General features: G+C 71.7%; 45 protein-coding genes and 1 pseudogene (2 of these 46 cut by a window edge). 22 read left to right on the top strand and 24 right to left on the bottom strand.

All coding sequences use genetic code 11. The annotated features are described in order from the left end of the window. The 3 genes from sigJ to N6H00_RS04225 all read right to left on the bottom strand — a co-directional run. Positions 1–202, bottom strand: partial view of an RNA polymerase sigma factor SigJ gene (sigJ, locus tag N6H00_RS04215; RefSeq protein ID WP_268970180.1) — the start only. The gene continues 689 nt to the left of window position 1, outside the view; the window shows 202 of its 891 coding nt (coding positions 1–202); the start codon lies at positions 200–202; its stop codon lies off the left edge, out of view. Between the two features lie 165 nt (positions 203–367). Beyond that, positions 368–856: a glutathione peroxidase gene (locus tag N6H00_RS04220; RefSeq protein WP_268970181.1), complete on the bottom strand. Its 489-nt coding sequence runs from the start codon at positions 854–856 to the stop codon at positions 368–370. Between the two features lie 153 nt (positions 857–1,009). Beyond that, entirely contained in the window at positions 1,010–1,924 is a 915-nt protein-coding gene (locus N6H00_RS04225; protein WP_268976839.1) for a YceI family protein, read from the bottom strand. A 313-nt stretch (positions 1,925–2,237) separates the two neighbouring features. Here N6H00_RS04225 and N6H00_RS04230 point away from each other — a divergent pair, with 313 nt between their 5' ends. The 5 genes from N6H00_RS04230 (at position 2,238) to fxsT (ending at position 11,534) form a co-directional block, all read left to right on the top strand. Next, complete coding sequence (locus tag N6H00_RS04230) at positions 2,238–2,798, top strand: hypothetical protein (protein WP_268970182.1); 561 nt, start codon at positions 2,238–2,240, stop codon at positions 2,796–2,798. 174 nt (positions 2,799–2,972) lie between these two features. Beyond that, entirely contained in the window at positions 2,973–4,118 is a 1,146-nt protein-coding gene (locus N6H00_RS04235; RefSeq protein ID WP_268970183.1) for a phosphorylase family protein, read from the top strand. 368 nt (positions 4,119–4,486) lie between these two features. Beyond that, on the top strand, positions 4,487–5,983 hold the full coding sequence (locus N6H00_RS04240) for a VMAP-C domain-containing protein (RefSeq protein WP_268970184.1): 1,497 nt from the start codon (positions 4,487–4,489) through the stop codon (positions 5,981–5,983). Continuing rightward, complete coding sequence (locus N6H00_RS04245) at positions 5,980–7,158, top strand: AAA family ATPase (RefSeq protein WP_268970185.1); 1,179 nt, start codon at positions 5,980–5,982, stop codon at positions 7,156–7,158. The genes N6H00_RS04240 and N6H00_RS04245 overlap by 4 nt, the downstream gene beginning before the upstream one ends. Continuing rightward, positions 7,155–11,534 carry an FxSxx-COOH system tetratricopeptide repeat protein gene (fxsT, locus tag N6H00_RS04250; protein ID WP_268970186.1) on the top strand — a complete coding sequence of 1,460 codons (4,380 nt, stop codon included), beginning with the start codon at positions 7,155–7,157 and terminating at the stop codon, positions 11,532–11,534. Before N6H00_RS04245 ends, fxsT begins: the two co-directional genes overlap by 4 nt. An 87-nt stretch (positions 11,535–11,621) precedes the next feature. Here fxsT and N6H00_RS04255 read toward each other — a convergent pair whose 3' ends face one another. From N6H00_RS04255 to N6H00_RS04275, 5 genes and pseudogenes are all read right to left on the bottom strand, one after another. After that, positions 11,622–13,352, bottom strand: a complete 1,731-nt coding sequence (locus N6H00_RS04255; RefSeq protein ID WP_268970187.1) for an HEXXH motif domain-containing protein — start codon at positions 13,350–13,352, stop codon at positions 11,622–11,624. 96 nt (positions 13,353–13,448) lie between these two features. Continuing rightward, the gene (locus tag N6H00_RS04260; RefSeq protein ID WP_268970188.1) at positions 13,449–13,625 is read right to left on the bottom strand and encodes a hypothetical protein; all 177 of its coding nucleotides are present in this window, start codon (positions 13,623–13,625) and stop codon (positions 13,449–13,451) included. Positions 13,626–13,787: 162 nt separating this feature from the next. Further along, the gene (locus tag N6H00_RS04265) at positions 13,788–14,537 is read right to left on the bottom strand and encodes a DUF4232 domain-containing protein (protein ID WP_268970189.1); all 750 of its coding nucleotides are present in this window, start codon (positions 14,535–14,537) and stop codon (positions 13,788–13,790) included. Positions 14,538–14,835: 298 nt separating this feature from the next. Further along, positions 14,836–15,126 (bottom strand): DUF1876 domain-containing protein, encoded by a 291-nt coding sequence (locus N6H00_RS04270; RefSeq protein ID WP_443072896.1) that lies wholly within the window; start codon positions 15,124–15,126, stop codon positions 14,836–14,838. 11 nt (positions 15,127–15,137) lie between these two features. Further along, positions 15,138–15,785: pseudogene (locus tag N6H00_RS04275) on the bottom strand (phosphoribosyltransferase); the annotation flags it as partial. A 102-nt stretch (positions 15,786–15,887) separates the two neighbouring features. On the opposite strand from N6H00_RS04275, the gene N6H00_RS04280 reads away from it, so the two are divergent. Beyond that, positions 15,888–16,127, top strand: coding sequence for a hypothetical protein (locus N6H00_RS04280; RefSeq protein ID WP_268970191.1), 240 nt, complete (start codon positions 15,888–15,890; stop codon positions 16,125–16,127). Then, positions 16,124–16,882 (top strand): DUF72 domain-containing protein, encoded by a 759-nt coding sequence (locus N6H00_RS04285; RefSeq protein WP_268970192.1) that lies wholly within the window; start codon positions 16,124–16,126, stop codon positions 16,880–16,882. The genes N6H00_RS04280 and N6H00_RS04285 overlap by 4 nt, the downstream gene beginning before the upstream one ends. Positions 16,883–16,909: 27 nt before the next feature. On the opposite strand, the gene N6H00_RS04290 is transcribed toward N6H00_RS04285, so the two are convergent. From N6H00_RS04290 to N6H00_RS04305, 4 genes are read right to left on the bottom strand one after another with little or no spacing between them, the layout of a single operon-like run. Continuing rightward, positions 16,910–17,734 (bottom strand): carbohydrate ABC transporter permease, encoded by an 825-nt coding sequence (locus N6H00_RS04290; RefSeq protein ID WP_268970193.1) that lies wholly within the window; start codon positions 17,732–17,734, stop codon positions 16,910–16,912. After that, positions 17,731–18,639, bottom strand: coding sequence for a carbohydrate ABC transporter permease (locus tag N6H00_RS04295; RefSeq protein ID WP_268970194.1), 909 nt, complete (start codon positions 18,637–18,639; stop codon positions 17,731–17,733). Before N6H00_RS04295 ends, N6H00_RS04290 begins: the two co-directional genes overlap by 4 nt. Further along, positions 18,636–20,057 carry an extracellular solute-binding protein gene (locus N6H00_RS04300; RefSeq protein WP_268970195.1) on the bottom strand — a complete coding sequence of 474 codons (1,422 nt, stop codon included), beginning with the start codon at positions 20,055–20,057 and terminating at the stop codon, positions 18,636–18,638. Before N6H00_RS04300 ends, N6H00_RS04295 begins: the two co-directional genes overlap by 4 nt. 32 nt (positions 20,058–20,089) lie before the next feature. Beyond that, positions 20,090–21,217, bottom strand: coding sequence for a carbohydrate kinase family protein (locus N6H00_RS04305; RefSeq protein ID WP_268970196.1), 1,128 nt, complete (start codon positions 21,215–21,217; stop codon positions 20,090–20,092). A 150-nt stretch (positions 21,218–21,367) separates the two neighbouring features. Here N6H00_RS04305 and N6H00_RS04310 point away from each other — a divergent pair, with 150 nt between their 5' ends. From N6H00_RS04310 to N6H00_RS04345, 8 genes are all read left to right on the top strand, one after another. Next, entirely contained in the window at positions 21,368–22,129 is a 762-nt protein-coding gene (locus N6H00_RS04310) for a DeoR/GlpR family DNA-binding transcription regulator (RefSeq protein WP_268970197.1), read from the top strand. Then, positions 22,126–23,490: a 6-phospho-beta-glucosidase gene (locus N6H00_RS04315; RefSeq protein ID WP_268970198.1), complete on the top strand. Its 1,365-nt coding sequence runs from the start codon at positions 22,126–22,128 to the stop codon at positions 23,488–23,490. Before N6H00_RS04310 ends, N6H00_RS04315 begins: the two co-directional genes overlap by 4 nt. Positions 23,491–23,769: 279 nt before the next feature. Continuing rightward, positions 23,770–24,531 carry a DeoR/GlpR family DNA-binding transcription regulator gene (locus N6H00_RS04320; RefSeq protein WP_268970199.1) on the top strand — a complete coding sequence of 254 codons (762 nt, stop codon included), beginning with the start codon at positions 23,770–23,772 and terminating at the stop codon, positions 24,529–24,531. A 55-nt stretch (positions 24,532–24,586) separates the two neighbouring features. Beyond that, positions 24,587–25,936 (top strand): ABC transporter substrate-binding protein, encoded by a 1,350-nt coding sequence (locus N6H00_RS04325; protein ID WP_268970200.1) that lies wholly within the window; start codon positions 24,587–24,589, stop codon positions 25,934–25,936. Continuing rightward, a complete protein-coding gene (locus N6H00_RS04330) occupies positions 25,933–26,901 on the top strand; it encodes a carbohydrate ABC transporter permease (RefSeq protein ID WP_268970201.1) in 969 nt (322 codons plus the stop codon). The genes N6H00_RS04325 and N6H00_RS04330 overlap by 4 nt, the downstream gene beginning before the upstream one ends. Then, positions 26,898–27,776 (top strand): carbohydrate ABC transporter permease, encoded by an 879-nt coding sequence (locus N6H00_RS04335; protein WP_268970202.1) that lies wholly within the window; start codon positions 26,898–26,900, stop codon positions 27,774–27,776. Before N6H00_RS04330 ends, N6H00_RS04335 begins: the two co-directional genes overlap by 4 nt. After that, the gene (locus tag N6H00_RS04340; RefSeq protein ID WP_268970203.1) at positions 27,773–28,762 is read left to right on the top strand and encodes a zinc-dependent alcohol dehydrogenase family protein; all 990 of its coding nucleotides are present in this window, start codon (positions 27,773–27,775) and stop codon (positions 28,760–28,762) included. Before N6H00_RS04335 ends, N6H00_RS04340 begins: the two co-directional genes overlap by 4 nt. A gap of 76 nt (positions 28,763–28,838) precedes the next feature. Further along, entirely contained in the window at positions 28,839–30,209 is a 1,371-nt protein-coding gene (locus N6H00_RS04345) for an NAD(P)/FAD-dependent oxidoreductase (protein WP_268970204.1), read from the top strand. A 330-nt stretch (positions 30,210–30,539) separates the two neighbouring features. On the opposite strand, the gene N6H00_RS04350 is transcribed toward N6H00_RS04345, so the two are convergent. The 3 genes from N6H00_RS04350 to N6H00_RS04360 form a co-directional block, all read right to left on the bottom strand. Beyond that, positions 30,540–31,307 (bottom strand): HpcH/HpaI aldolase family protein, encoded by a 768-nt coding sequence (locus tag N6H00_RS04350; protein ID WP_268970205.1) that lies wholly within the window; start codon positions 31,305–31,307, stop codon positions 30,540–30,542. Positions 31,308–31,397: 90 nt separating this feature from the next. After that, positions 31,398–32,396 (bottom strand): phosphoglycerate dehydrogenase, encoded by a 999-nt coding sequence (locus tag N6H00_RS04355; RefSeq protein ID WP_268970206.1) that lies wholly within the window; start codon positions 32,394–32,396, stop codon positions 31,398–31,400. 5 nt (positions 32,397–32,401) lie between these two features. Next, a complete protein-coding gene (locus tag N6H00_RS04360; RefSeq protein WP_268970207.1) occupies positions 32,402–33,835 on the bottom strand; it encodes an Nramp family divalent metal transporter in 1,434 nt (477 codons plus the stop codon). Between the two features lie 167 nt (positions 33,836–34,002). Here N6H00_RS04360 and N6H00_RS04365 point away from each other — a divergent pair, with 167 nt between their 5' ends. Then, positions 34,003–34,800 carry a DeoR/GlpR family DNA-binding transcription regulator gene (locus tag N6H00_RS04365; protein WP_268970208.1) on the top strand — a complete coding sequence of 266 codons (798 nt, stop codon included), beginning with the start codon at positions 34,003–34,005 and terminating at the stop codon, positions 34,798–34,800. Positions 34,801–35,066: 266 nt separating this feature from the next. Here the strand turns inward: N6H00_RS04365 and N6H00_RS04370 are convergent, their stop codons facing one another. After that, entirely contained in the window at positions 35,067–35,633 is a 567-nt protein-coding gene (locus N6H00_RS04370; protein ID WP_443072897.1) for a snapalysin family zinc-dependent metalloprotease, read from the bottom strand. 157 nt (positions 35,634–35,790) lie between these two features. Here N6H00_RS04370 and recQ point away from each other — a divergent pair, with 157 nt between their 5' ends. Further along, positions 35,791–37,668: a DNA helicase RecQ gene (recQ, locus tag N6H00_RS04375; RefSeq protein WP_268970209.1), complete on the top strand. Its 1,878-nt coding sequence runs from the start codon at positions 35,791–35,793 to the stop codon at positions 37,666–37,668. A 57-nt stretch (positions 37,669–37,725) separates the two neighbouring features. On the opposite strand, the gene N6H00_RS04380 is transcribed toward recQ, so the two are convergent. Then, complete coding sequence (locus N6H00_RS04380) at positions 37,726–39,879, bottom strand: OmpL47-type beta-barrel domain-containing protein (RefSeq protein ID WP_268976841.1); 2,154 nt, start codon at positions 39,877–39,879, stop codon at positions 37,726–37,728. Positions 39,880–39,941: 62 nt separating this feature from the next. Then, positions 39,942–42,362: a ThuA domain-containing protein gene (locus N6H00_RS04385; protein ID WP_268970210.1), complete on the bottom strand. Its 2,421-nt coding sequence runs from the start codon at positions 42,360–42,362 to the stop codon at positions 39,942–39,944. Positions 42,363–42,641: 279 nt separating this feature from the next. On the opposite strand from N6H00_RS04385, the gene N6H00_RS04390 reads away from it, so the two are divergent. Beyond that, the gene (locus N6H00_RS04390) at positions 42,642–43,655 is read left to right on the top strand and encodes a multicopper oxidase domain-containing protein (protein WP_268970211.1); all 1,014 of its coding nucleotides are present in this window, start codon (positions 42,642–42,644) and stop codon (positions 43,653–43,655) included. 73 nt (positions 43,656–43,728) lie between these two features. Here the strand turns inward: N6H00_RS04390 and N6H00_RS04395 are convergent, their stop codons facing one another. Both N6H00_RS04395 and N6H00_RS04400 read right to left on the bottom strand, forming a co-directional pair. After that, positions 43,729–44,922, bottom strand: coding sequence for a S1 family peptidase (locus tag N6H00_RS04395; protein ID WP_268970212.1), 1,194 nt, complete (start codon positions 44,920–44,922; stop codon positions 43,729–43,731). Positions 44,923–45,092: 170 nt separating this feature from the next. Next, positions 45,093–45,803 (bottom strand): FadR/GntR family transcriptional regulator, encoded by a 711-nt coding sequence (locus N6H00_RS04400; RefSeq protein ID WP_268970213.1) that lies wholly within the window; start codon positions 45,801–45,803, stop codon positions 45,093–45,095. 233 nt (positions 45,804–46,036) lie between these two features. Here N6H00_RS04400 and N6H00_RS04405 point away from each other — a divergent pair, with 233 nt between their 5' ends. Beyond that, positions 46,037–47,290, top strand: a complete 1,254-nt coding sequence (locus tag N6H00_RS04405; RefSeq protein WP_268970214.1) for an SLC13 family permease — start codon at positions 46,037–46,039, stop codon at positions 47,288–47,290. 28 nt (positions 47,291–47,318) lie between these two features. On the opposite strand, the gene N6H00_RS04410 is transcribed toward N6H00_RS04405, so the two are convergent. Continuing rightward, on the bottom strand, positions 47,319–49,760 hold the full coding sequence (locus N6H00_RS04410) for a glycoside hydrolase family 65 protein (RefSeq protein WP_268970215.1): 2,442 nt from the start codon (positions 49,758–49,760) through the stop codon (positions 47,319–47,321). A 387-nt stretch (positions 49,761–50,147) separates the two neighbouring features. Next, positions 50,148–50,891 (bottom strand): SDR family NAD(P)-dependent oxidoreductase, encoded by a 744-nt coding sequence (locus N6H00_RS04415; RefSeq protein WP_268970216.1) that lies wholly within the window; start codon positions 50,889–50,891, stop codon positions 50,148–50,150. A 238-nt stretch (positions 50,892–51,129) separates the two neighbouring features. On the opposite strand from N6H00_RS04415, the gene N6H00_RS04420 reads away from it, so the two are divergent. Next, positions 51,130–53,703 carry a PA14 domain-containing protein gene (locus tag N6H00_RS04420; RefSeq protein ID WP_268970217.1) on the top strand — a complete coding sequence of 858 codons (2,574 nt, stop codon included), beginning with the start codon at positions 51,130–51,132 and terminating at the stop codon, positions 53,701–53,703. Between the two features lie 98 nt (positions 53,704–53,801). On the opposite strand, the gene N6H00_RS04425 is transcribed toward N6H00_RS04420, so the two are convergent. Then, on the bottom strand, positions 53,802–54,275 hold the full coding sequence (locus N6H00_RS04425) for a hypothetical protein (protein ID WP_268970218.1): 474 nt from the start codon (positions 54,273–54,275) through the stop codon (positions 53,802–53,804). Positions 54,276–54,413: 138 nt separating this feature from the next. Beyond that, on the bottom strand, positions 54,414–55,079 hold the full coding sequence (locus N6H00_RS04430; RefSeq protein WP_268970219.1) for a TetR/AcrR family transcriptional regulator: 666 nt from the start codon (positions 55,077–55,079) through the stop codon (positions 54,414–54,416). A gap of 153 nt (positions 55,080–55,232) precedes the next feature. On the opposite strand from N6H00_RS04430, the gene N6H00_RS04435 reads away from it, so the two are divergent. Together N6H00_RS04435 and N6H00_RS04440 are read left to right on the top strand one after the other, a co-directional pair. Further along, positions 55,233–56,831, top strand: a complete 1,599-nt coding sequence (locus N6H00_RS04435; RefSeq protein ID WP_268970220.1) for a fatty acyl-CoA synthetase — start codon at positions 55,233–55,235, stop codon at positions 56,829–56,831. 206 nt (positions 56,832–57,037) lie between these two features. Beyond that, positions 57,038–57,671, top strand: partial view of an MFS transporter gene (locus tag N6H00_RS04440; protein WP_268970221.1) — the 5' portion only. It continues 632 nt past the right edge of the window; only the first 634 of its 1,266 coding nucleotides appear in the window; it begins with the start codon at positions 57,038–57,040; the stop codon falls past the right edge of the window.

Consider the following 57,671-nt stretch of genomic DNA (forward strand, 5'->3'; position numbering starts at 1 on the left):
CCAGGCAGACCCGGCCGACGACGGTGGTCAGCCAGCCGCCCAGGTTCTGCACCGCGCCGGTGTCGGAGCGGCTGAGCCTCAGCCATGCCTCCTGGACCGCGTCGTCCGCCTCGCTCAGCGAGCCCAGCATGCGGTAGGCCACCGCCCGCAGATGGCCGCGGTGGGCCTCGAAGCCCTCCGCCAGAAGGTGGTTGTTCTTCATCGCTCACATCCCCTTGTCGCGGGCCGCACCGTCGCGGGCCACACCGTCTTGACGGTTGAGCCGGGTGCGATGTGACAGGGCGATGGGGCCGACCCGGCGGGCGAGGCGGCCATGGCCCCTCGCCCGCCCTCGTCCCGGCTCACCTCACCGGGGAAGCCGCGCCTCTCACCGGGGGAGCTGCGCCTCGATCGCGGTGACCACCTCGGCCGCCTCCGGCTCGGTCCGCGGCCGGAACCGGCCCACGACCTCACCGGCCGGCGAGATCAGGAACTTCTCGAAGTTCCACTGCACATCCCCCGCCTCGCCCTGCGCGTCCGGCGTCCGCGTCAGCTCGGCGTAGAGCGGATGCCGCTGCTCGCCGTTGACATCGGTCTTCTCCAGCAGCGGGAAGGACACGCCGTAGGTCGTCGAGCAGAACGTCTGGATCTCCTCGCTGGTCCCCGGCTCCTGCCCCGCGAACTGATTGCACGGAACGCCCAGCACGGTGAATCCGCGCCCGGCATAGCGCTGCTGCAACCGCTCGAGCCCCTCGTACTGCGGGGTGAGACCGCACTTGGACGCCACGTTGACCACCAGCAGCGCCGCGCCGCGATGCTCACCGAGGGAGGTCGGCTCGCCGGTGAGGGTGCGCAGGGGAATGTCGTACAGGCTCATGGGATCAACCGCCTTCGTCGTTCGATGGACGAGCCCAATCTATGCGCCGGCCGGATCATCCGGTGGCTCGTCCTCGCCGGGTTCCGCACGTGATGCGAGACGGCGGTGGGGCGGGCCACAGGGCCCGCCCCACCGCCGTCTCGGACAGGAGGATCACTCCGGCGGCGTCGGCATGTCGGGGGCGCGGTACATCGCCTGGATGTCGAACTCCAGCTTGACCGTGGGGCCGACCACGGCGATGCCACGGGCGAGCATGTTCCGCCAGTTGAGCGTGTAGTCCTCGCGGTGCAGTTCGGCGGTGGCGAGGGCCGCGCAGCGCAGTTCCTGTTCGTAGCCTCCGTTCACGGCGCCGAGGTAGGTGGTGTCCAGGGTCACCGAGCGGCTGACGCCGTGCATGGTGAGGGGGCCCTGGATGGTCCACTTGGGTCCGCTGCGCCAGGTGAAGCGGTTGCTGACGAAGTGGATCTCCGGGTAGTTCTCGACGTCGAGGAAGTCGGCCGAGCGCAGGTGGTTGTCGCGGGTGTTGTTGCCGGTGCTGATGCTGGAGGCGTCGATGACGACCTCGACGCGGGAGTCCTCCATCCGCTCGGCGACGTGGATACCGCCCCGGAAGCGGGTGAAGCGGCCGTGCACATTGGCCATGCCGACGTGGCGGGCGATGAACCGGATCGCGGTGTGCGGCGGGTCGAAGAGCCAGGTGCCGGGCGGGGGGAGTTCCAGCTGCTGGGAGGGCTCCAGCTGCACCCTGCGGGCCGGTTCGCACTGGCCCGGGGCGATGTCCACGGTGAAGCGGTTGGGCTGGAGACCGCTTCCGGTGATCAGCACGGTGTACGTCCCCGGCTCGAGCGTGGCGAGGAACAGTCCGTGCGGATCGGTGGTGGCTCTGGCCACGGTACGGGCGGCGCCACGCGTTTCGGTGACGGTCACCTCGACGCCGCCCATGGGCTCGCCGACCGGATCCAGGACCTCGCAGCTGAAGGCTCCGGCGCCCACGGGCATGGGCATCCGGAGCGCTGGTCCACGGTCCGGGCGCTTGGTGCGCCTGCGCCGCAGCAGTCCGAGAGGCATTGCAGTCATCTCACTAACGGTTATCCGGGTACGGGGGTGTCCATGATGGTGCTTCACGGTGCACCGCGAACGCCCGGGGGGTGGATGTCGGCCGCGTCCGACGATCTTCCGCGCCGTGCCGCTCGGCAACTTCCCCCTGCGCGAACGGGTTTCGGCACGCCGCGGCCCCACCGGGCCGGCGGCCCGCGCGTCGGCCGGGTCATGGCGGTACCGGAAGTCGCGGGCGTACGGAATAAACCAGGCACAGGGGCGGAAACAGTCACCACGGGGGCCGGTGACGACGAATCCGGCACGCGGTCACAGAGGGGGAACGGTGACGCGATACGACAGCACCGACGGCGAGGCGGCCGCGGACCGGCTGCTGATCGTGGAGTACGAGCAGGTGAAGGAGGAACAGCGGGCGCGGATCGGGTTCCGCGACAATCTGCTCTACGCGACGCTCGCCTCGATGGCGGCCATCATCACCTTCTCCCTCCAGGGGCATGGACGTCCGGAGCTGCTGTTGCTGCTGCCCCCGGCGTCGACGCTGCTGGGCTGGGCGTATCTGGTCAACGACGAGAAGATATCGGCCATCGGGCGGTATGTCCGGGAGGATCTGGGGCCGCGGCTGGGGACGCGGGCGGCTCCGGGCCGGCCACCGGTGTTCGGCTGGGAGCGGGCCCATCGCGACGACGGCCGCCGGGTCTCCCGCAAGCGGCTTCAGCTCGCGGCCGATCTGCTGCTGTTCGCGGTGGCGCCGATCGCCGCCCTCACCGTGTACTGGACCTCGGAGCCGGTGCGGGCGGTGCTGCTGGCGGTGTCGGTGGCGGAGGTGGCGCTGGTCGCCGTGCTGGCGGTGCAGATCGTGCTGTACGCGGATCTGCGCCGGCCCTGAGCCATGGGGCGCGCGGGGGCGGGTCGGGTCCGTAAGGTTGGTGCCGGAGGCTGTCCCAGGCGGAGTATCGCCCTCGTGCGGGGCGTACTTGGGCGATGCGACAACGCGGCGAGCGGCCGTGCCAGGCGCCGGGAGCAGGGCGCCTCCTTTGACGACAGGCCCTAGGGGGGATACGTGGGCGCTCGTGACAACGGGGTGGCGGCGCGGGCCGATGTGGTGGTCCTGACCGCGCTGGAGGTCGAGTACCGGGCGGTCCGCGCCCATCTGGAGGATCCGCGCCCGGACCGGGCGGAGCGGGGCGCGCTGTTCGAGCTGGGCGTGTTCCGCGACGGGCCCGCCGCGCGGACGGTCGCCCTCCATATGACCGGTCCGGGGAATCCGGGCGCCGCCGCCTCGGTCGAGCGTGCGGCGGCGCTCTTCGCGCCCCGGGCGGTGCTGTTCGTGGGGGTCGCGGGCGGCCGTAAGGACGTCGCGCTGGGGGATGTGGTGGCCGCCGACTCGGTGTACGACTACGAGACCGGCAAGGACACCGAGACGGGGTTCCTGCCCCGGCAGAAGACCTATCAGTCGGCGTACGGCCTGGTGCAGCTGGCCCGGCTGGTGGCGGCGGGCGACACGTGGCAGCGCCGGATCCCCCCGGGGGACGGCGCCCCGCGCCCCCGCGCCCATGTGAAGCCCCTCGCGGCGGGCGGGCGGGTGGTGGCGCACCAGCGCTCGGACGTCGGGCTGAGGCTGGCGGCCGGCGCGGGGGACGCGCTCGCGGTGGACATGGAGGGCTTCGGCTTCCTCGCGGGCGCGTATGTCAACCAGCATCTGGACGCGCTGGTGATCCGTGGCGTCTCGGATCTGCTCGGGGACAAGGGCGAGGCGCACGACGAGCGCTGGCAGCCCGTGGCGTCCCGGCACGCGGCCGCCTTCGCCTTCGAGCTGATCGGCCGGCTCCCGGTGGCCCCCGACGCACCGGCGGCCCCCGACGCACCGGCGGCCCGGCCGTCCGCCGCCCGTACGCCGCCCCGGGCCGCCGTACCGCGCGGGCAGCGGCTGACCATCCACGACCTCGGCGGTCTCGCGGACACCTTGCTGGCCGTGTCCGGGATGACCTCGCCCGCCCGCTGGCAGCAGCTGCTCGATGAGCTGCCCACCGTCGGCACCGCGGTGGGCCGCCAGTCGGCGAGCCGCCCGGAGGCCCTGTCCCTGCTGCGCACCTGCGAGGCGCGCCGGGCGCTGCGGGAGCTGGTGGAGGTGGTCGCGGTGCTCGCCCCGGACGATCCGGCGGCCGCCGAACTCGCCCGGCGGGTCGAGGAGCTCGGTCTGGAGTGACCCTTATCACCCTCCCGTCCCGGCGGCCAACCTTCCGCGCGGGGGCCCGTGCTCGTCCCGGCCGCCCAGGGACGGCGGCCGTCACCCGGCGCCGCCGGAAGCGGCCAGGTGGGCCCCGCGAGGACGGCTCGCCACCGCGCGGAGGTACGCTCCCCGGGCCCGTCGCCGGGAGGTGTCGCCGAGGCGGCGGCGGCCGTCCGGGGGCGGCGGGCGGCGCCGCGGACATCCTCGCCCCGGGGTGTCAGGAGAGGCTCGCGGGGCATACAAGTTGTCCGGAGTCCGGGCGGATGGCGCCCGTGTGGGGGAAGGGCTCCGGCGGGATCATCGGCGGCGGGGACCGGTGATGCGGCCTCGGGGGAGGGCAGCGCATGGCGGCCATGGGGGAAGGTGGCCTGAAATCGGTCGGCAACCTCGTCACGGCGTTGAAGGAGTTCCGCTGTCTGACGGATCCGGATCTGCGCTCGCTGTGCCTGGATCTGGTCGCCATGGAGCTGGAGATGACCAGCCTGCCCGTGCGCGCCCACCGGGTGACCGACTACTTCCTGGTGGAACTGGCCCGCGAATGCCTGGAGAACGCGCGGGTCATGCACGCGCTACGCGCGTCCCTCGCGGTGCTGGCGGCGGCCGACGAGGACGCCATGAAGCGGCTCGACTCGGTCATGGAGCAGATGACGGCCCGTCCGGCGCTGCCCGGGGCCGCCGTCGCGAAGCTGCGGTCGCTGCTGGAGGAGCTGGAGGTCGAGCAGCTCGGCCAGTTGTGCCGCATGGCCGCGGGCCCGCTCCAGGAGGTCCCGGCGGTCACCGGCCCCTGGCAGGCCTTCGAGGTGCTGAGCCGGATGAACGCGCAGCCGGGCGGGCTGCCGCCGCAGCTCGCCCTGGTGGAGTACCTCGCGGCGGCCGCGCGTCCGCTGCGCAGAGCCGACGAGCTGCGCGAATGGGCCGATGAGCAGGCCCGGGAGCTGGGTCTGACGCCCCAGCTGCGGTCGCTGCGGCAGCAGGTGGGGCATGCCGCGCCGGCCGGGCCGGTGGACGCCTATCTGGTGATCCGGCTGCTGCCGCGGGAGGAGTCGGGGGCTTACGAGCTCTCGTCCTGGTACCAGTACGATCCGACCGGCTGGCATCCGGTCCGCGGTCCGGTGGCCCAGGTCACCTCTCAGACGGCGGAGCGGGCGGTCCAGACGCTGGTGTACGAGGCGGCCGAGGAGTGGGACGACGCGCGGGCGATCCATGTGGAGTTCATGCTCGGCCCGGATGACCTGAATCTGCCGGTCCACCGCTGGCGTCTGGAGCTCGACAGCGAGCTTCCCACCCCGCTGTACATGGACCATCCGGTGGTCGTACGGAGCCTGGAGAGAAGCCGGACCAGACGCTGGCACCGCGAGTGGAAGCAGCGCTGGAACCTCTTCGAGCGGCAGCCCGAGCGCGCCAGACAGCTCGTCGTGGACGGCGCGGACCCGGACAGTCCGCGCTCCGGCGACCCCACCGCCCTGCTGGCCCGGCTCAAGTCCGATCCGCATGTGGTCGCCCTGGTCCTGACCTCGCCCCCGGGCACCACCCCCGAGGGCAGCGCGGAGGCGCTGGCCGCCTGGCGGGCCGGGATCCCGCTGGTCGCCTGGGACGGCCGGAGGGTCCGGGACCCCCGCTTCGTCGAGCGCCTGAGACAAAAACCGGCCGACGCCAGCGGGGACCTGGCACGGCTCCGCGAAGCCGTGACAGAGTTACGTCTGGACGCCCATACGATCGACGCCGCGGAGCGGGAGCACCACCTCGGGCAGCATGTGGTGCTCGTCTGGGACGACCCGACCCGCCCCGTGGAACCGCAAGGACGCATGACGGGGCCGGACGAGGGGGTGGGTGCTCGATGAGCGACGGAGAGCCTGCGCGACGGCACAACGGACAGATCCACCCTGATGCGGCCGCCTCGGGCGCGCTGCCGTCCGGGATACCCCGCCCCTGGTGGATCTACCAGGGCACCGGGCGCCCGCTCCGCGATGTGAGCCTGGAGGAGATCCTTCCGCCGCCGCCCCCGTGGCGTACCTTCGACGGGGTCTCGGCCTGCCCGGTGGACGGCGACGGCGCGCCCGGCGCGTTATCGGACCCCGAGGACCCGCCGGCCGAGCCCCCGGCGCCGCCGGAGGACGAGCAGGACACCGCCCGGCGGATGGGCACCGCTCCCCTGGGTCTGCGCTCGGACCCGGAGGAGGCCGATCTGGTCAACGCGGCGCTGATCCTGAGGCGTCCCCTTCTGGTGACGGGCCGTCCGGGCACCGGCAAGTCGACGCTGGCGTACCGCATCAGCCGGGAACTGGGCCTCGGCCGGGTGCTGCGCTGGCCGATCACCACGCGATCCACCCTGCGGTCCGGGCTGTACGGCTACGATGCCGTCGGCCGTGTGCACGCCGCCGCGGCCGGTCAGGCGTCGGAGGGGGACACGCACGAACCCGGACCGGAGGACATCGGCGACTTCCTCCAACTCGGCCCCCTGGGCACGGCGATGCTGCCGCACCGGCTGCCCCGCGTCCTGCTCATCGACGAATTCGACAAAAGCGACATCGACCTGCCCCATGACCTGCTCGACATCTTCGAGACCGGCGAGTACTCCATTCCCGAGCTGGTGCGCATCCGCAGACGCCGCCCGGCCGTATCGGTCCTCACCGACGATCCGGAGCGCAGTACCGTCATCGCCTCGGGGCGGGTGCGCTGCCGCGCCTTCCCCGTCGTCGTCATCACCAGCAACGGCGAACGGGAGTTCCCGCCCGCGTTCCTGCGGCGCTGTCTCCAGCTCCGGCTGCCCGACCCGGACGCGGACCGGCTGGCCGCGATCGTGGCCGCGCATCTGGGGCGGGCCGACGATCCGCGTGCGCGGGAGCTGATCCAGATGTTCGTCGAGCGCAGCGAGCGCGAAGGCGGGCTCGCCGCCGACCAGTTGCTCAACGCGGTGTACCTGGTGACGTCCCAGTCACATGGTCCGGGGCCCGAATGGGAGGAGCTGCTGCAAGCCGTCTGGCACCGGCTGGACAGCGCAGCGGGCTCGACATGACACATGACCCAGGCGGCAGGTCCGCCGGGCCCGGTCCGCGGGACCTCGACTGGCGACAGCTGGCCGACGCCCTGTGGCTGGCGGCCTGCACGGCCGGACGGGACCCTGGCCCCGGACGGCCGGACCCCGGTCCCCTCCCCGCCATACCGGAGGCGGACCCTCCGCCGCCCGGTGCCGAGCCGTCCGGCGAACGGCCCGACGAGCCCTCCGGCGAACCGCTTCCGGAGCCTGCCGGGGAGCGGCCGGTGCCCGGGGGCGGGGACGGGCCCATCGGCGTGCCGCCGCCCCGTCCCGCGGAGCTGGCCGCCGTGGCGGCGTCGCCCGGTGAGGCGGAGCCGGTGACCGTCGCGGAGACCTTCGCGCCCGTGCGCCGGCCGTCCGCCGATACCCCGCCGCTGCCCGAGCGCGCCCTGTCCCGGGCGCTGCGGCCGCTCAAGCGCACCTCGCCCTCGCCGGTCGAGACGGAGGTCGACGAGGAGGCCACGGCCGAGCGGGCGGCACGCGAGGGGCTGTGGGTGCCCGCCTGCGTGCCGGTGCGCGAGCGCTGGATGGACGCCGTCCTGGTGCTGGACTGCGGCAGTTCGATGGTGGTCTGGCGGCGGACGGCCGCGCGTCTGGCCACCGTGCTGCGGCGCACCGGAGCCTTCCGGGATGTGCGGGTGCACCGGGTGAACACCGACCATCCGTGGCCCGAGGACCGATCGCCGGTCGACGGCATGCCGCCGCGCGGCAAGCGCACGGTGCTGGTGCTGACCGACGGCATCGGCGCGGCCTGGGCCGACGACAGCGCCCAGCGCGCGCTGGCCCGTTGGGCGCGGCACGCGTCGGTCGCGGTGCTGCACGTCTTGCGCCAGGGCCGCTGGCACCACACCGGTGTGGCCCCGGAGCGGGTGCGGGTGCGGGTGCCCGAACCGGGCGCGCCCAACGGCACCTGGCGGCGGGCGGACGGCGGTCCCTGGCCGGGCGGCGCACCGCCGGTTCCGGTGCTGGAGCTGGACGCGCGCTGGATGGCCAACTGGGCGCGGCTGGTGGCTCGGCCGTCGGTGCGCGGCGAGGACACGATGGCGCTGCTGCCCGGCGCGCCGGCCGAGCGCTGGGAGCCCGAACCGGAACCCAGCGCCTGGGACCGCGTCTTCCGGTTCCGCGCCACCGCCTCGCCGAGCGCCTTCCGGCTGGCGTCCCGGCTGGCCGCCGCCCCGTTGAACATCCCCGTGATGGAGTTCGTCCAGGGGATCCACCAGCCGGAGGGCAGCCCCGGCGATCTGGCCGAGATCCTGCTGGGCGGGCTGCTGCGCAAGGTGGGCACCGCCGACCCGCTGGACGAGACGGGCATCGGCTACGAATTCCACGACGGGGTACGGGAGCTGCTGCTGTCCGCCGGGCTGCGGGACGAGTCGCTGTACATCCTCGGCAGCGTCCTGGACCGGCTGGGCCGCCGCTGGCAACCGCTGCTGATGCTGCGCGATCTGCTCAACCACCCCTCAGGGTCGGTGCGGGACCTGCCCAGGACGGAGCGCCTGCTGCCGTACATCCGCCTTCAGGAGCAGGTCTACCAGGCGCTCTCCGGACCGTATCTGGAAGGTGCGCGCTCCTTTCGCGCCCTGGTCCTGGCCCATCAGGCGCTCGTCCGCTCGGGGGAAAGCCGACCCGATCCAGTTGAAGACGCATCACACAGGGGAAAACATGTGGTCTCCGAGGCGGTTGGGATGACTGACTCCACGACTCCCCGAGCCGATCCGCTGTCCCAGGCCGACGATTCACCATCCCCGCCGGCGCACGGCACGCCGGGCCCGGCGGGGGAGCATCCGAGAGGAACATTCGTGTCCGTGACCGCTGCCCGGTCCCTGCCCGCGGCGGAGCGCCGCGCCGGGGAACCCCCGGCCATCTGGGGCAACGTACCGCCCCGGAACAACAACTTCACCGGGCGGCAGTCGTTGCTCGACACGCTCCACCAGCGGCTGCGGAGCGAGGGCACGGCCGCCGTGCTGCCCGAGGCCCTGCACGGGCTCGGCGGGGTGGGCAAGTCACAGATCGCCCTGGAGTACGTCCATCAGCACGCCGCCGACTACGACGCGGTGTGGTGGATCCCGGCGGAGCGCCCCGAGCAGATCCGCCAGGCGCTGGTCCAGCTCGCCGACCGGCTCGGGCTGCACGCGGGCATGGAGGCCAACACGGCCGTGCCGAGCGTGCTCGACGCGCTGCGCACCGGACGCCCGTGCCGCAACTGGCTGCTGGTCTTCGACAACGCCGAGGAGCTGGAGACGGTGCGGCCGTTCTTCCCCACCGGCGGGCCGGGCCGGATCCTGGTCACCTCCAGGAACGCGCAGTGGTCGCGCGCCGCCCGCACCGTCGAAGTGGACGTCTTCGAGCGGGAGGAGAGCATCGAGCTGCTGCGCCGCCGGGGGCCGGAGCTGCCGCGCGACCAGGCGGACCGGGTCGCCGACGCGCTGGGGGACCTTCCGCTGGCCATCGAGCAGGCGGCGGCGTGGCTCACCGAGACGGGTATGCCGGTCGACGAGTATCTCCAGGTCTTCGAGGACGAGCGGGCCGATGTCTCCACCCGCCGCAGCGAGCTGCTGGCGGCGGGCGTTCCGGTGGACTATCCCGAACCGGTCGCCGCCGCCTGGAACATGTCGCTGCGGCGGCTGGCCGAAACCCATCCCGGCGCCCTCCAATTCCTCCAGATGTGCTCGTTCTTCGCCCCCGAGCCGATCTCCCGCCGGCTCTTCTCCGGGGTGCGGGGCGTCTCCCTCTCCCCCGAGCTGTCGGGGGTGCTCCAGGACCCCATCAAGCTCGGCCACGCGATCCGTGAGATCAACCGCTACGCCCTGATCAAGATCAACCACCGCAGCAACACCATCGAGATGCACCGGCTGGTGCAGGCCGTGCTGATCGGCCAGATGTCCCCGCAGCAGCAGGCGGACATGCGGCACAGCGCCCATGTGCTGCTGGCCTTCGGCGATCCCAATGAAGTCTCCCCGCCGAACTGGGGTCGATACGCCGACCTCCTCTCCCATGTCCGGGCCTCGCGCGCGATGGAGTGCGACGACAAATGGGTGCGGCAGATGGTGCGGAACCTGGTCCGCTTCCTCTATACCTGGGGGGACCACCAGGGTGCGCTGACCCTTGGTAACCAGGTGCGGCGCAAATGGGTGGAGACGCTCGGCGAGGACAGTCCGGAGACGCTGGCCGTCTCCCGGACCCTGGGCCATGTGCTGACCGTGCTCGGCCACTTCGAGGAGGCCCGGGAGCTCAACCGCCGGACCCTGGAGCTGCAGCGCGCCACCGAGGGCGACGACCACGAGAACACCCTGGTCAGTCTGGGCGCGGTCGCCGTCGACGCCCGCTACCAGGGCGACTACGCACGATCCGTGGCGCTGGAGAAGGACCGCTGGACCAGGACCCTGCGGCTGTTCGGCGACGAGGACCCCTACGCCATCGCCGCGGCGAACGACTACGGCGTGGCGCTGCGCGCGGCGGGGGACTACGCACGCGCCCGGGAGCTGGACGAGGGCGCCCGGCGCACCGCCGGTCTGGTGCTCGGCGAGGACGCCCTGCTGACCATCCTGGTCGAGGCGAACCTGACCATCGACGTCCGGGAGAGCGGCGACTACCTGGCCGCCCGCGACATGCTGGAGCAGACCTGTGACCGCGCCCGCCGGGTGCTCCCGCAGAACGCGCCCATCCTGGTCTACGCCCTGCGCAACCTGGCCGTGGCGCGTCGCAAGGCGGGCGACCACGAGGGCGCCCTGGACCTCAGCCGGGAGGTGCTGGAGCGCTACCGGCTGCGCTACAGCGAGCCCAATCTCCACATCACCACCACGGCCCTGAACCTCTCGATGGATCTGCGGCAGACCGCCGACCTGGAGGGCGCCCGTGAGCTCGGCCGGAAGTGCCTGGAGGACATGCGCGTCTCCCTCGGGGAGCGGCATCCGGTCACCATGAGCGCGGCGACCGACCTCGCCGTGACGCTGCGGCTGCTGGGCGAGACGGACGAGGCGCTCGCGCTGAACAAGGAGACGCTGCCGGTGCTGGTCGAGCAGTTGGGGGCCGACCACCCCGTGGCGCTGGCCTGCGCCATCAACATGGCCAGCGACCACTACACCCTGGCGGACTACCAGGAGGCCCACGACCTGGACACCGAGACCCTGGCGGCCTGCCGGTCCCGGCTGGGCGCGGACCATCCCACGACGCTCGCCTGTGCGGTCAACCTGTCGGCGGATCTGCGGGCGCTGGGCGAGGGCAGGCAGGCGGAGGAGCTGCACCAGGACGCGCTCGGCCGGATGCGCCAGGTGCTGACCGCCGGCCATCCGGCGACGGTCGCGGCGGCCCGGGGCATCCGGGCGGACTGCGATATGGAGGCGATCGCCGTCTGAGTCGCCATCCGCGTCGCCGTCCGACCCGCTGACCGCGTCGCCGTCCGCGTCGCGTCTGAGGCGCCGTCCATGTCGCCGGTGGGGCGTTCACCGGCGCGTGCGGGTGCCGATCCACCGCGCCAGCGCCACCGGATCGGGACCCGTGCCCGCCTCGGTGCGCACCTCCCGGTGGACGGCCAGGACCAGCTCGGGGTGGCTCAGCAGCGTGGTCCTGGCCGTGCCGGCCGGCAGGCTGAGCGCGAGCCCCGCCCATGCCGCGATGTCGTCCGGGTCCGCCTCCACCCGGCCCCGGTAGCCGCGCAGCGCGGCGGCGGTGTCCCCCGCGGCCCAGTCGAGGTCGGCCCGGTCGGGGGCGTCGTCGCCGTCGGGCGTCCCCGCTCCCCCGCCTGCACGCAGCCGGGCGAACCCCGCCGGGTCCCTGAGCCGGTGCCGGGCGAGCGCGGGGCGCGTCAGCGCCTCGGTGGGGGCCGGCCGGATCGAGGTCCCGGGCGGTTCCCGCGGCGGCGCGGTCCGCTCCCGCCAGGCCCGTGCCCACCGGGCGAGCTGCCCGGGGTCCGGCCGCAGATGGCGCATCCGGTGGACGATCCGGTGGTCGTCGATCAGATCGGCCGCCAGGCGCCCCGGCAGGGCCGGCACGGGCCGCACGAGCCACTCGGCCAGCCGCTCCTGTAGCCGGTGCAGGAACTCCCGCCCCGTGGGTGTCAGTTGGGCGTGGCTGAGGAGCGTGCGCAGCCCGGCGGAGGTCTGTGCCCGGCGCAGGGCGAACTCGAACGCGGCGATGGACCGGGCCGGGCCGGCCTCGGCGCGCCGCATGCGGTCCTGCCAGAATCCGGTCACGCCCAGGAACGCGTACACCCCCTGGAGGAGTCCGCGCAGGGGCCGCGGGTCCAGCCGCCAGGGCGCGTAGTGCACCTCCTCCAGCCCGTGTTCGATGAGCGGCACCAGGTCCATCAGGGCGCTGAGCTTGATGTGCTGGGCCTCGTGCACCAGCGCGGTGGCGAGGGCCAGCGCGTCCGTGGCCCCGCCCAGCAGCACGCATCCGTACGCCTCGGGTGAGGAGGCGCTGAACGGCTCGGGCCAGGCCACATAGGGCACGGGCACGACGGAGGAGAGGCAGGCGCCGATACCCCTCGGATCGACATGAGGCTGTTCGGCGACCAGCCGCCAGGCGCTGTCGAATCGTTCCTGCCAGCCCGCCCGTTCTTCGTCGGTGAGCCGCTCCGGGCCTCGGATGCGGAGAAAATCGCGATAGGGATCGATGTCATCGACAAGGGGTGCGCAGACAATTCCCCGGTGTTCTCCGCGCAGTCGCCGCAGACCGTACCAACCAGGGGCGTCGGCGGAGAAGTCGGCGGGCAGCGTCACAGAATAGGGGCCGGATAACACCGCCGCCTTCCGATCGGTCATGACCACTTCCGCGACTTCGGCCTCATGGGGAATGCGGGCGGATCCCAGAGCCGGCAGCATCACCCCGCGATCGCGCACCGGGACGGCGATACGGAAGTCGATTCCGGCGAGCAGTGCGGCGGAGGCGGCCATGGCATGCAGATATCCCACCGTGCTCCACAGCGGTTCGTTTCCCGATTCCAGTCCGCGCAGTCTGCGCAGACAGCGGTTGAGCCACACTCCCACGGTGGGGTGCAGCAGCAGCCCCTCCACGGCGGCCGGAGAGCGGCGCTCGGCCTCGATCAGCAGGTGCCAGGCGTCCCGGGGCGGGGAAAGGGGGCCGGGCAGGGCGGGGTGCGCGGCGGCGATGTCCACCAGGGCGCGCAGCAGCAGCATGGCCCGGCTGCGCTGCCCCGACCTCAGCTCGGCCACGGCCGCAGGGCCGCCCGAACCCCGCGCCAACTCGGCGAAACCCTCCCCCGATAAACGATGGTTACGACCTCGTGTGGCGGAGAACGCCATGGCCGCCTAACTCACACAGACGTTCGACGCCGACGAGTTGCCGTTGACCGTCGGCGGGAACTGGACGACGTCCAGCAGCCGCTCCGTCACCACGGAAAGCCCCTCGTGCCGCTCGAGGTCTGCGAGTGTCGCCCCCGAAAGGTCCAGCAGCTCCGTCTCGACCTCGGTCGCGACCCGCTCCATGACACCGTCCCCCTCCGGACGCTCCCTACCGGCTCCTATGAGGCATCCCCATGGTGGCCTACCCCTCTTGATTGCGAAAGGGTGAACACGGCCAGTCGGCGGCCGCCCCATCAAGATTTTCGGACACTTCCCCGCACGCGGACGCGCCTCGATATGCCGGTGTCACCCACCCGTTCCGGAGCGCACCGCCTCGACCTCGAAGACGCCTCCGCACACCCGGAAGGAGCGCGCCGAGGTCTTCATCGCGTCGAAGGAATCCGGCGGATAGACCCGGATCCGCTCGGGGGCGCGCCGGCACGGGGTGTCGGTCATGCCCTCGTTGAGCGTGTGCAGGTCGGCGGAGGCGCTGCCGCCGGGCGGCAGGGTGACCGTGGAGCGCGTGGGGCCGCGCCGGGTGGCGGGGTCGCCGATCGCCGAGCCGCCGGAGTCGAGCAGCGAGACCCCGGGATATCCGGTGAGGGTGCAGGTGGTGGCGGACGTGTTGGTGAACACCAGGGGCAGATGCACATTGCCCGCGCCCACGTCCATCCGGCCGGCCGACAGCGTCAGCTGCGTCCGGGAGCAGACGCGGCGGGCACCGGACGCCGCGGCGGGCTGCGAGGAGGAGGCGCGCGAGGGCGCCGGGTGCGCCGAGGGCGGAGCGGACCGCGCGGTGTGCGAGGCGGGCGGTCCGTCGGACGCGGTCCCGCTCCCGGGAGCGGCGGAGGAGGCCGCCGGGGTGGACGAAGGTGGCGCGGCGGAGGAGGCGGAGGTGACGGACGAGGCGGGCCGCGCGGAATCCCCGTCCCCGGTGTCGCTGCCGCACGCGGTGGCCGTGGCCAGCGCGCCGACCAGCAGGGCGGATAAGACCGGCGGACGGAGCGAGCGCGATGCCGTCGTACGCCGAGGAGCCGAACCGTTCCGTGGACCCATGAGCGACCTCCCGAGGTCAGCCGTCGGCCGGGGCACCGGCCGCGGGTCGAGTGCCCCGGAGCCTGTTGTGCATGCCCCCTCCGGTCTCCCTTCCCCGCGTGGGCGGCCTCATGTCCGGGCGATGTCCGGGCGCACGGTGGGGAACGGAGCACGGGGGCGCACGGGCAGGAGGCGCCGGCCGCGGTGGCGTACGGGCACAGGAGCGTTGGCGTACGGGCACAGGAGCGGTGGCGTACGGGCACAGGGGCGTCCGCCGCGGCGGACGGCCGCCGCGGACGCTCCTTCGCCTCAAGGGGCCTTAGATCACCAAATGGGCCTTGGAGTGGGTGACTTCCTCGATGTCACCACCCGCCTTGCCGATCAGCCGGTGGGCCAGGTTGGTCAGCGCCCGCGCCGCCGCGATCTCCTCACCGACCCTCGGCTGTGCCGGGTCGTCGGGATTCCGGTTGGCCCGGCCCTGAGCCAGCATCTCCGTGCCGTCGTGCATCCTCAGCCGGACGACCGCTTCGGTCAGCGGGCCGATCTCACGAAACTCCATCTGGATGTCGCATCCCACGATCGTCTCCATCGCGATCACCTCCTGCGTCACCTTCCAGAATGCGCCTCCCCCGTCTCTCCAGTCGACCGGGACAGCAACTCCACCACCTCGGCGTCCGTCGTCTGGGAGAAGTCCCGGTACCACTCCCCCACCGCCGCGAAGTCCGGGGGCGTGGCGAGGGCCACCACCTCGTCCGCGTCCTCGCGCAGCGTCGCGACCGCGTCCGGCGGCGCCACCGGAACGGCCAGGACCACCCGTGCGGCTCCCTGGGCCCGTGCGACCCGGCAGGCGGCCTGGGCCGTGGCGCCGGTCGCGATGCCGTCGTCCACGATGACCACCGTCCGGCCCTCGACCGGGATCCGCGAGCGGCCCCGGCGGAACCGCCCGGCCTTGCGGGCCAGCTCCTCCCGCTCGGTCCGCTCCACCTCGGCGAGGTCCTCCTCGTCGACCCGGCTCATCCGGACGATCGCCTCATGGACCACCCGCACCCCGCCCTCGCCGATCGCGCCGAACCCCAGCTCGCGGTGGTACGGCACGCCGAGCTTGCGGACGATGATCACGTCCAGCGGGGCATGGAGCGCTCGGGCCACCTCGTAGGCCACCGGCACCCCGCCCCGCGGCAGCCCGAGCACGACCGGTCGCTCATCGCCCAGGGGCCGCAGCGCCTCGCCGAGGCGCCGCCCGGCGTCCACCCGGTCGGTGAAGATCATGGTTCACCCCCGCGATGTGGGACTCGTCCGCGTAGGCCGGCCGGCGGGCCCCGGCGGCCCGCCAGAGCGCGCGAAAACCGGGGGCTCCGGCACCCTGGAGGTATGGAGCACACCACCGGCCCGGACGAGTCCGGATACCCCGTCTTCGTCGAGTCATTCGACGCCGACAGCCGCTACCGGCGGGTGCGGCTGCGCGGCCTGGGCTGTGAACCGCTCGAACGGGAGGAGTTCGAGCCGCGTGTCCGGCAGGTCTTCCCCGATATCGACCTCGACGACCCGGACCAGGTCCACTGGGCGGACCGGCCCGGACAGTGGCCGCCCTGGCATCCGGGCGAGGCATGACCGTCCTGGTCGGCACCTCGGGATGGCAGTACCGGGACTGGCGCGGCGGGCTCTATCCGCAGGGCTGTCCGCAGCGGCTGTGGCTGGAGGAGTACGCCCGCGCCTTCGACACGGTGGAGAGCAACAACGCCTTCTACCGGCTGCCCACGTACGACCAGTTCGCCGCCTGGCGGGAGCGCACCCCCGAGGGCTTTGTGATGGCGCTGAAGGCGAGCCGCTACCTCACCCACATCAAGCGGCTGCGGGATCCGGACGAGCCGGTGCAGCGGCTGATGTCCCATGCGGCCGGGCTCGGCGACCGGCTGGGCCCCGTGCTGCTCCAGCTGCCGCCCACCCTGCGGGCCGACGGCGGGCTGCTGGACCGCTGCCTGAGCCGGTTCCCCGCCGGGACGCGGGTGGCCGTCGAACCGCGGCACACCTCCTGGTGGACCGAGGAGATCCGCGCGGTGCTGGAGCGCCGCGCGGCCGCGCTGTGCTGGGCCGACGCCGGTTCCCGCCCGGTCACCCCGCTGTGGCGGACCACCGGGTGGGGGTATCTGCGCTTCCACGGCGGCCGCGCCGAGCCGGCCCCGCGCTACGGACACCGGGCGCTGGCCACCTGGGCGCGGCGGGTCCGGGACACCTGGCCGGCCGACGCGGAGGTCTACGCCTACTTCAACAACGACACGGGCGGGGCCGCGGTACGGGACGCGGTCGTCTTCGCCCGCGCCGTCGCCGGGCTCGGCCGCCCGGTCAGCGGCACCCCCTCGCCGTAGCGCGCGGATGCCGCTGACCGGGCGGCCTCACTCCTTCACCGCCCCGCCCAGCATGCCCTCGATGAACCGGCGTTGCAGCGCCACGTAGACCACGACCACCGGCAGCGCGATGAGCACCGAGGCCGCCGCGAGCAGCGCCGCGTCGGAGCTGTGCTGGCCCTGGAAGAAGGCGAGCCCGAGGGGGACCGTGCGATGGGCCTCGTCGCTGACCATGACCAGGGCCATCAGGAACTCGTTCCAGGTCCACATGAAGGTGATCACGACCATGGTGGAGATCGCCGGGCGGCCCATCGGCACCAGCACGCGCCACAGCGTGGTCCAGGTGGTGGCCCCGTCGAGCCGGGCCGCCTCGATCACCGCCCGTGCGCTGCCACGGAAGTAGGTGCGCATCCAGAAGACCCCGAAGGCCAGGGACTGCGCGGTCTGCGGCAGGATCAGCGCCCAGTAGGTGTCGGTGAGTTCGGCGTAGCGCAGATCGAAGTAGAGCGGGACGACCAGCGCCTCCTGGGGCAGCGTCAGCCCGATCACGAAGAGGTGGAACAGCACCGTGGAGCCGGGGAAGCGCATCACCCCGAAGGCGTAGGCGGCGAGGACGGCCAGCACGGTGGTGGCGGCCACCACGACCGCCGTGACCAGCACCGAGTTCCCCAGATAGGTGCCGAAGTGGCCACGGCTCCAGGCATCGGCGAAGTTGCTCCAGTGCAGACCGCCCTTGGGCAGCGAGAAGCCGGTGTCCAGGGAGCTCTGTGAGCCGAAGGCCGTGGCGAGGACGCCGATCACGGGGGTGAGCGCGATGACGGCGAAGAGGGCGAGGATGCCGTAGGTGACGGCTCGTTCCAGGCGTGTCGTCATGCCCGCCGCCCTTCCACGAGCCGGGAGACCGTCACCGTCAGGACGAAGATCAGGACCGTGAGGGCCACGCCGACGGCGGCGGCCGAGCCGACCTGGTTGGTCTCGAAGGCCCGGTGGTAGACCTCGTAGGCGGGTACGGAGGTGGCGTTGCCGGGGCCGCCGCTGGTGGTGATGTAGATCAGGTCGAAGTTGCGCAGCCCGGCCACGATGGTCAGGGTCAGCGCCACCGCGATCTGCGGCCTGAGGCCCGGCAGGGTGACGGCGCGGAACTCGCGCAGCGGACCGGCGCCGTCCATCCGCGCCGCCTCGTACAGCTCGCGTGGGATGCGCTGGGCCCCGGCGAGGAAGAGGACCATGCACAGTCCGGTGCCGACCCAGGTGCCGACGACGCCGACGGCGGGCAGCGCCCAGGTGTAGTCGCCGAGCCAGGGGCGGGCGAGGCCGCCGAGGCCGACCGCGCGGAGGACGTCGTTGAGCAGCCCGTCGGGGGCGAGGATGGAGCGCCAGGCCACGCCGACCACGATCAGCGCCAGGACCTGCGGAAGGAACAGGACGGTGCGGAAGAAGGTCATCCCGCGGACCCGGGCCCGGGACATCACGGCGGCCAGCAGCAGCCCGATGGCCACCGGCAGCGCCGAGTAGAAGACGAGCAGCAGCAGCGCGTGGAGGAAGGGGGCGCGCAGGCTCGGATCGCTGAACAGCGCGCGGTAGTTGTCGAATCCGGCGGGGGTGGCGACCGTCAGCCCGTCCCAGTGCTGAGACGACAGCCACACCGACTGTCCGAAGGGGTAGAGCAGGAAGACGGCGTACACGGCGAGGGCGGGCAGGATGTAGAGATAGCCGATGGCGCGCGGCTCACCGGGTGCCCGGCGGCGGTAGGCCCTGGTCAGGGCGGTGAGCCTCATCGGTTGCCCGCCGATGTGTGCTGCTCGTGCTGCTTCCTCATGAAGGCCCCGTAGTCCTTCTGCAAGGTCGCGGCGAAGGCGTCCGGGGAGGTCTTGCCGCTGATCACCCCCTGGAGGGCGGCCGAGAGCGTGTCGTAGAAGCTCGGGGTGGTGTAGTCGAGGTACGGGACGAGTCCGTCGGCGGCGCTCAGCCGCTTCCAGCCGGCGATCATCTGGCCGTCGGCGCTGTCCGGGGCGACCCGCGCCGCGGCCTGCGCGGGGACGGCGGGCAGCACGCCGTGCCGGGTCATGACGTCGGCGGCGTGCGCGTCGGTGAGGAAGTCCAGATAGGCGGCGGCCACCTCCGGGTGGCGGGAGCGGGAGGTGATGGACCAGGCCAGTCCCTGGCCCCCGGTGGTGACGGGGTTTCCGCCGGCCTTGGCGGGCGGGGGCGGCATGATGCCGAGCCTGTCGCCCATGGACTTCTTGAGGTCGGCCAGCTGCCAGGTGCCGGTCAGCAGATACGCGCCGTCGCCGGAGGCGAACTTCTTGGCCGCGTCGTCGTAGCCGAGTCCGTTGGCGCCCTTGGGCAGATAGCCGCGTTCCGTCCAGTCGGCGAGGGTCGCCGCGGCGCCCTTGGTGGCGGCGTTGTCGAAGCCGTCGCCGCGGCCGAGGACGGTGTCACGGGCACCGGCGGCGCCGAGCTGGTCGTGCAGCACCCCGAAGGTGTGGATGGCCGGGTACTTGTCGAGGTTGCCGAACTGGATGGGCAGTTCGCCCCGCTTCTTGAGCCGGGCCAGGCCGTCGGTGAACTCGCCCCAGGTGCGCGGGGGTTCCAGCCCGGCCCGCCGCAGCAGGTCCTTGTTGTAGTACAGACCGATGTACTCGCCGGTCTGGGAGATGCCGTAGAGCCGCCCCCTGCCGAAGTCGCCGCCGTCGGCGGAGACCCGGTTCAGGTTGAGCAGTGTGGCGGGGTAGCGGGTGTTCCAGTCGTAGATCCCGGCGTAGTTGTCCAGCGGGGCGAGCAGCCCGGCCCGGACGAAGGCGACCATGTCCGGGTAGCCCTGGTTGGCCTGGATGACATCGGGCGGGTTGTTGCCGGAGACGGCGAGCTTCAGGGTGGTCTTCAGATCGGTGAAGCTGCGGGCGACCCGCTTGATCCGCACATTGGGGTACTTCTTCTCGAACTCCCGGTTCAGCTGCTGTATCTCGCCGTTGGTCCCGCCGCGTATCTCCTGGTCCCATACGGTCAGCGTGGTCTTTCCGGCCCTGGCCGGGTCGGGTACGGCGGTGGCCGCGCCGGTCCCGGCACCGGCGGCCCCCGAGCCGTCGGTGCCGGGCACACAGCCCGCGGCGAGCAGGACGGCACCGACGGCGAGCGCGGCCGGGGCGGCTCTGCCACGTAGGCTGCGGCGCGCCCCGGTACGGGCGAGTTCCATGGGGTTCTCCTCGATGCGGTGATCAGGGGCCGTCAGGACCGTTGGGCGCTGTCATGCACCCGGAAGCCGATGGTGGGCAGCGCCCGCAGCCGCGGGCAGTCGCTCACCCGGTCCGGAATCAGATCGCCCAGGAAGGCGTAGCGGCGGGCGAGCCCGGCCGCGTCCGCGTGGCGGCCGGCCGACCGGCGCGCCCGACTCCACCAGGCGGCCACCTCCGACCAGCCGGGAGCGGCCAGGGAGCCGCCGAAGTGCTGGACGGAGAGGGCGGCGGTGAGGTTGGCGAAGGCCAGCCGGTCCACGAGCGGCCAGCCCGCGAGCGTTCCGGTCATGAAACCGGCGACGAAGACATCGCCCGCCCCGGTCGGGTCGAGCGCGTCCACGGACAGTCCGGGCACCTCGGCGCGCTCCCCGGTGAGCGAGTCGATGGCCACGGCGCCCTCGGCGCCCCTGGTGACGACCGCGATCGGCACCAGTTCGGCCAGGGCGCGCACGGCCCGCTCGGGGCTGTCGGTGCGGGTGTAGCGCTGGGCCTCGGCCGCGTTGGGCAGGAAGGCGTGGGCATAGGGCAGATCGGGCAGTGCGGCGGGGTCCCAGCGGCCGGATTCGTCCCAGCCGACATCGGCGAAGATCTTGGCTCCCTGGGCGTGCGCCCGGCGCACCCAGTCCTCCTGGCGCCCCGGTTCGAAGGCGGTCACACAGGCGCGGGAGCGGGGCGGCGCGCCCTGGGCGGCGGGCGGTGGGGCCGGGTGTTCATGAGTGACCATGGTCCGCTCGCCCTCGTACGCCATGGAGACGGTGACCGGGGAGTGCCAGCCGGGGACGCGCCGGGAGTGGGTGAGGTCCACGCCCTCGCCGAGGGCGAGGCTCTCCCAGCAGTAGTCGCCGTAGACATCGGTGCCGAAGGCGGCGGCGAGGGTGGTGTGCAGCCCCAGCCGGGCGAGCGCGGTGGCCATGTTCGCGATGCCGCCGGGGCTCGATCCCATGCCGCGCGCCCAGGACTCGGTGCCGCGGACGGGGGCGTGGTCGAGCCCGGTGAAGATGATGTCCAGGAACACGGTGCCGGTGAGGTAGACGTCGTGCTCGGGGTCCGCGGGAGCGCGCAGCGCCGCCAGCGGGTCGATCGGTTGGATCGGATCGGGTGTTCCGGCCGTGGTGCTCACCGACGTGCCTTTCCTTGTGCGGCATGACCTGTTCGCGCCTGGGGCCCTTCTGACGGGGTGGCGTGAGCGACACCTTGCACCTCACCTGCGGTGAATGCAAGAGGTCAATCACACTCGCGCAGACTCGCTCATCTGGAGTAGGTTGCCACCATGCTGCGAGAGACCCGCCACGAGAAGCTGCTGAGCATCCTCGGCGAGGAGGGCGTGCTGCCCATCGGGGAGATCGCCACGCGTCTGGGCGTCAGCGAGGCCACCGCCCGCCGGGACCTCACCGAGCTGGGCCGGGCCGGCCGGCTCACCCGGGTCTACGGCGGCGCGGTGGCCGCGCCCACTCCGGACGAGGAGCGTCCGTTCGGCGAGGTGGCGGTCGATGATCTGGACGACAAGCAGGCCGTCGCCCGCGCCGCCGCGGAGCTGGTCGCCGACGGCGATGTGCTGCTGCTGGACATCGGCACCACCACCCTCCAGCTCGCCAAGCTGCTGCGCGGCCGTCCGGTCACGGTGGTGACCAGCAATCTCGCGGTCTACGACGAGCTGCGCGACGATCCGAAGGTGACCCTGATCCTGCTGGGCGGGCAGGTGCGCGCCAACTACCGGTCCGTGGTCGGCTTCCTCACCGAGTCCAACATCCGTCAGCTGCGGGTCGGCCGGCTCTTCCTCGGCGCGAGCGGGGTGCTCCCCGACGGCAGCGTGCTGGACAGCACCCATGTGGAGGTGCCCGTCAAACGGGCCATGCTCGGCGCCACCCGGGAGGTGGTGCTGCTGGTCACCGCGGGGAAGTTCCCCGGTGACACCGGCCTCGCCCGGATCTGCGGGCCGGAGCGGATCGACACCCTGATCACCAACGAGACATCCGACCCGGCGACGCTCGCCGTGTTCCGCGAGGCCGATGTGGAGGTAGTGACCGTATGAGGCTGACTGTGCTGGGCGGCGGCGGATTCCGCATGCCCCTGGTGTACCGGGCCCTGCTCGAGGACACCGGGGACGAGGCCGGGCGCTGCACCGAGCTGGTGCTGTACGACACCGACCCCGGCCGGCTGGACGCCATCCGCGCGGTCCTGGCCGAACAGGCCGAGGGCCGCCCCACCGCGCCCGCGGTCCGGGCCACCACCGATCTGGACGAGGCGCTGCGCGGCGCCGACTTCGTCTTCTCGGCCATCCGCGTCGGCGGTCTGGAGGGCCGGGCGCGCGATGAGCGGATTCCGCTCGGCGAAGGGGTGCTGGGACAGGAGACGGTCGGCGCGGGCGGGGTGCTCTACGGGCTGCGCACCCTGCCGGTGGCGCTGCGGATCGCCGAGCGGATCGCCACCGTGGCTCCGGACGCCTGGGTCATCAACTTCACCAACCCGGCGGGCATGGTCACCGAGGCGATGCAGCGGGTGCTCGGCGATCGGGTGATCGGTATCTGCGACTCCCCGGTCGGCTTGTGCCGCCGCGCCGCGCGGGCGGTCGGCGCCGACCCGGACCGGGCCACCTACGACTATGTGGGCCTCAACCACCTGGGCTGGCTGCGCCGGGTGGTGGTGAACGGCCGGGACCGGCTGCCGGAGCTGCTGGGCGACACCGCCGCGCTGGAGTCGTTCGAGGAGGGCAAGCTGTTCGGCGCCGAGTGGCTGCGGGCGCTCGGCGCGCTGCCGAACGAGTATCTGCACTACTACTACTTCAACCGGGAGGCGGTGGCCTCGATCCGGCAGGCCCCGGCCACCCGCGGGGAGTTCCTCCGCGAACAGCAGGCCCGGTTCTACGCCACGGCCGGCTCCGGAGCCTCCGGGGCGCTTCAGGCGTGGGAGCGCACCCGGCTGGAGCGCGAGGCCACGTACATGGCCGAGAGCCGCGAGGCCACCGGCGGCTGGGAGCGCGACTCCTGCGATCTGGACGGCGGTGGCTACGACCGGATCGCGCTGGCCCTGATGCGGGCCATCGCCCGCGACGAGCGCGCCACGCTGATCCTCAACGTGCGCAACCGCACGGCCGTCCCCGGTCTGGACGAGGACGCCGTGGTGGAGGTGCCCGCTGTGGTGGACGCGGGCGGGGCGCGCCCGCTGGCGGCCGGCGCGGTGGCGCCGGACCAGCTTGGCCTGATGCTCACCCTCAAGGCCGTGGAGCGCGCGGCCATCGAGGCGGCCACGACCGCGGCGGGCACCGAAGCGGGCACCGATTCGGGCATCGCCCGCGGTGCGGCCCTGCGGGCCCTCGCTCTGCATCCGCTGGTTGATTCGGTCAAGGTCGCGGGCAGGATTCTGGATGCCTCCGGGGCGCTCGACCGCCCATAGCACATGTCCGTTCGGGCATTCCCCAGTATCTGAACACGCCCGGTTGGGCTCCGTTCACGTCCTCTTTCGGTAATCGGGCGAGAAACGGGCCCACCGGGCGGAGAACCAGGCATCCGAGTTCCTCACCGTCCGTTGCCTCACCCCTGCTGAACTGCCAAGATAACGATCGTGAAACGGGCGCATACGGTCACGATCTCTCCTGCGCCAAGGCTGGCGGCTCTCGTTGCGTGCTTGTAAAACTGCCACGCAAGCTCGAAAGACCAAGGCAGGAGGTGCGGCGTGGACGCGGAGGAACGCCGTCGGGAGATCCTCGACACGGCTCGCCGTGCCGGCGTCGTGGACGTCGGCAAACTCGCCGCCGACCTCGGGGTGTCCAAGGAGACGGTGCGCCGCGATCTGCGCGTGCTGGAGCAGCACGGACTGGTGCGGCGCACCCATGGTGGCGCGTACCCCGTGGAAAGCGCCGGTTTCGAGACCACCCTCGCCTTCCGTACCACCATGCATGTGCCGGAGAAGTCGCGGATCGCGGCGGCGGCGGCCGATCTGCTGGGCGATGCCGAGACGGTCTTCATCGACGAGGGGTTCACCCCGCAGCTGATCGCGGAGGCCCTGCCCCGGGACCGGCCGCTCACCGTGATCACCGCTTCCCTCGCGACCGCCACCGGCCTCGCTCCCCGTGACAACACCACCGTGCTGCTCCTCGGCGGCCGGGTGCGCGGGGGCACGATGGCCACCGTCGACCACTGGGCGACGCATATGCTTTCGGGCTTCGTCATCGACCTGGCCTTCATCGGCGCCAACGGCATCTCCCGCCAGTACGGCCTGACCACCCCGGATCCGGCGGTCAGTGAGATCAAGGCGCAGGTGGTGCGGGTCTCCCGGCGGAAGATCTTCTCCGGGGTGCACACCAAGTTCGGAGCCGTCAGCTTCTGCCGGTTCGCGGATGTGTCGGATTTCGAAACCATCGTGACCGACACCGGTCTACCGCTGACCGAGGCACATCGCTATTCGCTGCTGGGCCCGCAGATCGTCAGGGTCTGACGTCCCTCCTCCGCTGTTTTTACTTTTTCCCCCCGTCCCTTCGATTGGACCCGTTATGCCAGTCCTGACTCTTCGTGCTGCCCGGATACCGGTGGTGGCCCTGACCGCGGGCGCGCTCCTGACCGGTTGCGCCGGTATGGGAGGCGGCAGCTCAGGCGACAAGACCGTCAATGTTCTGATGGTGAACAACCCGCAGATGGTGGATTTGCAGAAGCTCACCAAAAAGTACTTCACCAAGGAAACGGGCATCACGGTCAGGTTCACGATGATGCCGGAGAACGAGGTCCGCGACAAGATCAGTCAGGACTTCGCCAACCAGGCCCGCCAGTACGACGTGGCCACCATCAGCAATTACGAGGTGCCCTTCTACGCGGAGAACGACTGGCTGCTGCCGCTCGACTCCTACGCGGCCAAGGACAAGGCGTTCGACCAGAAGGACATCCTTCCCTCGATGCGGGAGTCGCTGACCGCCGAGGACGGCAAGCTCTACGCCGAGCCCTTCTACGGCGAGTCGTCGTTCCTGATGTACCGCAAGGACATCCTCGCCGAGAACCACCTGAAGATGCCCGAGCACCCCACCTGGCAGCAGGTCGCGGACATCGCGGCCAAGGTGGACGGCTCCCGCAAGGGGATGAACGGCATCTGTCTGCGCGGACTGCCCGGCTGGGGTGAGCTGATGGCCCCGCTGACCACGGTGGTCAACACCTTCGGCGGGACGTGGTTCACCAAGGACTGGAAGGCGCAGCTGGACTCGCCCGAGTTCACCAAGGCGACGAAGTTCTATGTCGACCTGGTGCGCAAGCACGGTGAGGCCGGTGCGGCCCAGTCGGGCTTCGCCGAGTGCCTGAACAACCTCACCCAGGGCAAGAGCGCCATGTGGTACGACGCCACCTCGGCCGCCGGGTCGCTGGAGGCCGCCAAGTCCCCCGTCAAGGGCAAGATCGGCTACGTCCAGGCGCCGGTGGAGAAGACCGAGAGCTCCGGCTGGCTCTACACCTGGGCCTGGGGCGTCCAGAAGGCGTCGCGCCACCCCGACAACGCCTGGAAGTTCATCTCCTGGGCCTCCAGCAAGGAGTACGAGGCCCTGGTCGGCAAGGAGTTCGGCTGGTCCAACGTGCCCGCGGGCAAGCGGTCGTCCACCTACACCAATCCGGACTACAAGGACACCGCCGGCACCTTCTCCGAGGAAACCCGCAAGGCCATCACCAGCGCCAAGCCACGTGACCCTGGGGTGCAGCCGCGGCCGACCATCGGTATCCAGTTCGTCGACATCCCCGAATTCGCCGATCTGGGCACCAAGGTGGCCCAGGAGATCAGCGCCGCCATCGCCGGAAAGCAGTCCGTCGAGACGGCATTGAAGAATTCGCAGAAGCTGGCCGAGAAGGTCGCCGAGGAGTACCGATGAGTAACCCGACGACGGCAGTGCCCGTACACGACGAGCGGCCACCGACCGCGGCGGCCCCCGCCGCCGCCAAGCGCCCCGGGGCGCCGAGGAACCGGGCCCGGGAGTGGGCCACCCGGGCGCCGCTGCTGCCCGCGCTGATCTTCCTGATCGTGGTCACCCAGCTTCCGTTCGTGGCGACCCTGGTGATCTCGCTCTTCGACTGGAACTCCTTCCGTCCCGACCGCCGTGAGTTCGCGGGACTGGAGAACTACAAGACGGTGCTCAGCGACGAGGCACTGCGCGACTCCATCGTCACCACCGTGCTGCTGACCGCCTCCGTGGTGATCGTCAGCGTGGTGCTGGGGCTGCTGCTGGCGCTGCTGCTGGACCGCAAGTTCCGTGGCCGGGGCCTGGTCCGCACCATGCTCATCGCACCCTTCCTGCTGGTGCCGGTGGCCTCCGCGCTGCTGTGGAAGCATGCGCTGTACAACCCCGAGTACGGCCTGTTCAACGGCGTGCTCAACTGGCTGGGCGGGCCCCAGCCGGAGTGGCTCACCGATACGCCGCTGATCGCGGTGGAGGCGTCGCTGATCTGGCAGTGGACGCCGTTCATGATGCTCATCCTGCTGGCCGGGCTCCAGAGCCGCCCGCTGGAGACGATGGAGGCGGCCCGGCTGGACGGGGCCGGCAACTGGCAGATCTTCCGCTATCTGACGCTGCCGCATCTGCGCCGCTATCTGGAGCTGGGCACGCTGCTCGGGTCCATCTACATCGTGCAGAACTTCGACGCCGTGTTCACCATGACCCGCGGTGGCCTGGACACCGCCAACCTCCCCTACACCATTTACGAAACCTTCTACAACGCCCACGAGTACGGGCTGGCATCGGCCGCGGGTGTCGTGGTGGTGATCGGCACGATCATCATCGCCACCTTCGCGCTGCGCGTGGTGTCGTCCCTCTTCCGTGAGGAGGTGTCCCGCGCATGACCGCCGTGAGCACCCCGGTGACCATCACCCCCGTGACGGACGCGGCCCGCCGGGCCAAGCGGCGCGGTGCGGCACTCGGCCTGCTGGCCTGGTTCGTCGGCATCGTGTTCGTCCTGCCGGTGCTGTGGATGCTGCTGACCTCGTTCCACTCCGAGGCCGACGCCGCCACCAACCCGCCGTCGCTGACCGCTTCGCTGACCCTCGACGGGTACAAGGAGTTCTTCGGCTCGGGCGGCGGGGCCAGCCCGTGGCCCTCGCTGCTCAACTCGCTGGGCACGTCGCTCTTCTCCACCTGCTTCGTGCTGCTGCTGGCGCTTCCGGCGGCGTACGCGCTGTCGATCCGGCCGGTGCGCAAGTGGACGGATGTGATGTTCTTCTTCCTGTCCACCAAGATGCTGCCGGTGGTGGCCGGACTGCTGCCGATCTTCCTGTTCGCCAAGGACATCGACTTCCTGGACAACGTCTGGCTGCTGGTCATCCTCTACACCTCGATGAACCTGCCGATCGCGGTGTGGATGATGCAGTCCTTCCTCGCCGACGTCCCGGTGTCGATCATCGAGGCCGCCCAGATGGACGGAGCGCGGCTGCCGACCATCCTGTGGCGGGTCGTCGCCCCGATCGCGGGGCCGGGCATCGCCGCCACCTCGCTGATCTGTTTCATCTTCAGCTGGAACGAGATGCTCTTCGCCCAGGTGCTCACCGGTGTGGTCGCCCAGACCGCCCCGGCGTTCCTGACCACCTTCGTCACCAGCCAGGGCCTGTTCCTGGCCAAGGTGTGCGCCGCGTCGATCGTCATTTCCCTCCCGGTGCTCGCCGCCGGTTTCGCCGCCCAGGACAAGCTGGTTCAGGGCCTTTCGCTAGGAGCAGTCAAATGAGGGCCGCCGTCATCGAAGCCCCCGGCAAGGTCACCGTCACCACCGTCGCCGACCCCACCCCGGGGCCCCGTGAGGTCGTGGTGGACGTGGCGGCCTGCGGGCTGTGCGGCACCGACCTGCACATTCTTCAGGGGGAGTTCGCGCCCACGCTGCCCATCGTCCCCGGGCACGAGTTCGCCGGTGTGGTCGTGGGCATCGGCAGCGGTGTCACCGAGGTCGCGGTGGGCGACCGGGTCGCCGTGGACCCCTCCCTGCACTGTCATGAGTGCCGTTACTGCCGGATCGGCCGGGGCAACCTGTGCGACAACTGGAACGCGATCGGGGTCAGCGTCCCCGGCGGGGCCGCCGAGTTCGCGGTGGCCCCGGTGGCCAACTGCGTCAAGCTGCCCGAGCACGTGGAGGTGGCCGACGCGGCCCTGATCGAGCCGCTGTCCTGCGCGGTGCGCGGCTATGACGTGCTCAACGGCAACCTGGGCGCCGAGGTGCTCATCTACGGCTCCGGCACCATGGGGCTGATGATGCTGGAGCTGGCCAAGCGGACCGGCGCCACCAGCGTGGACGTGCTCGATGTCAACGCCGAGCGGCTGGCCACCGCCACCACCCTCGGCTGCAGCCGGGCCGCCGCCTCGGCGGACGAGCTGGACCAGCCGCGCGGCTGGGACGTGGTCATCGACGCCACCGGCAACCAGGCCGCCATCCAGGACGGGCTGGGCCGGGTGGCCAAGGCCGGCACGTTCCTCCAGTTCGGCGTCTCCGACTACGCGACGCGGGCCGTCATCGAGCCGTACAAGATCTACAACCAGGAGATCACCATCACCGGCTCCATGGCCGTGCTGCACAGCTACGAGCGTGCCGCCGGGCTGTTCGCGACCGGGGTGCTGGACCCGCAGATCTTCATCAGCCACCGGCTGCCGCTGGAGGAGTACCCCAAGGCGCTCGACCAGTTCCAGTCGGGCCAGGGCCGCAAGATCGTGGTCGTCCCGTAACCGTACGTGGTTGACGGCCCAAGCCGGGGGCACCAGGCTTGGGCCGTCGTCAATCATGATCGGGAGAGGGCGGGACATGGGCAAGGGCCACGCGGTGGTGGTGGGCGGAGGACTGGCGGGCACGCTGGCGGCGGGCGCGCTCCTCGGCCACGTCGAGGGGGTCACCCTCGTGGAGCGCGACCGCTATCCCGAGCAGCCCGTCTTCCGTAAGGGCGTACCCCAGGGCCGCCATCTGCACGTCTTCCTCAGCGGCGGGCGGCGCGCCCTGGAGGAGCTGTTCCCCGGGCTGGGAAGCGAACTGGAGGCGGCCGGCGCGCACCGCCTCGAAGCGCCGCGCGATGTGATCACCAAGGCCCCCAACGGCTGGCAGCGCCGCTACCACGAGGGCAGACACATCACGACCAGCTGCACCCGGGCGCTGTTCGACGCCACCGTACGGGCGCGGGTGCTGGCCGAGGCCGAGAGGTCCGGGACCCGGGTGGAGGTGCTCCAGGCCACCGAGGTCATCGGGCTGCTCGGCGGCGCGGACCGGGTGACCGGCGTACGGGTACGGGCGCGGGACGCCGGGCACGCCGAGCGGGAGCTGCCCGCCGATCTGGTCGTCGACGCCTCGGGGCGCGGCTCGCGCGCCCCCCGGTGGCTGGCGGAACTGGGCGCTCCGGTGCCGCGCGAGGAGGTCGTCGACGCCGGGATCGGCTACTGCACCCAGATGTTCCGGCCCGCCGAGCCGCTGGACATGGTGATGGTCATCCAGCCGCGCCCGGAATGTCCGCGCGGCGCGGCGTGGTCCCCCGTCGAGGACGGCAACTGGCTGCTGACCCTGTCGGGGGTGCGCGGCCAGCATCCGCCGACCGAGGGCTCGGAAGTGCTCGGCTTCGTCAAGTCCCTGGGCGAGCCGGCGCTCTACGAACACCTGCTGACCTGTGAGCCGGTCTCCCCGCCGTACGGATTCCGCGACACCTCCAACCGCCGCCGCCACTACGACGCCCCGGGCGGGGTGCCCGAGGGGTTCCTCGCGGTCTCGGACGCCGCCTGCACCTTCAACCCGGTCTACGGGCAGGGCATGTCGGTGGCCGCCCTCAGCGGGCTGGCCCTGCGCCGCTGCCTGGCCGAGGGAGGTCTGCGGCCCGGTTTCGCGGCCACCGCGCAGCGCGCCGTGGCCCGTGCGAGCGACACCGCCTGGCTGACCGCCGTCGGCGCGGACCGCCCGTACGCCACGGACGCGGACGCGACACCGCCGGGCGCGGCCGAGCGGCTGCGGAGCTGGTACTTCGGGCGGCTGGCGGCTCGGGCGACGATCGACCGGGTGGTGGGCGCGGCGTTCCGGGACGTCACATACCTGGCCGCGGCCCCGTCCCGCCTGATGTCCCCCGCCGTCGCCCTGCGGACGGTGCTTCTGCCAAAGGCCCGCGGCCTCACGGCCCCGCCACTGCGCGTGGAGACCTGACCGCGCTCCGCGCACCGGCGCCCGCCGGGAGCCCAGCCCCCGGCGGGCGCCGGTGTCGCGGGCTTCATCCCCGCCCCCGCGGGGACAGGCCCCGGCCCGGTGCCGCGAGCTTCGCCCCGGCTCCCGCGGGGACAGGCTTCGGGCTTCCGGTATCGCGAGGCCGCGCCCCAGCGCCCGCGGCACATAGGGCCCTGCCGCCGCCGGACTGCCTGGGCCGGGGTCTGCGCGCCGCCCCAGGCCCCACCGGCAGCGGCCTCGGCCTCCGGTCGTGGAGCCCGGCGCCACCCCCCGCGCCCGGCCGGGCGGAGCCGCGGTCCCGAGGGGGAGCACTCAGGCTGTGGCGTCGCGCAGGTGTGCCGCGGCGGCCTGCTCCAGGTGGACCAGGTCGCTGCTGACCGTGGCGAAGGTGAAGCCCTGGGCCAGGCGCTTGGCGGCCGTCGCGCCGTCGGGGCAGTGGATACCGGCGGCGATGTTCGCGGCCCGCGCCTCCTCGGCGACCTTCGCCAGGGCCGCGTCGAACTTCTCCGCGACCGAGGTGTCGGTCGAGGTGCGGCCGCCGAGCGCGATGGTGAGGTCGGAGGGGCCGATGTAGACACCGTCGAGCCCGTCCGTCGCGCAGATCTCCGCCGTGTTGGCCAGCGCCTGGGCCGTCTCGATCATCACGATGCAGGCGACCTGCTCGTTGGACTCGGCTGGGGTGGGGCCGACCCGCAGGCCCGAGCGCATCGGGCCGTAGGAGCGCACCCCGAGCGGGGGGTAGCGGCAGTAGCTGACCGCGGCGGCCGCCTCCTCGGCGCTGTTGACCAGTGGGACGATGACCCCACGGGCGCCGGCGTCGAGGGCCTGGCCGATCCAGAAGCCGTCGTTGGCCGGGACGCGCACCATCCCGGCGGAGGTGCCGCGGGCGTCGATGGCGGTCATCGCGCCGAGGGTGCCCTGGTAATCGAGGAGGCCGTGCTGGGCGTCGACGCAGATGTAGTCGTAGCCGAGCCCGGCCAGGCGCTCGGTGCCGACGGGGTTGTCGAGGACGACCCAGTAACCGATGATCCGCTGGCGGGCGCGCAGCCGGGCCGCGAAGTCGGCGGGGGAAGTGTTCATGCTGTCAGCTTCTCTCGTGGTGTCTCGGGGGCGGATGCGGGGGTGGTCATGGGGATCCGGGGTGCGTCGCCCGGTGTTCCGGTGTTGCGTTCACACCACGGCGTTCACCGGGTCCTCTCCCCGCAGGACGCGCACCACATCGGCGGCCACGGTGGTGCCCATCGCGGCGTTGGCCTGCTGGGTGAACGCGGCGCAGTGCGGGGTCAGCACCGCGTTGGGCGCGGTGAGCAGCGGATGACCGGCCGGGGGTTCGGTGGCGAACACATCGATACCGGCCGCCGCGATATGCCCGCTGTGCAGCAGTTCGGCGAGGGCCTCTTCGTCGATCAGCCCGCCCCGCGCCGTATTGATGACACAGGATCCGGGTTTCATGGCCGCCAGTTCGGCGCGGCCGAGCAGCGGTCCGCCCGAGGGCCCCGGCAGATGCAGGGTGAGCACATCGGCGGCCGCGATCAGCTCCTCGAAGGTCACGGACCGCACCCCCTGTTCGGCGAAGACGGCCGCGGGAAGGTGCGGGTCGTAGGCGATGAGGTCCATGTCGAAGCCGCGGGCGCGGCGGGCGACGGCCTGTCCGATCCGGCCGAAGCCGACGATGCCGAGGGTGCGCCCGGCCAGTTCGGGCCCGAAGAAGCGGTCCCAGCGGCCGCCGGTGACCGAGGCGTGCGCGGGCACGATGCGCCGTACGGCGGCCAGCAGCAGGGCCATCGTCATATCGGCGACCGCCGTGGTGTTGGTTCCGGGGGCGTTGACCACGCGGACGCCGTGTGCGGCGGCCGCGGCAAGGTCGATGTTGTCGGTGCCGACGCCGTGTTTGGCGACGACCTCCAGCCCCGGCGCCGCCGCCAGGACCGCCGCCGTCACCGGGTCGAGCCCGATGACCAGCGCCCTGGCGCCCTCGGCCTCCTCGATCAGCTGTCGTTCGGTGAGCGGATGCGCCGCCCGCGCGGTGCGCACCGGCACCCCGGCGGCCGCGAACACCTCCCAGGGCTCGCTCGCATGCTGTCCGAAGCTCGGTGTGGTCACCAGGACGTCATGGCCGGTGGCCGCACCGGACCCGCCCGCCCCGCTCGGCTCACGCAACTCGCTCAACTCCCTCAACTCCCCACCCCGAGCCCGAGGACATCGAGGACCGAATAGACACCCAGCGCGCCGATGGCCGTACTGCTGAGCACCAGCGCGCCGTTCAGCACGGGGTTGGCGCGGAACCGCCGATCGACTTCCGTGCTGCGCAGCCGCCATACCGCGATCACGACCGCGAGCAGGAAGATCCCGCCCGCGATGCCTCCGGCCTGCACCATCAGCACCGGCTCCTGGAGATAGAGGTAGAAGGCGGCCCACAGGGGCGGCAGGACCACGGTGAGCAGACGGATGACGCGCTGCCGGGCCTTGACGTCCCGCCAGTCGAACACGCCGAGCAGGCCGAGGGTGTTGGTCCACAGCCGTGGCACGCTCGCGGTGGAGGCGATGATCGTGGAGTAGAGGACGGCGATGGCACCGGCCAGGAAGAGGTACTTGCCGGCGGGGCCGAGGGTGTCGGTGTACATCCGGGACAGCGTGGTGATCATCTCGTTGCCCTCGGGCACCAGGTTCTGCCGGTGCAGGATGGCCGCGCCGATGATGTAGAAGGAGAGCGTGCACAGGGTGCACACGGCCCATGAGGTGAGCGCGTCGATGCGCATCACCCGGATCCAGCCCTCGGCGCGCCGGGCCCGTGCCTCGGTGCCGTCGTCGGGGCCGGTCCAGCGGGCGTACCCCTTCTCCAGACACCAGTAGGTGTAGGTGGTCATCTCATCGGCGCCGACGCCGGTGATGCCGAACATGGCGACGGCGAAGCCGAGCGTCCCGGCCGGGATGGACAGGGTCAGTCCGGAGGCCAGATCGGAGCCGCCGTACGGGAAGTCGGTCCAGGGCAGTCCGACCGCGAGGGCGACGGTGGAGAGGGTGAAGAGAACGACGGTGATGAACCCGGCCTTCTCCACCATCCCGTAGCGGTTCGTATACATCAGCGCGACGACGGACACCACGACGATCACGGTCCAGGCGGTGAGCGAGGTCCGGCCCAGCGGTTCGCCGCCGATCGGGGCGAGGATGCTGAAGGCCGCCGCGGCGCCGCCGATCATGCCTCCGCGCTGGAGCATCTTGGCGAAGTCCATGAGGATCCACAGCACGTTGATCCAGCCGACCCGGCCCACTCTGGGGGCGACCTGGCTGTAGCCGGCCAGGGCCGTCTTGCCGGTGAGGATGGTCCAGCGGGCCAGCTCCATCTGGACCCACACCTTGACCAGCGCGCTGGCGATGACCAGCCACAGCAGGACGAAACCCGCCTTGGCGCCCAGTGAGGTGGTGGTGATCAGCTCGCCGGACCCGACCACGGCGGCGGAGAGGATCATTCCGGGGCCCAGCCGGCGCACCGTGCCGCGTAGATCGCGCGGCGGTTCCTTGATGTCGCTCGCCCGCAGTGCGTACGGATCGTCGGACGGCGCCTCGTCCCTCGGCCCGACCTGCGTCGGCACACTCTCCGCCGTCATACGACCTCCCCGCTCTGTGCGTGTTGTGTGCGGAACGCTCGCACGATTGCACGTAACGCGCAAGAGTCTGCGCAGTGTCCACCATGAAACAGCGCGGAATGCGCAGACTGATAGTGTTGCTCAGTGCTGCGCAGCGTCGCGCGGAGTGAGCGGAAGGATGGGCCGCCATGACTCAGGAGGCCGGGGCGGAGGAGCGCAGACGGCTGCGCGCCGGGGACCGCCGGGAGCTGATCGCCCGAATGATCCGGACCGATGGCACGGTCGTGGTCGAGGAGCTGGCCCGCTCACTGGAGGTGACCCCCTCCACCATCCGCCGGGACCTCGCACTCCTCACCGAACAGGGCACCATCGCCCGTACCTACGGCGGCGCGATGAGCGCCGGTCACACCACCGAGCCCAGCCTCGGGCAGCGCAGCGGGCTCGCCGTCGCCGAGAAGGACCGCATCGGGCGCTGGGCGGCCGCGCGGATCGGGCAGGGCGACACCGTCATCCTCGACGCGGGCACCACCACCGGACGGCTCGCCCACCATCTGCGCGCCCGCACCGACCTGACCGTGATCACCAGCGGGCTCACCGCGCTGCGCGAGCTGGCCGAGGCGGACGGGGTCGAGCTGATCACCCTCGCCGGGACGCTGCGCCACGTCAGCCAGGGCTTCGTCGGGCCGCTCGCCGAGCTGACCCTGTCCCGGCTGACCGCGGACAAGGTCTTCCTCGGCGCGGACGGGCTGGACGCGCGGCTGGGCATCTGCGAGGCGAGCCTGCAACAGACCTCGCTCAAGGAGATGATGGCCGACCGCGGCAAGGAGCTGTACGTCCTGGCCGACAGCAGCAAGCTCGGTCAGGCCCCGTTCACCGCCTGGGCCCCGCTGGACCGGGCATGGACGCTGGTCACCGACAGCGGCGCCACCGAGGCCCAGCTCGCCCCCTTCCGCGCGCTGCCGGACACCGAGGTGATCACCGTCTGACGACGTACCGCCCCGCGCCCGCCTCGAACGGTGTGTCATCCCCCGGCAGCCGCACCTCGGCCCGGGTGCCCGGCGGCACCAGCGCCTGGACCACCAGCTCCTCGCCCTCGTCGCCGCCAACCCGCCTCGGCCCTGCCGTACGGGGTCGCTCCGCCTTCCGGCGGTCCGCGCCGGCACCCGGCTGCCGCCACAGCCCGCCGCTGTGCGGGGCCGGCCCGCCGCGAGGGAGCGGGCCGGGAGCCGTGCTCCCGGCCCGCTCGCCCGGGTCAGTCCTGGTACGTGCGCGGTGCTGCCGTCGCGCCCACGAGGCCGAAGCTGTCCTCGACCTTCGCCTTCTCGGCGGCGTTCGGGTAGGGGTTGGTGCAGGAGGTGCCCGCGCTGGCACCGGACATCAGGCTCGAACACGGCCCCGGCTTGACGTCCGGCAGACCGAGGATGTGGCCGAGCTCGTGTGAGGAGATCCGCACCGTGTTGTGGCCCTCGTCGACGGCCTGACGGCCGAAGTAGATCGTGCCGCTGCCCAGACCGGTCGACAGGGTCCGGGGCCAGCCGTTGTCCGCGATGATGCGGACGTTGGCCCGCTGCCCGGAGGCGGCGGGCTTCAGCTGGACGTTGACCACGCTCTCGTTCCAGACCGCCGCGCCCTTGGCCACGGCGTCCTGGAATTCGGCGGCCCCGCTGGCGTCGTACGTCACGACCCGCGCGGCGGCGGTGTGCTCCGCCGGGGCGGCGGGAGCGGCCACGGCCTGCCCGGCCGCCAGGGCGAGCACCGCCGTCACCGCGGCGGGTAAGGCGCGGACGGGCAGGACACGGACGCGCTTGCCGGATCTCACGATCGGCCTCCTCGTGGGGTAAGGATGGACAAGGCGAGTGGGCATGAGCATGGCACGTGCCCGTCTCCTCGGCCACTGTGCCCGCACACCTTGCCCCATCCGGTCGGTTGTCCACAGCCGGTCGGCGCGCGTACGCCGGGCCCCCTAGAATCGCCGGATGGCTCTCCCCGACACCGGCCCCGAGATGAGCGACGCGCCCGCCACCGACAGGAGCGACGCGCTCGGCGTTCTGCACCGCGTCTTCGGCTACGACTCCTTCCGGGGAGGTCAGCAGGAGATCATCGACCATGTCGTGGCCGGCGGCGACGCGCTCGTCCTCATGCCGACCGGCGGCGGCAAATCGCTGTGCTACCAGATCCCGGCGCTGGTGCGGAAGGGGGTCGGCGTTGTCGTCTCCCCCCTGATCGCGCTGATGCAGGACCAGGTCGACGCCCTGCGGAACCTCGGGGTCCGGGCCGGTTTCCTCAACTCCACCCAGGATCTGGACGAGCGGCGGCTGGTCGAGGCCGAGTTCCTCGCGGGCGAGCTGGACCTGCTCTATCTCGCGCCGGAGCGGCTGCGGGTGGAGTCCACGCTGCGGCTGCTGGAGCGGGGCACCATCTCGCTGTTCGCCATCGACGAGGCGCACTGTGTGGCGCAGTGGGGGCATGACTTCCGGCCCGACTACCTGGCCCTGTCCGAGCTGCACGAGCGCTGGCCCACGGTGCCCCGGATCGCGCTGACCGCGACCGCCACCGAGGCCACCCACGCCGAGATCGCCTCCCGGCTCAAGCTCCAGGACGCCCTGCACTTCGTGGCGAGCTTCGACCGCCCGAACATCCAGTACCGGATCGCCGCCAAGAACGAGCCCCGGAAGCAGCTGCTGGAGCTGGTGCGCACCGAGCACGCGGGCGAGGCGGGCATCGTCTACTGCCTGTCCCGCTCCTCGGTGGAGAAGACGGCCGAGTTCCTGGTCGCCCAGGGCGTCGACGCCCTGCCGTACCACGCCGGGCTGGACGCGGCCACGCGCGCCGAGCACCAGGCGCGCTTCCTGCGCGAGGACGGCCTGGTCATGGTGGCCACGATCGCGTTCGGCATGGGCATCGACAAGCCCGATGTGCGGTTCGTGGCCCATCTGGACCTGCCCAAGTCCGTCGAGGGCTACTACCAGGAGACGGGCCGGGCCGGGCGGGACGGGCTGCCGTCCACCGCATGGCTGGCGTACGGACTCCAGGACGTCGTCCAGCAGCGGAAGATGATCGACACCTCCGAGGGAGACGACGCCCATCGGCGCCGCCTCGGCGCCCATCTCGAGGCGATGCTGGCGCTGTGCGAGACGGTCGAGTGCCGCCGGGTGCGGCTGCTGGCCTACTTCGGCCAGGAGTCCGCTCCCTGCGGCAACTGCGACACCTGCCTCACGCCCCCGGAGTCCTGGGACGGCACCATCGCCGCGCAGAAGCTGCTGTCGACGGTGGTGCGGCTCAAGCGGGAGCGCAACCAGAAGTTCGGCGCGGGCCAGATCATCGACATCCTGCTCGGCAAGAAGACGGCCAAGGTCATCCAGTTCGACCATGACGCGCTGTCGGTGTTCGGTATCGGCACCGAGCTGCGCGAGGCCGAATGGCGCGGGGTGGTCCGGCAGTTGCTGGCGCAGGGGCTGATCGGCGTCGAGGGGGACTACGGCACGCTGGTGCTCACCGACGCGAGCGCGGAGGTGCTGAACCGGCGGCGCGAGGTCAGGCTGCGGCGCGAGCCGGAGAAGGCGTCGCGTGCCGGAAAGGGGAAGTCGGCGGCTTCGGCTTCGGGCAAGGCCAAGAAGGCTCCGGTGGATCTGCCGGAGGAGGCCGTCCCGGTCTTCGAGCGGCTGCGCGCCTGGCGTGCCGCGACCGCGAAGGAGCAGGGCGTCCCCGCGTATGTGGTCTTCCATGACGCCACCCTGCGCGAGATCGCGACCCGTTCCCCGGCCACGCTGGAGGAGCTCGGCACGGTGAGCGGGGTCGGTGAGAACAAGCTGGCCAAGTACGGCCAGGGGATTCTGGACACCCTGGCCTCCTGAACGGGCGGCCCACAGCCCGCTCCCGGCGAGCCGGGAGCGGGCTGTGGCACGTTGTGGCTACAGCTCCTTGATGCGGATGTCGCGGAAGGAGATCACATCGTCGGTGCTGTGGGTCTGTAGACCGATGTATCCGGAGGCGTACCGACGGCCGTCCGTGCCGGGGTCGCCGGCGCGCGGCGGGGTGAACTCCTGGCCGCCGGTGTTCTCGAACTCATTGATCAGCACACCGTTGCGGTAGATCGAGTAGTGCTGACCGACCACCCGGATCTCGTAGTCGTTCCAGCTGCCCTTGGGGGTGACCCCGGCGCCGCCGAGTCCGACCCGGTCGAAACCGTAGATCGAGCCGGTCTTGTACATATCGCCGTCGGGCCGGTCGAGGATCTGCACCTCGTGTCCGTACGTGATGGCGACCCACTCCGGGCGGGACTCCTCGGGGTGGTCGTGCACATTCGGGAAGCGCACGAAGACACCGCTGTTGGCGTTTCCGGTGCCGGGTGCGTCATCGCGGAACTGGAGCTTCAGCGAGAAGTCGTCGTACGTCCGCTGCGGGAACCACAGCATGCCCATGCCCTCGACCGTGGAGCTGCTGGTGATGCTGCCGTCGTCGTTGAGACCGAAGGCCCCGCCGCCCACGTGTTGCCACGCCTCGAACGACTTCTCGGTGCCGTCGAACAGCGGTCGGTAGCCCTCGTTCTCACCGGGCTCGCCGATGCCGGACTGCCTGGCCGCCTTGTTGATCAGACGGTATTCGCGCTGGTCGATGACGCCGTCGGCGAGCAGCTTGTCGGTGACGGCGGTGACGTGCTTGAGGAAGAGGGCGTGCGAGGACCAGTCCTTCTCGTCCTCGATCAACTCGTTGATGGTGCACCGGCCGCGGGTGATGCGGTTGGGGACACCGGTGTCCACCGTGCCGACGATCACGGTGAGCCGCTCGTCCCACTCCGGGCACGCGGGTGCGGGCACTCCACCGCCCTCGGCCACGGTGAACGCGATCTGCCGGGCGGTGGCGGTGTTGCCCGCCGTGTCGGTGGCGCGGTACGCGACGGTGTGGCGGCCCACCCGGTCCACCACCACGGGAGTGGTGTAGGCGAGATACGGCCCGCTGTCCAGGGAGTACTCGACCTTCTCCACCCCGGAGTCGTCGTCGGCCGCGGTGAGCGTGACCTTGGCGCTGCCGACATAGGCGCCGTCGGAGTTCTTCGTCCCGCCGACCTCCGCCGAGACCACCGGGGGTGTGGTGTCCTGGGTGGGCGGGGCCACCACGGTGAAGTCCACCGATTTCACCTCCGACACGTTCCCCGCCCGGTCCACGGCCCGGTAGCGCACCGTGTGGTCACCGGTGTCATGGACCATCACCGGGCCGGTGTACGGCTGGAAATCCCCCTCCCCCAGGGCGTAGTCGATCCGGTTGACCCCGGATCCGGTGTCCGAGGCGGTGATGGTCACGGTGGCCATGCCGAGGTACGCGCCGGAGGGGTCCTGCTCACCGGAGACGGTGGCGGAGGTCGCGGGCGGTGTGGTGTCATCCGTCGGCGGCGCCACCAGGCGGAAGTCCGCCGACTTCACCTCCGACACGTTCCCCGCCTTGTCCACGGCCCGGTAGCGGAGGGTGTGCGTGCCGACCTCGTGGACCATCACCGGGGCGGTGTACGGCTGGAACGCCCCGTCCCCTTCGGCGACCTCGATCCGGTCCACGCCCGAGCCGGCGTCGGTGGCGGACACCGTGACGGTGGCCATCCCGATGTAGGCGCCGTCCGCGTTCCGCTCGCCCTCGACCTTCGCCGAGACCTCCGGCGCGGTGGTGTCCTCGCCTCCGCCGCCGTCGGTGACCACCAGGACGCCCTGCATCTGGCCGTGGCCGGGGATGGTGCAGTGGTAGTGGTAGCGGCCGGGGCTGAGGGTGACCTCGGCGGTGTGCTTGCCGCCGCTGTCGTCCGAGGGGTTGGCGAGGATGTTCAGCGCGACGTCGTTGTTGTACTCGGGGTCGGAGACGTCGAAGGTCAGGGTGTGCGGCATCCCGGTGGTGTTGCCGGTGGCCGTGCTGTTCTCGAAGACGATGGTGGCCTTCCCGGCGACCGCGGTGGTGGGCGCCGAGGTGTACGCGGTGATGTCGTCGCCCGCGGTCCAGGTGAGGGTCTGCGGTACGGCCTGCCGGGTGTCGTCCCGCCCGTAGGCGGCCGTCGCCGTCGCCGAGCTCAGGCCGAGGACCATGAGCAGCGCGGCGAGGAGCGCCGTCCAGGGTCTGCTGGGGCTCTGGCGCCTTCGTTCCACGGTCACTCCGCCTTCCTGGCCAGATCCTGGGCGAGCGGCGTGGGCTCGCCACCGGTGTAGGTGATGTGCCACAGCGCCGACTTGGAGTCGGAGGTGAAGAAGCCGCGCCCGTAGTCGAGGACGTAGAGCGAGCCGTCCGGGGCGAACTTCCAGTCCATGAGGTTGCGGATGCCGTCGGCGCCCACTGGGATGATCTGCCTGAGGGATTCGGCGTGCACCGGCAGCCCGCCCTTGCCGACGGTCTTGGGGTCGGTCAGCACCGCGTGGCGCGGCTGGTCGCCGTCGTAGAAGTCGCCGACGAACCACTTGCCGTCCCAGTAGGCGGGCCACTTGGTGGTGGAGTCGCTGTCGGCGTCGTAGCGGTAGACCGGGCCGTTCATGGTGGCCTGCCCGCCGCCCTTGAGCCACGGCAGCAGGTATGTGGCCTTTGACGTCTCGTAGCTGGGGATGCCGTTCGCGTCCCGCGGGTAGTCGGGGGCGCCGCCCTGGGGTGAGTACCAGATGGTGTTCGCGGTGACCGGCGGCAGGTTCACCAGGCCGTCGTTGTTGGGGGACTCGTTCTTGGGGTGGTCGCAGTCGTACCACCCCAGGGGCTTGGTGGGATCGGGCAGGTTCCGGTCCCGGTAGGGCTGTTTGTTGCCCATGCAGAACGGCCAGCCGTGGTTGCCCGCCTTGGTGATGGCGGCGAAGGTGTCGTACTTGGCCGGGCCCCAGGTGGTGCTGGGCTCGCCCGCGTCGGGGCCGACCCACCCGGCGTAGAGGATGTCGGTCTTGGGGTCCACGAAGATCCGGGCCGGGTTGCGCACCCCCATCACATAGATCTCGCCACGGGTCTTGCCGCCGCCCTCGTCGGGCTCCTCGCCGGTGAAGAGATTGCCCTCGGGGAGGGTGTAGGTGCCGTCGTCCTCGGGGTGGATCCGCAGGATCTTGCCGTTGAGGTTGTTGGTGTTGCCGGCGGTGCGGCGGGCGTCGGCGAAGGAGACGCCCTTGTAGTTCGGCTGCGGGTTGTTGCCGGAGTAGCCGTCGCTGAACTGGGAGGAGTTGTTGTCCCCGGTGGCGATGTAGAGGTTGCCCCTGGAGTCCCAGGACATCCCGCCGCCCGCGTGGCAGCAGCTGTGGATCTGGACCGGCCAGGAGAGCAGGACCTTCTCCGAGCTCAGGTCCAGCTTGTCGGTCGTCAGGTCCAGGGTGAACCGGGAGACGCGGCGCTCGGCCATCCGGGTGTCCCGGTTGATCCGGGAGTGCGGGGTGTAGTGGAGGTAGACCCAGCCGTTGCTGAGGAAGTCCGGGTCCAGCTCGATGCCGAGCAGCCCCTCCTCGTTCTTGACCAGCTCCTCGCCGCCGCCCTTGTTGCCGAAGACGGTCAGGGCGCCGGCGAGCGTGACCTTTCCGGTGGCGGGGTCGTAGACGTGGATCTGGCCCTGGCCCTTGCCGATCTCGGGGTCGTTCCAGTCGGTGACCACGGGCGCGCTGTTGTCACCGCCGCCCCGGCCGATGTAGAGCACCCGGCCGTCCTTGGCCACGACAAGGCCGTGCGGCTCGCCGATCTGGTCGGACTGGCCCGGCTGATTGGGCTTGGTGACGCGCTCGGCCTCGTAGTTCGCGGAGATGGTGGCCTTGCAGTCGGCGCGGGAGAGACGGGTGGTCCACATCAGGGCGCCCCGCAGATGGGCCCGGAAGTCGGTCTCCTGGAAGCTGGAGACCGTACCGCCCATCCCGGTGTAGAAGGAGCGGCCGCCGTCGTAGTCCCGGCACCAGGAGATCGGGTGGTCCCAGCCGTTGGCACCGGCGCCCGGCTGGTAACTGGACTCCCGGACCCGGGCCACGGTGTGCACCGTGCCGGAGGGGTTGTCCCGCCAGTTGAGCCAGGTGTCGGTGCGCTTCCACTCCACCGGCAGCTCCTTGGTGGCCGGGTGGACGCGGTCGCCGACCTCCACCACGGCCCGCTGGGCGGTGGCCGGGCTCGTGGTGGCGGGGCGGGCGCCGATCAGCCCGGTGAACCAGTCGGAGTACGGCTCGTTGCGGGCCGCGTCACGGATGCCGAGGAAGCCGCCACCCGCCTCCATGTACGCCTCGAGTCCCGCCTCCTGCTCCGGGTCGAGCACATCCCCGGCGCCGGTCAGGAAGACCACGGCGTTGTACCTGCCGAGCCGGGGCTTGGTGAAGACCGAGGCGTCGGCGGTGGCGTCGACGGTGAACCGGGTCTCCGCCGGGCCCTGGTTGCCGATCTTCTCGATGGCCTCGATGCCCGCGTTCACCGTGGCCGGCTCGTCCCCCGCCGAGCCGTGGAAGACCAGCACCCGGACGTCGGCACCGCCGGGCGGGGACGGCAGCGTGAGTGGCGCACGATCCTCGGGCCGGGCGCTGGCGGGGGTCCCGCCCAGCAGGCTCGCGGTGAGGGCGCCGAGGAGCAGTGCCGCCATCCCCGCGCGTCTCTTTCGCAGCCGACCGACTGTCAGTCCCGTCCCTTTGGAGGGCATTTGGTACGGTATGTCCCGCATTGGTCACCCATCCCTCTCCTACCGGAAACACCGCTGAAGGAAGCTAGACGGCTTTTCGCAACCCGCCAATAGCTATGACCGCAACTCAACGAACTTTGTCCTGAGTGTGGATGAACGAGGATCCCCCGGCTACCGTGAGAAACGCCCCGGGGCAGCTGCGCATCGTCAACCGCAGGAGATCCACGGCGATTTGGGAGAACGATGAGCGACGCACCCGGTATCACCTCCAGACGCGGTCTCAGCAGACGGCTGTTCACCGGCGGCGCGGCCGCCGCGGCCGTCGGACCGCTGGCCCTCACCTCCCCCGCCGCGGCGAAGGCACCGGCGGCTCCGGCGGCTCCCTCAGGGGGAGTCCGGACGGCGGCCGCGGGCGGAGTGGTCCGACATCTCACGCTCTACGCGGAGAAGCTGCCGGACGGCCAGATGGGCTACGGACTCGAGAAGGGCAAGGCCACCATCCCCGGTCCGCTGATCGAGCTGACCGAGGGCGACACCCTGCACATCGAGTTCGAGAACACCATGGACGTCACGGCCAGCCTCCATGTGCACGGCCTGGACTACGACGTCGCCAGCGACGGCACCCAGCTCAACCGCAGCGCCGTGGAGCCGGGCGGCACCCGCACCTACACCTGGCGCACCCACGCCCCGGGCAAGCGCGCCGACGGCACCTGGCGGCCGGGCAGCGCGGGCTACTGGCACTATCACGACCACGCGGTGGGCACCCCGCACGGCACCGGCGGCCTGCGCAAGGGGCTGTACGGCCCGGTGGTGGTGCGGCGGGCGGGCGACATCCTGCCGGAGAAGCAGTTCACGATCGTCTTCAACGACATGACGATCAACAACAGGTCGGGGCATGACGCCCCCGAGTTCCGGGCCACGGTGGGCGACCGTGTCGAGATCATCATGATCACGCACGGCGAGTACTACCACACCTTCCATATGCACGGGCACCGCTGGGCGGACAACCGCACCGGACTGCTGGCGGGCCCGGAGGACATGAGCCGGATCATCGACAACAAGATCACCGGGCCTGCCGACTCCTTCGGCTTCCAGGTGATCGCCGGGGAGAACGTCGGCGCGGGCGCCTGGATGTACCACTGCCATGTCCAGAGCCACTCCGACATGGGCATGGCCGGGCTGTTCCTGGTCGCCAAGCCCGATGGCACCATCCCCGGCTACGACCCGCACCGGCTGAGCGCGCACCGCCCGGGATAGCCGCCGGAACGGGCGACGGGGCGGGCCCGGCGGCCCGCCCCGTCCCCGTTCCGTCGGGTCCGGTCACGTGTTGTCAGGCGGTGTGCAGCGTCAGGCCGTACGCCGACAGGATCTCGTTGACCGGCTGGTACCACGTCTCGCCACCGCTGGTGCAGTTGCCCCAGCCGCCCGAGGTCACGCCCTGGGCCTGGTCGCCGCTGATGAACGAGCCCCCGGAGTCGCCGCCTTCGGCGCACACACTGGTCTTGGTCATCTGGTAGACGGCGCCCTGGCTGTAGTTCACCGTCTCGTTCTTGGCCAGCACCGTGCCGCAGTGCCAGTGGGTGGTGGAGCCGGAGCGGCAGATGGAGGCGCCGATCGGGGCCTCGGCGGAGCCGCGGACCAGCGCGTCCGACACGGTGCCCCAGCCGAGCACCACCGGCACGGTCCACCAGCCGCTGCCGACGTTGACGTACGCGTAGTCATTGCCGGGGAAGGAGGAGCCCTGGAAGTTGCCGATGTACGAGCCGTCCCAGCCGCTGACCGAGGCCCCCTTCTGGCCGCAGTGTCCGGCCGTGACGAAGCCGCCCTGGACCGAGAAGCCTATGGAGCAGCGCACATTGCCGGTGTAGTACGGGTCGCCGCCGACCGTGCCGGCGGCGAAGGTCGTCGGCGCTTGGGCGGGGGCCTTCTCGACGGTGACCGGGACCGACGCCGAGCGCTCGGCGTCGGTCAGGAACGCGCGGACATCGGCGTCGGCTTCGTGTCCGGAGCGGACCCGGACCACGACCCCGCCCGCCCGGGGGTCGACGCTCCAGCTGCTCACCCCGGCCGGGGCGGCCTTCTTCTCGGCCTTCTGGTCGATGCGGGCCTTGGCCGCGTCGAGCGCGTCGGCGCTGTGCCGCACGATCCGGGTGGTGGCGCCCGTGGCCCGTACCGACGCGGCCCGATCGGCGCTGGTGACGCCGACGACCAGCTTTCCGCTGTCCGCGTCGAACCACGAGCCGCCGTAGGAGGTGCCCGCGGCGCGCTTGGCCTTGGGCTCCAGCTTCATGGCGGCGGCCTCCTGGCTCAGCCGCGTGCGCGCCTGGTCCGCGGTGAGGCCGAGGTCCTGGCCGACCGCGCGGACGAGTGCGGCGGACGGCGCCGCCGCGGCGGCGGGCTTGGCCTCGGAGCGGTCGGCGCCGGACGCGGCGGCGGCGGTCGAGAACGCCCCGCCGGCGCCCGAGAGGGCGCCCAGAACGAGCAGTGCGGACAGTCCGGCACGGACAACGGGCTTCCGTCTCATGGAAGTTCCCCTTCTGCTGGGCAGGGTGAGAGCGCTTTCACGACTCGATCGCGCAGAGCCTAGCGAGCCACGGAGAAAAGTCCAGACCATGACCGTACTCGGTCATGGTCAGGCACGGTGGCCCCGTCGGCGCGGTGGCCACATCGGCTTGAGGGAGGTCGGCCGCGGGCTCAGGTGGTTTCGTCCGGATTCCAGTTGAGCAGCCGCACCTGGGCGACGGTGCGGACGTGGCGGCGCATGGCCGCGGCGGCGGCCTTGGGCCGGCTCTCGGCGATGGCGTCCAGGATGCGCTGGTGCTGGGCGAGCGAGCGCTGGGGGCGGCCGGGCTGGCGCAGCGACTCCTCCCGGCTCTCGGTGATCTGGTCGGCGATCGAGCGCATGAACTCGGCGAGCAGCGGGCTGTGCGCCGCCGCGGTGACGGCGGCGTGGAAGCGGCGGTCGCCCTCGATGCCGTGGCGCCCGCACTCGATCTCGTCCTCCATCCAGTCCAGCGCCTGCCGCAGGGCCGTGAGGTCGTCGTCGGTGCGGCGCTCGGCGGCGAGTTCGGCGAGCTTGGTCTCCAACGCCTCACGGGCGTCGAGGACATCGGGCAGCCGGCGGCGGCGCTCCATCAGCCGCTCGACGGGCTCGGTGGCAAGGCTGTCGCGCAGCAGGCACATCCCGCCGCCCTGGCGCACCTCGACCAGCCCCTGCACCTCCAGGACGACGATGGCCTGTTTCACGGAGGCGCGGCTGATCCCGAGGCGCTGGGCCAGCTCGCGCTCGGTCGGCAGCCGGTCGCCCGCGCGCAGCCCGCCCTCCTCGACATAGGCCCGCAGCCGCTCCAGCACCTGCTCGTACAGGCGTTGACGGCTCATCGGGCGCAGCGCATCCCCGGTCATACGGACTCCCCCCCATCGCGGTTCGTGATCGCCCCGATCCGCAGCGTAGCACCGGGCGGCGCGGTGGCCCTGTGGGGCGGTGGAGCATTGGTCGATTGGTCAATTGGCTGAGCCAATTCGCCACCGACGTCTTGACTGTGGAACCACCCGGCCCGCAACGTGAGTCAGCCAGCGGCCACTTGGCCCGACCCGTCCCGGTCCGCCGACCGGGCCCCAGCGACCGGGAGCCCTCGATGTCCGACGAACTGATATCGATACTCGTGCTGGTGGTGGTCTTCGTCATCGCCACCACCCGGTCGATCAACATGGGCGCCCTGTCCTTCGCCGCCGCCTTCGGTGTGGGTGAACTGGTCGCCGACTTCGACGCGGACCACATCTTCGCCGGGTTCCCGGGCGATCTGTTCGTGGTGCTGGTGGGGGTGACGTATCTGTTCGCCCTCGCCCGCGCCAACGGCACCACCGACTGGCTGGTGCACGCCTCGATCCGGCTGGTGCGCGGGCGGGTGGCGCTGATCCCGTGGGTGATGTTCGCGATCAGCGGGGCGCTGACCGCGATCGGTGCGGTGAGCCCGGCGGCGGTCGCGATCGTCGCCCCGCTCGCGCTCTCCTTCGCCGCGCGGTACCGCATCAGCCCGCTGCTGATGGGCGCCATGGTGGTGCACGGCGCCCAGGGCGGCGGCTTCTCCCCGATCAGCATCTACGGCTCGATCGTCAACGGCATCGTGGAGCGGGAGAAGCTCCCCGGCAACGAGGTCACGCTGTTCCTCGCGAGCCTGGTGGTCAACCTGGTCATCGCCGCCGTCGTCTTCGTCGTCTGCGGCGGGCTGAAGCTCCCCAGGAGTGCCGTCGCCGCCGAGGAGGAGGCGGGCGCGGCCGAGGCGGAGAGCCGTCTCTCCCCGGCCCGTATCGCCACGCTGGTGGCGCTGGTGGCGCTGGTGGTCGCGGTGCTCGCCTTCGATCTGGACGCCGGACTCACCTCGATCACGCTCGCCGTGGTCCTGAGCGTCTTCTGGCCGGACCACGGCAAGCGGGCCGTGAACGAGGTCACCTGGCCCACCGTGCTGCTGATCTGCGGCGTCCTCACCTACGTCGGGGTGCTGGACGAGATGGGCACCATCGACTACGCGGGCAGGGCGGTCAGCGACATCGGGGTTCCGCTGCTCGCCGCCCTGCTGCTCTGCTACATCGGCGCGATCGTCTCCGCGTTCGCGTCCTCGGTGGGCATCATGGGCGCGCTGATCCCGCTCGCCGTGCCCTTCCTCGCCCAGGGCGACATCGGCGCGGTGGGGATGATCTCGGCCCTCGCGGTGTCGGCGACCGTCGTGGACGTCAGCCCGTTCTCGACCAACGGAGCGCTGGTGCTGGCCAACGCGCCGGACGTGGACCGGGACCGGTTCTTCCGGCAGCTGATGATCTACGGCGGGATCATGGTGGTCGCGGTCCCCCCGGTCGTCTGGCTGACGATGGTGGTCCCAGGTCTGGGCTGAGGGCGTTCGGCCGAGGCCGGGCCGGAGTTCAGCCGGACGACAGCGGCAGCCACTTGGACTCGCCCGGGGCGACGGTCAGGGAGCGGTCGGCGAGCCGCACCTCGATCGGGGGCTCTTCCGAGTCCGGCACGCTGATCCACAACCTCCCGGCCCGCACCCGCAGGGCGACGCCCCAGTGGCCGCGATAGCGGATCGCGAACCGGTACTCGGACAGTGCGGACAGTGCGGACAGCCCCGGCAGCTCCGACGGCTCGGGGAGCGGCACCGGGTCCAGCCACAGGGCGTCCTCGCGGGTCTCCAGCCCGGTCAGGCCGCGCTGCACCAGGTCCAGGGTGCCGCCCATGGCCCCGAGGTGGATTCCCTCGCCGGTGGTGCCGCCCTGGACGTCCGCCACATCGCCGAGCAGCGCCTCCTGGCAGTGCCGCCACGCGTCGGCCCGGCGCGCCCGCACCAGCACCCAGCCGTGCACCAGCTCGCTGAGGGTCGAGCCGTGGCTGGTCCGGGGCAGGTAGTAGGCCACGGTGGCGTGCCAGACGTCGTCGTCCAGGGCGTACCCCAGCCGCCGGAAGAGCGCCGACAGTTCGGCCGGGCCGAAGAGGTAGCCGAGCATCAGCGCGTCGGCCTGCTTGGATGCCTGGTAGCGGTTGACGGAGTCGCCCTCGGACTCCAGGATCCGGTCCAGCCGGCGGATGTCGCCGTAGCGGGCGCGGTAGCCGTCCCAGTCGAGTTCGGCCAGCTCCCCGTAGCCGTCGAACTGGCTGATGACGCCCCGGTGGAAGGGGACCAGCAGCCGCCGTGAGACGTCCTCCCAGCGCTCCGGTTCCGCGCGGTCCAGGCCCACCCGCTCGAACAGCTCGCGCCGGCGCGGCTCGGGCAGGGTGCGGGCCAGCTCCAGGGCCCGGTCGAGCACCCAGGCGGCGGTGACGTTGGTGTACGCGTTGTCGTCGATCCCAGCGCGGTCGGCGCCCGGGTAGCCGTCGTGGTACTCGTCGGGCCCGACCACTCCGCGGATGCGGTACCGCCCGCGGTCCGGATCGAACACGGCGGTGTCCGCCCAGAAGCGGGCGATCTGGAGCAGCATCTCCGCGCCCTTGGTGTGCAGGAAGTCGGTGTCGCCACTGGCCTGGCAGTACTGCCACACGTTGTACGCCACCGCGGAGCCGACGTGCTGCTGGAGCCGGGAGTGGTCCGGCAGCCAGCGGCCGGAGCGCGGGTTCAGATGCAGCGTCTGGGTCTCCTCCCGCCCGTCGCTGCCGCTCTGCCACGGGTACATCGCCCCGGCCCGCCCGGCGTCCGCGGCGGCCCGGCACGCCTGGGGCAGCCGCCGGTGGCGGTAGTGCAGCAGGGCCCGGGAGACCTCGGGGAAGTGGAGGTTCAGATACGGCAGCACGAACAGCTCGTCCCAGAAGACGTGTCCGCGGTACGCCTCGCCGTGCAGGCCCCGGGCCGGGACGCCCACGTCCAGTTCCGCGGTGTGCGGGGAGAGCGTCTGCAGGACGTGGAACAGGTGCAGCCGCAGGATGTGGCCCGCCTCGCCGGGCACCTCCAACGCGGCCTCGCGCCACAGGTGTTCCCATGCGGTGCGGTGGGAGGCGAGCAGCTTGCCGAACCCCGGCGCCTTGGCCACCCCGTCGAGCGCGGCCCGGACCGGATCGCCGGTCGCGGGGTCCTTGGAGGTGTGCACCGCCACGGTCTTCTCGATGGTGACGGGGGCGTCCGGCGCGACCGGTACGGCCAGGGTGCGCAGCGCCGCGCTCTGGGTGACCCGCTGCCCGGTGCCGGTGGGCACGCCCTGGACGGCCCGGGTGCGCGCGGCCATGGCCACCCGCACCTCGGAGGCGGTGGTGCGGCAGCTCAGCCATACGGTGTCGGGGCCGGCGGTGCCGGTGTGCCGGTCGCCGAGGTGGCAGCCGGCCAGCGCGCCGTAGCGGGCCACGCCCGTGTTGGCCACGGCGCCGTCGAGCCCCGACTCCAGTTCGAGGGTGCCGGACCAGCCCTCGGCCCGGAAGGTGGTCCGCATCGCCGCCAGGTGCGGGTCCCCCATGTGGACGAGGCGCTGCTGCTCGACGTGGAGCACCCGGCCGTGCCGGTCGGTGAACCGCAGCCGCCGGAGGAGGGTGCCGTGCCGCAGGCCGAGGGTCTGCCGGTAGCCGGTCAGCTCGTCCCCGTCGGGCGAGAGCCAGCCGCCGGGGCCGGCCGGCCGGTCCGGGTCGCGGACGCGGTAGCGCAGCGGCAGCCAGTTCGGCAGGTTGACCAGGTCCTCGTTCTCGACCTGCCGTCCGCCGACCACCGAGATCAGCCGGTTGTAGCAGCCCGCCACGTAGGTGCCCGGGTAGTGGATCTCATCGGCGGTCGCCTCGGGGGCCGCCCCCCGGGTGGCGAGATAGCCGTTGCCGAGGGTGCACAGCGACTCCCGCAGCCGCTCCTCGCCGGGCTCGTAGCCCTCGTACTCCCACACCCAGTCCGACACGGCCGCTCACCGGCTCTCCTCCCTCGACACCCCCATTGTGTTCCGGGCCGGAGGGCTTGACCGGTTGCGCCGCGCCCCCCGCGCGGCGGAGACGGGGGTCCGCCGGCCGTGGCACCACAGGACGGACGGGCGGCCGCGCCCGAAGATGGTTGGAGTCAGTGGGCTGACTCCTTCGGTGCGGCCGTCCGTCCGTCTTCCCCCCACCTGTGTGGAGGACCAGATTGGACCACGGCCGCACGGGGCGGCAGGGCTGCGCGGCCCTTGATCGAGGGCCGTTGGGCCCTAGCGACCGTCGTCATAGGCCGTCCGCCCCTCGGGCGGCGACGGGAAGGTGACGGCAGGCCCTGGCGCGGACCCGACCGGCGGCACCATCCGGGTGAGGCGTGGTCAGCGGCCGAGCTGGGCACCGCCATTGATGTGCAGGACCTGGCCGGTGACATACGCTGCCTCCGGGGAGGCCAGATAGCGGATGGCGGCCGCGATCTCGCCGGGCGTCCCGGGCTGTCCGGTGAGCGTCTGCCCGATCTGCTGGGCGATGAACTCGGGTGTGCCGCGCTCGCCGAAGAACTCAGTGTCCTCGACATAGCCGGGGGCCACCGCGTTGGCCGTGACGCCCTCCGGGCCGAGCCGCTTGGCCAGTTCGAAGGTGTAGGCGTGCAGCGCGGCCTTGGTGCCGCCGTACGACCCGGGGCCGCGCAGCGCCGCGACCGAGGACAGGTGGACGATCCGGCCGCCGGGCCGGGTGAGGTGGGGCAGCAGCGCCTCGGTGAGCAGCACGGCGGTCAGCACGTTGGCCGCGAAGTTCCGCCGGTACTGGTCGGCGATGCCCTCGAGGGTTCCGTCGTGGGTGGCCGCGACATTGCCGCCGGCGTTGGTGACGACGACGTCGACCGCGCCGTCCGCCGCGATGGTCTCGGCGGCGCGCCGGGTCTGCGCCGGGTCGCTGAGGTCCGCGTCGGCCCAGGTGACCAGGCCGGTGCCGTGGGCGGCGTTGAGCCTGTCGGCCGCCGCGCGCAGCACTTCGGCGCGGCGCCCGAGGATGACCACCCGGTCGCCGTCGGCGGCGAAGGTCTCCGCGGTCGCCAGTCCTATGCCCGTACCGCCGCCCGACACCACGATCCGTCGCCCCACCACGGGCCTCCTTTATGCGGCTTGTTGAATAACAGTCACATCCATGAACGCGTGAACGCGACGTTAGGGAGATAGCGCATTCCCGTCAAGGTTCCCGCATCCACCAGCCGACCCTGTTGCCTTGCGTTCACTATTGACAGGTTCTGTTGGAGATGGCGCAATGGCGGCGCTCCACTTGTCCCAAGAGCTGTTCCAGCAAGGAGGACATGTGCGTTTTCGTTCGTCTTTCACCAGATCCATGGTCGCGACCGTGACCTTGGCGCTTGGTGCGCTCGGTCTGCTGACCGCTCCGGGTCCGGCCGCGGCCGACACCCCCTCCGACGACCCTCCGGTCATCCACGGCCTCCGCGGCGACTACTACCTCCAGTCCGCCGAGGGGGCCTTCGACTTCCATGAACTGAAGGCCACCAGCCTCGACCCCGCCCTCGACTTCGACAATCTGGAGCCGCGGCTACAGGTCACCACCGGACGGGCCGACGACGTCAGCGTCCGCTGGACCGGCCGGATCACACCGGAGCGCTCCGGCGCCCACACCTTCTCGATCACCGGCGACAACGGCTTCCGGCTGTGGATCGACGGCGAACCGGTCATCGACCACTGGGTGGACGACTGGGACAAGGAGCAGACCTCCCAGCCCGTCGAGCTCACCGCGGGCAGGGCGTACGACATCAAGGTCGAGTACTTCGAGCACTACGGCGGCTCCAACCTCCATCTGTCCTGGACCCCGCCCGGCGCCGCCAAGGCGCCCGTACCCTCGTCGGCCTTCCAGGTGCCCGCGGACTTCGTCTACGACGGCCCGGTGACCAGCGCCGTCCAGTCCGACGGCCGTACCCTGCTGCTGGACTTCGCCCAGCCCCTCACCACTCCCCCGGCCGGTCTGACATCGCATCTGACCGCCGTCATCGGCGGCGCCGACTGGCCGCTCGGCCGCGCCCGGCTGGACCCGGCCGACCCGTCCCGGCTGCTGCTCACCCTGAAGGAGCCGGTGGTCGGCCAGGGCGGCGAGGCCGTGGTGCGCTACGACGGCGAGGGCGGTCTCGAGGACGCCGACGGCGCCATCGAGCCGTACGTCTCCTTCGGCGGCAACGAGTCGACGTACCAGCTGAGCACGGACTGGGCGAAGGACGTCAGCGCCGACAACGCCCATCCCGAGTACCCGCGCCCGCAGCTGACTCGCGATCAGTGGCGCAACCTCAACGGCAGCTGGCAGTTCGCCGCCGCCGAAGAGGGGCAGGCACCGCCCGTCGGGAAGAAGCTCAAGGAGCGGATCCTGGTGCCGTACCCGGTGGAGTCCCAGCTCTCCGGCGTGGAGCGCCATGAGGACCGCATGTGGTACCGGCGGACCTTCACCGTTCCGGCCGGCTGGAAGGTCGGCCAGGACAAGCGGTTGCGGCTGAACTTCGACGCCGTGGACTGGCAGGCCCAGGTGTACGTCAACGGCACCCAGGTGGCCGACCACCGCGGCGGTTACGACCGGTTCAGCGCCGATGTCACCGACGCCCTGCGGCCGGGCCGCACCCAGGAGCTGATCGTCGGCGTCTACGACCCGACCGACGCGGCCGACGGCGAGGATCCGCCGCTGGGCAAGCAGCGCCTCGACCCCAGCGGCATCTGGTACACCCCCTCCTCCGGGATCTGGCAGACCGTCTGGATGGAGCCGGTCGCCGCCGACCACGTGGACACCCTCAAGCTGACCCCGGACGTCCCCGGCGAGTCCCTCACCACCGAGGTCCGCGGGGTACGCGACGGCGTTCCGGTCACCGCCACCGCCTACGACGGAAAGCGCGTGGTCGGCACCGCCACCGGACGCACCGGGACGCCGCTGACCGTCCCCGTGCCCGCACCGCACCTGTGGTCCCCCGACGATCCGCATCTGTACCGGCTGAAGGTCACCGTCGGGCGGGGCGGATCGGCGGACCGGGTGGAGAGCTACTTCGGCATGCGGAGCATCGCCGTGGGAGAGGTGGACGGGAAGCAGCGCATCCTGCTCAACGGGAAGCCCGTCTTCTCCATGGCCACCCTCGACCAGGGGTACTGGCCCGACGGACTGCACACCGCGCCGACCGACGAGGCGCTCGCCTACGACCTGAAGATGCACAAGCGCCTGGGCTTCAACTCCGTGCGCAAGCACATCAAGGTCGAACCCGACCGCTGGTACTACTGGGCCGACCGGCTGGGCCTGCTGGTGTGGCAGGACATGCCGTCCATGAACGCGGTCGCCCCCTCGGAGAAGGCACAGGCGCAGTACGAGCACGAGATGAAGCGGATGATCGACCAGCACATCAGCAGCCCGTCGATCGTCATCTGGGTCACCTTCAACGAGGGCTGGGGCCAGTACGGCGGCTCGAAGGTGCCGGCGCTCGCGAAGAGCTGGGACCCCAGCCGGCTCGTCAACGGGGCCAGCGGCTGGAACGACACCGGAAACGGCGACATCGCCGATGTCCACGCCTATCCGGCGCCGGGCGATCCGCGCCCGGACGCGACACGGGCGGCCGTCACCGGCGAGTACGGCGGCCTGGGCCTGGCCATACCGGGCCACGCCTGGCCCGTGCGGCACACCTACGTCGGTGTGGACCGGGACCAGTTCACCGACGAGTATCTGAAGCTGCTGGACAAGGTGCGCGGGCTGATCGCGTGCAACGGCAGCAGCGGGGCCGTCTACACCCAGATCGTGGATGTGGAGGGCGAGCTCAACGGGCTGCTCAGCTATGACCGCAAGGTGATCAAAGCTGATGTGAACCGGCTGCGCACGGCGCATCAGGCGCTGATCCACGACGCGGAGGACCCGGCGTCCATGGAGTGCACCGGGTAGGCGTCAGCACGCCCGGACGGACCGGGCCCCGGGCGGGGCGCCATCGCAGGGCGCCCCGCCCGTCAGGGCAACACCGTTGTCACGCGATCACCCGGCTGTCACCTGCCGACTTTGAGCGCGAAGTGGACGAGCGGACCCGCGAGGGTGACGGTGCCCTTGCCGTAGGCGGAGTTGTACCGCCCGGTGCCGCCGACGATCCGGGTCGTGGCGGTGGCGGTCTTGTCGCCCTTGTGGGTGACCTTGTCGCTGAGCACCAGCCACCCCTTCTTCTTCAGGTGCAGCACCCGCGCGCACCGGACGACCACCGTGCTGCCGGTGACCCTGACGGTGTCGCAGCGCACGGTGCCGTCACCGGCGTACGTCTTCTTCTTCTCGGTGTACAGCTTCAGCCGGGTCTCCCAGCGGTCGCCGGGCTGGACCCGCTTGGGCTTGGTGTCGCTCACGGCGACGCCGAGCAGATTGACCTTCTCGGTGTTCCCGGCCGCGGCGGCCTGCGCGGCGGCGGGAAGCAGGGCCAGGACGGTGGTCATCGCGGCGGTGGCGACGGCGCCACGGACAACGGAAGTGAGCATGGACGTCATCTCACGTCCGTGATCGCCCCCGGGCAAGGCGACCCGGCCATACGATCCGGTATTCCACCCGGCCGGAGGAATCGGGGGCCGTCCGGCTCCTCCCGCTCCTCCCGGCCCCCGGCCGTACGGAGCGGCAGGTCACCGCGCGGCCAGCGCCTCGATGGCGGCGATCGTGCGGTCCACCACCACGTCGTACAGCCTGTTCTGCGCCCCCGGCAGCCTCGGCAGCAGCGGGGCCACCGCTTCCCGCTCCTCCTGGGGGTAGCGGGCCAGCGCCTCGCTCAGGGCGTCGAGTTTGTGGGCGGAGACGGGGCCGCGGTGGGTCTCGTAGACCGCGTGGCCGATGACGGTGGAGCCGATGAGGGTCACGGCCAGCGCGAGATCGTCCTCGGCCAGCCGCAGTGGGCGCAGCAGCCGGGTGAGGGTCACCAGGGAGGAGACGCGGGCGGGCTGCTGGGTGGCGGCCATGTAGGGCAGCAGCTGGCGGTAGGGCAGCAGATAGTCGCGGCTGTCGTGCATCCAGGCGCGCAGCCGCTCCTGCCAGGTCCCGCCCGGCAGGTCCTTGTGCTGGGCGTCGGCCATGACGCGGTCGGCCACGGCCTGGAGGAGGTCGTCGCGGTCGGGGAAGTAGCGGTAGAGCGCCATGGGGGCGGAGCCGACCGCCTCGGCGACCCTCTTGACGGTCAGCGCGACCTCCGGTTCGCGGACCGCGAGTTCCGCGGCGGAGCGGACGATCTGCTCGCGCGACAGGCGGGGCGGGCGTCCGCGTCCCCTGCGGACGGTGTCCTCCGCGGCCTCGGCCATCCGGTGTCCTTTCGCTCGCCCCCGTCGTGCCAGGTGCCAAGGCTACGCATGTCCGCTCGGGTGCCGCTCAGCCGTCCGCCGTCTTGAACGCCTCCCCGCGCCGTGCCAGCGTGACGAACCGTCCGGATCGTCCGAGCCCCCGGGAGACCTTCGATGACCGCGTCCGACCTGCCCGTGGACATCGTGCGCGCCCGCCGCCACGGCATCGCCGATCTGCTGGCGCGCACCGCGGCGCGGCTGCCCGGCAAGACGGCGGTCGTGGCCGGCGCGCTGCGCCAGACCTACGCCGAACTGGACGCGCTGGTGAGCCGGACGGCCGGGGCGCTGGCGGCGCGGGGCATCGCCAAGGGCGATCGCGTGGTGCTCCTGGCCCGCAACTGCCACGGCTATGTGGTGGCGTACTTCGCGCTGGCCCGGCTGGGCGCGGTGTCGGTGCCGGTCAACTTCATGCTGACCGCGCCCGAAGTGGCGTATGTGCTGGACCACTCGGGCGCCATCGGGATCATCGCGGGCACCGAGCTGCTGGATGTCGCCGAGGACGCGCTGGCCGAGGCCGCGCCGCCCCGGATCGCGCTGCGCGCGGCCCTGGGCGGCGGACGCGAGGGGTGGGAGGACTTCGCCGCGCTGGGCGCGGAGCGGGGGCATCCGGTGCCCGATCCCGCGCTGGACGACGACGACCCGGTCCAGCTGATGTACACCTCGGGGACCGAGTCCCGGCCCAAGGGCGCGATCATGACGAGCCGCAATCTGATCGCGCAGTATCTGACGGCGATCGTCGACGGCGGGATGTCGCCGGACGATGTGGAGATCCATGCGCTGCCGCTCTACCACTGCGCCCAGTTGCACGCCTTCCTCACCCCCGACATCCAGCTGGGCGCCACCTGTGTGGTGCTGCCGGGTCCGGACCCGGCGGCGCTGCTGGCCACGATCGAGGCGGAGCGGGTGACCAAGCTGTTCGCCCCGCCCACGGTGTGGATCGCGCTGCTGCGCCATCCGGAGTTCGCGGTCCGCGATCTGTCGTCGCTGCGCAAGGGGTACTACGGGGCGGCGCCGATGCCGGTCGCGGTGCTGGCCGAGCTGCGCCGGCGGCTGCCGGGGCTGGCGCTGTACAACTTCTACGGCCAGACCGAGATGTCCCCGATCGCGACCGTGCTGGGCCCGGCCGACCAGGAGCGCAAGGCCGGTTCCGCGGGGCGGCCCGCGCTGAACGTCGAGACCCGGGTGGTCGACGAGGCGGACCGGCCGGTGCCGCCGGGCACGGTCGGCGAGATCGCGCACCGGGGCCCGCACACCATGCTCGGCTACTGGCGGGATCCCGAGCGCACCGCGGAGGCGTTCCGGGGTGGCTGGTTCCACAGCGGCGATCTGGGGGTGCTGGACGAGGAGGGGTGCCTGACGGTCGTGGACCGCAAGAAGGACATGGTCAACAGCGGTGGGGAGAACGTCTCGGGGCGTGAGGTGGAGGAGGTGGTCCACGCCCATCCGGCGGTCGCGGAGGTCGCGGTGTTCGGGGTGGAGCATCCGTACTGGATCGAGGCGGTGACCGCGGTGGTGGTGGTCGTGCCGGGGCGTCAGGTGACGGCGGAGGAGATCCTCGCGCACTGCCGCGCGCGGCTCGCGGGGTTCAAGGTGCCCAAGTTCGTCGTGTTCGCCGAGGCGCTGCCGAAGAACCCGAGCGGCAAGATCCTCAAGCGTGAACTGCGGGAGAGCTACCGCGCGTTGGGCGAGGAACCGCTGGACGGACGTATTTGACGTACTGGTTACACAATTTATGCGACACTGCTGCGGCACCTGATGTGCATCGGCCATGCCCTACGAAGGACCACCGTGACTTCCTTACCTCCGTTTCCCGACCCCCCTGGAGCGGCCGTGGCCGCCCGGCCGCCGCGCTCCGGCCCGGTGGTCGCCGTCCTTCGGACGCCTCCTGGGCGATCACCGCCACCCTGCTCGCCGGCGCCGTGGCCACCCCCGTACTGGGACGGCTCGGCGATATGTACGGCAAGCGGCGGACGCTGCTGATCAGCCTGTCGATGCTGGTGATCGGCTCGGTGGTGTGCGCGCTCTCCGACGCGCTCGCACCCATGATCGTCGGCCGTGCGCTCCAGGGCTTCTCCGCGGGGGTGATCCCGCTGGGCATCAGCATCATGCGGGACGAGCTGCCCGCCGAGCGGCTCGGCTCGGCCATGGCCCTGATGAGCTCCTCGCTGGGGGTCGGCGGCGCGCTCGGCCTGCCCAGCGCCGCGGCGCTGGCCGAACACGCCGACTGGCATGTGCTGTTCTGGGTCTCGGCGGCGCTGGGCGCGGTGGTGATCGCGCTGGTGCTGACGCTCGTACCGGAGTCCACGGTGCGCGGCGGCGGGCGGTTCGACCTGGTGGGCGCCGTCGGGCTGTCGGCCGGGCTGCTCTGTCTGCTGCTGGCCATCTCCAAGGGCGCCGACTGGGGCTGGGGCAGCGGTGCCACCACCGGTCTGTTCGGTGCGGCGGTGGTCGTGCTGGCGCTGTGGAGCCGGTGGGAGCTGCGGGTGAGCGGGCCGCTGGTGGACCTGCGCACCACCATGCGCCGTCAGGTGCTGCTGACCAATCTGGCCTCCG

Source organism: Streptomyces sp. S465 (assembly GCF_026898115.1).
Taxonomy (GTDB): domain Bacteria; phylum Actinomycetota; class Actinomycetes; order Streptomycetales; family Streptomycetaceae; genus Streptomyces; species Streptomyces luomodiensis.

Coding starts and splice junctions, on each gene's coding strand:
- N6H00_RS04385 (WP_268970210.1), bottom strand. CDS start 42,362: ATGGCGGCACTGCTCCTCGGCGCCCTCACCGCGAGCCTGCTGGGCGGG.
- N6H00_RS04390 (WP_268970211.1), top strand. CDS start 42,642: ATGAGCGACGCACCCGGTATCACCTCCAGACGCGGTCTCAGCAGACGG.
- N6H00_RS04430 (WP_268970219.1), bottom strand. CDS start 55,079: ATGGCCGAGGCCGCGGAGGACACCGTCCGCAGGGGACGCGGACGCCCG.
- N6H00_RS04245 (WP_268970185.1), top strand. CDS start 5,980: ATGAGCGACGGAGAGCCTGCGCGACGGCACAACGGACAGATCCACCCT.
- N6H00_RS04365 (WP_268970208.1), top strand. CDS start 34,003: ATGACTCAGGAGGCCGGGGCGGAGGAGCGCAGACGGCTGCGCGCCGGG.
- N6H00_RS04220 (WP_268970181.1), bottom strand. CDS start 856: ATGAGCCTGTACGACATTCCCCTGCGCACCCTCACCGGCGAGCCGACC.
- recQ (WP_268970209.1), top strand. CDS start 35,791: ATGGCTCTCCCCGACACCGGCCCCGAGATGAGCGACGCGCCCGCCACC.
- N6H00_RS04295 (WP_268970194.1), bottom strand. CDS start 18,639: ATGAGGCTCACCGCCCTGACCAGGGCCTACCGCCGCCGGGCACCCGGT.
- N6H00_RS04405 (WP_268970214.1), top strand. CDS start 46,037: ATGTCCGACGAACTGATATCGATACTCGTGCTGGTGGTGGTCTTCGTC.
- N6H00_RS04350 (WP_268970205.1), bottom strand. CDS start 31,307: ATGAACACTTCCCCCGCCGACTTCGCGGCCCGGCTGCGCGCCCGCCAG.
- N6H00_RS04335 (WP_268970202.1), top strand. CDS start 26,898: ATGACCGCCGTGAGCACCCCGGTGACCATCACCCCCGTGACGGACGCG.
- N6H00_RS04380 (WP_268976841.1), bottom strand. CDS start 39,879: ATGGTCCTCGGCCTGAGCTCGGCGACGGCGACGGCCGCCTACGGGCGG.
- N6H00_RS04420 (WP_268970217.1), top strand. CDS start 51,130: ATGGTCGCGACCGTGACCTTGGCGCTTGGTGCGCTCGGTCTGCTGACC.
- N6H00_RS04435 (WP_268970220.1), top strand. CDS start 55,233: ATGACCGCGTCCGACCTGCCCGTGGACATCGTGCGCGCCCGCCGCCAC.
- N6H00_RS04240 (WP_268970184.1), top strand. CDS start 4,487: ATGGCGGCCATGGGGGAAGGTGGCCTGAAATCGGTCGGCAACCTCGTC.
- N6H00_RS04345 (WP_268970204.1), top strand. CDS start 28,839: ATGGGCAAGGGCCACGCGGTGGTGGTGGGCGGAGGACTGGCGGGCACG.
- N6H00_RS04400 (WP_268970213.1), bottom strand. CDS start 45,803: ATGACCGGGGATGCGCTGCGCCCGATGAGCCGTCAACGCCTGTACGAG.
- N6H00_RS04265 (WP_268970189.1), bottom strand. CDS start 14,537: ATGGGTCCACGGAACGGTTCGGCTCCTCGGCGTACGACGGCATCGCGC.
- N6H00_RS04360 (WP_268970207.1), bottom strand. CDS start 33,835: ATGACGGCGGAGAGTGTGCCGACGCAGGTCGGGCCGAGGGACGAGGCG.
- N6H00_RS04425 (WP_268970218.1), bottom strand. CDS start 54,275: ATGCTCACTTCCGTTGTCCGTGGCGCCGTCGCCACCGCCGCGATGACC.
- N6H00_RS04330 (WP_268970201.1), top strand. CDS start 25,933: ATGAGTAACCCGACGACGGCAGTGCCCGTACACGACGAGCGGCCACCG.
- N6H00_RS04300 (WP_268970195.1), bottom strand. CDS start 20,057: ATGGAACTCGCCCGTACCGGGGCGCGCCGCAGCCTACGTGGCAGAGCC.
- N6H00_RS04285 (WP_268970192.1), top strand. CDS start 16,124: ATGACCGTCCTGGTCGGCACCTCGGGATGGCAGTACCGGGACTGGCGC.
- N6H00_RS04340 (WP_268970203.1), top strand. CDS start 27,773: ATGAGGGCCGCCGTCATCGAAGCCCCCGGCAAGGTCACCGTCACCACC.
- fxsT (WP_268970186.1), top strand. CDS start 7,155: ATGACACATGACCCAGGCGGCAGGTCCGCCGGGCCCGGTCCGCGGGAC.
- N6H00_RS04290 (WP_268970193.1), bottom strand. CDS start 17,734: ATGACGACACGCCTGGAACGAGCCGTCACCTACGGCATCCTCGCCCTC.
- N6H00_RS04395 (WP_268970212.1), bottom strand. CDS start 44,922: ATGAGACGGAAGCCCGTTGTCCGTGCCGGACTGTCCGCACTGCTCGTT.
- N6H00_RS04225 (WP_268976839.1), bottom strand. CDS start 1,924: ATGCCTCTCGGACTGCTGCGGCGCAGGCGCACCAAGCGCCCGGACCGT.
- N6H00_RS04325 (WP_268970200.1), top strand. CDS start 24,587: ATGCCAGTCCTGACTCTTCGTGCTGCCCGGATACCGGTGGTGGCCCTG.
- N6H00_RS04260 (WP_268970188.1), bottom strand. CDS start 13,625: ATGGAGCGGGTCGCGACCGAGGTCGAGACGGAGCTGCTGGACCTTTCG.
- N6H00_RS04310 (WP_268970197.1), top strand. CDS start 21,368: ATGCTGCGAGAGACCCGCCACGAGAAGCTGCTGAGCATCCTCGGCGAG.
- N6H00_RS04315 (WP_268970198.1), top strand. CDS start 22,126: ATGAGGCTGACTGTGCTGGGCGGCGGCGGATTCCGCATGCCCCTGGTG.
- N6H00_RS04280 (WP_268970191.1), top strand. CDS start 15,888: ATGGAGCACACCACCGGCCCGGACGAGTCCGGATACCCCGTCTTCGTC.